The 57,671-nt window shown below is 43.1% G+C and carries 49 protein-coding genes (1 of these 49 running past the window's edge); 23 read left to right on the top strand and 26 right to left on the bottom strand.

Translation table 11 applies throughout. The features are described from left to right. A protein-coding gene (locus BP74_RS16285) for a TonB-dependent receptor domain-containing protein (protein ID WP_496375582.1) crosses the window boundary here: on the bottom strand, positions 1-2,740 show its 5' portion. It extends 149 nt beyond the left edge of the window; the window shows 2,740 of its 2,889 coding nt (coding positions 1-2,740); it begins with the start codon at positions 2,738-2,740; its stop codon lies beyond the left edge, outside the window. Positions 2,741-2,859: 119 nt separating this feature from the next. Between BP74_RS16285 and BP74_RS16280 the strand changes: the two genes are divergently transcribed. Both BP74_RS16280 and BP74_RS16275 read left to right on the top strand, forming a co-directional pair. Further along, entirely contained in the window at positions 2,860-3,435 is a 576-nt protein-coding gene (locus BP74_RS16280) for a DUF5606 family protein (RefSeq protein ID WP_496375580.1), read from the top strand. A 115-nt stretch (positions 3,436-3,550) separates the two neighbouring features. Beyond that, positions 3,551-5,296, top strand: a complete 1,746-nt coding sequence (locus BP74_RS16275; protein WP_496375578.1) for a M3 family oligoendopeptidase — start codon at positions 3,551-3,553, stop codon at positions 5,294-5,296. Positions 5,297-5,373: 77 nt separating this feature from the next. On the opposite strand, the gene BP74_RS16270 is transcribed toward BP74_RS16275, so the two are convergent. Both BP74_RS16270 and BP74_RS16265 read right to left on the bottom strand, forming a co-directional pair. Beyond that, the gene (locus BP74_RS16270; protein WP_496375576.1) at positions 5,374-5,817 is read right to left on the bottom strand and encodes a Fur family transcriptional regulator; all 444 of its coding nucleotides are present in this window, start codon (positions 5,815-5,817) and stop codon (positions 5,374-5,376) included. Positions 5,818-5,821: 4 nt separating this feature from the next. Next, entirely contained in the window at positions 5,822-6,430 is a 609-nt protein-coding gene (locus BP74_RS16265) for an SCO family protein (protein WP_496375574.1), read from the bottom strand. Between the two features lie 135 nt (positions 6,431-6,565). Here BP74_RS16265 and BP74_RS16260 point away from each other — a divergent pair, with 135 nt between their 5' ends. Continuing rightward, complete coding sequence (locus BP74_RS16260) at positions 6,566-6,994, top strand: YybH family protein (RefSeq protein ID WP_496375572.1); 429 nt, start codon at positions 6,566-6,568, stop codon at positions 6,992-6,994. A 38-nt stretch (positions 6,995-7,032) separates the two neighbouring features. Here BP74_RS16260 and BP74_RS16255 read toward each other — a convergent pair whose 3' ends face one another. Together BP74_RS16255 and BP74_RS16250 are read right to left on the bottom strand one after the other, a co-directional pair. Further along, positions 7,033-7,281, bottom strand: a complete 249-nt coding sequence (locus tag BP74_RS16255) for a hypothetical protein (RefSeq protein WP_496375570.1) — start codon at positions 7,279-7,281, stop codon at positions 7,033-7,035. 81 nt (positions 7,282-7,362) lie between these two features. Then, positions 7,363-8,139, bottom strand: a complete 777-nt coding sequence (locus BP74_RS16250) for a glycoside hydrolase family 25 protein (protein WP_496375568.1) — start codon at positions 8,137-8,139, stop codon at positions 7,363-7,365. 399 nt (positions 8,140-8,538) lie between these two features. Here BP74_RS16250 and BP74_RS16245 point away from each other — a divergent pair, with 399 nt between their 5' ends. The 8 genes from BP74_RS16245 (at position 8,539) to BP74_RS16210 (ending at position 15,258) form a co-directional block, all read left to right on the top strand. Then, on the top strand, positions 8,539-9,567 hold the full coding sequence (locus BP74_RS16245; protein ID WP_496375566.1) for an SPASM domain-containing protein: 1,029 nt from the start codon (positions 8,539-8,541) through the stop codon (positions 9,565-9,567). Positions 9,568-9,628: 61 nt separating this feature from the next. Next, positions 9,629-10,087, top strand: coding sequence for a MarR family winged helix-turn-helix transcriptional regulator (locus tag BP74_RS16240; RefSeq protein ID WP_496375564.1), 459 nt, complete (start codon positions 9,629-9,631; stop codon positions 10,085-10,087). Between the two features lie 182 nt (positions 10,088-10,269). Next, complete coding sequence (locus BP74_RS16235) at positions 10,270-11,580, top strand: glycoside hydrolase family 10-like protein (RefSeq protein ID WP_496375562.1); 1,311 nt, start codon at positions 10,270-10,272, stop codon at positions 11,578-11,580. Between the two features lie 272 nt (positions 11,581-11,852). Then, entirely contained in the window at positions 11,853-12,143 is a 291-nt protein-coding gene (locus BP74_RS16230; protein WP_496375560.1) for a hypothetical protein, read from the top strand. 10 nt (positions 12,144-12,153) lie between these two features. Continuing rightward, positions 12,154-12,420: a hypothetical protein gene (locus BP74_RS16225; protein ID WP_496375558.1), complete on the top strand. Its 267-nt coding sequence runs from the start codon at positions 12,154-12,156 to the stop codon at positions 12,418-12,420. A gap of 233 nt (positions 12,421-12,653) precedes the next feature. Next, positions 12,654-13,208 (top strand): peroxiredoxin, encoded by a 555-nt coding sequence (locus BP74_RS16220; protein ID WP_496375556.1) that lies wholly within the window; start codon positions 12,654-12,656, stop codon positions 13,206-13,208. Positions 13,209-13,291: 83 nt separating this feature from the next. Then, positions 13,292-13,882: a carboxymuconolactone decarboxylase family protein gene (locus BP74_RS16215; protein ID WP_496375554.1), complete on the top strand. Its 591-nt coding sequence runs from the start codon at positions 13,292-13,294 to the stop codon at positions 13,880-13,882. 158 nt (positions 13,883-14,040) lie between these two features. Continuing rightward, entirely contained in the window at positions 14,041-15,258 is a 1,218-nt protein-coding gene (locus BP74_RS16210) for a DegT/DnrJ/EryC1/StrS family aminotransferase (protein ID WP_496375552.1), read from the top strand. Between the two features lie 53 nt (positions 15,259-15,311). Here BP74_RS16210 and BP74_RS16205 read toward each other — a convergent pair whose 3' ends face one another. Beyond that, on the bottom strand, positions 15,312-15,593 hold the full coding sequence (locus BP74_RS16205; protein WP_496375550.1) for a hypothetical protein: 282 nt from the start codon (positions 15,591-15,593) through the stop codon (positions 15,312-15,314). Positions 15,594-15,670: 77 nt separating this feature from the next. Here BP74_RS16205 and rpoN point away from each other — a divergent pair, with 77 nt between their 5' ends. Both rpoN and BP74_RS16195 read left to right on the top strand, forming a co-directional pair. Continuing rightward, positions 15,671-17,158, top strand: coding sequence for an RNA polymerase factor sigma-54 (rpoN, locus tag BP74_RS16200; protein ID WP_496375548.1), 1,488 nt, complete (start codon positions 15,671-15,673; stop codon positions 17,156-17,158). A gap of 96 nt (positions 17,159-17,254) precedes the next feature. Next, a complete protein-coding gene (locus tag BP74_RS16195; RefSeq protein ID WP_496375546.1) occupies positions 17,255-17,908 on the top strand; it encodes a hypothetical protein in 654 nt (217 codons plus the stop codon). A 218-nt stretch (positions 17,909-18,126) separates the two neighbouring features. On the opposite strand, the gene BP74_RS16190 is transcribed toward BP74_RS16195, so the two are convergent. From BP74_RS16190 to BP74_RS16165, 6 genes are all read right to left on the bottom strand, one after another. Further along, positions 18,127-18,870, bottom strand: a complete 744-nt coding sequence (locus BP74_RS16190) for a murein L,D-transpeptidase catalytic domain family protein (protein ID WP_496375544.1) — start codon at positions 18,868-18,870, stop codon at positions 18,127-18,129. 150 nt (positions 18,871-19,020) lie between these two features. Continuing rightward, the gene (locus BP74_RS16185; RefSeq protein WP_496375542.1) at positions 19,021-20,061 is read right to left on the bottom strand and encodes an AI-2E family transporter; all 1,041 of its coding nucleotides are present in this window, start codon (positions 20,059-20,061) and stop codon (positions 19,021-19,023) included. A gap of 338 nt (positions 20,062-20,399) precedes the next feature. Beyond that, the gene (locus tag BP74_RS16180; RefSeq protein ID WP_496375540.1) at positions 20,400-20,972 is read right to left on the bottom strand and encodes a dihydrofolate reductase family protein; all 573 of its coding nucleotides are present in this window, start codon (positions 20,970-20,972) and stop codon (positions 20,400-20,402) included. Between the two features lie 480 nt (positions 20,973-21,452). Continuing rightward, positions 21,453-21,977: a hypothetical protein gene (locus BP74_RS16175; protein ID WP_496375538.1), complete on the bottom strand. Its 525-nt coding sequence runs from the start codon at positions 21,975-21,977 to the stop codon at positions 21,453-21,455. 297 nt (positions 21,978-22,274) lie between these two features. Continuing rightward, positions 22,275-23,687: an MATE family efflux transporter gene (locus BP74_RS16170; RefSeq protein WP_496375537.1), complete on the bottom strand. Its 1,413-nt coding sequence runs from the start codon at positions 23,685-23,687 to the stop codon at positions 22,275-22,277. Between the two features lie 114 nt (positions 23,688-23,801). Next, the gene (locus BP74_RS16165) at positions 23,802-24,485 is read right to left on the bottom strand and encodes a uracil-DNA glycosylase family protein (RefSeq protein WP_496375535.1); all 684 of its coding nucleotides are present in this window, start codon (positions 24,483-24,485) and stop codon (positions 23,802-23,804) included. A gap of 112 nt (positions 24,486-24,597) precedes the next feature. Here BP74_RS16165 and glgX point away from each other — a divergent pair, with 112 nt between their 5' ends. The 3 genes from glgX to treY are packed head-to-tail and all read left to right on the top strand — an operon-like array spanning position 24,598 to position 32,801. Beyond that, on the top strand, positions 24,598-26,727 hold the full coding sequence (gene glgX, locus BP74_RS16160) for a glycogen debranching protein GlgX (RefSeq protein ID WP_496375533.1): 2,130 nt from the start codon (positions 24,598-24,600) through the stop codon (positions 26,725-26,727). After that, positions 26,727-28,580 carry a malto-oligosyltrehalose trehalohydrolase gene (gene treZ, locus BP74_RS16155; RefSeq protein ID WP_496375531.1) on the top strand — a complete coding sequence of 618 codons (1,854 nt, stop codon included), beginning with the start codon at positions 26,727-26,729 and terminating at the stop codon, positions 28,578-28,580. The genes glgX and treZ overlap by 1 nt, the downstream gene beginning before the upstream one ends. Positions 28,581-28,586: 6 nt before the next feature. Next, complete coding sequence (gene treY, locus BP74_RS16150; protein WP_496375529.1) at positions 28,587-32,801, top strand: malto-oligosyltrehalose synthase; 4,215 nt, start codon at positions 28,587-28,589, stop codon at positions 32,799-32,801. A 44-nt stretch (positions 32,802-32,845) separates the two neighbouring features. Here treY and BP74_RS16145 read toward each other — a convergent pair whose 3' ends face one another. Then, on the bottom strand, positions 32,846-33,049 hold the full coding sequence (locus tag BP74_RS16145) for a hypothetical protein (RefSeq protein WP_496375527.1): 204 nt from the start codon (positions 33,047-33,049) through the stop codon (positions 32,846-32,848). Positions 33,050-33,425: 376 nt separating this feature from the next. Here BP74_RS16145 and BP74_RS16140 point away from each other — a divergent pair, with 376 nt between their 5' ends. The 3 genes from BP74_RS16140 (at position 33,426) to BP74_RS16130 (ending at position 37,779) form a co-directional block, all read left to right on the top strand. Then, positions 33,426-35,876 carry an outer membrane beta-barrel protein gene (locus tag BP74_RS16140; protein WP_496375525.1) on the top strand — a complete coding sequence of 817 codons (2,451 nt, stop codon included), beginning with the start codon at positions 33,426-33,428 and terminating at the stop codon, positions 35,874-35,876. Between the two features lie 113 nt (positions 35,877-35,989). Further along, on the top strand, positions 35,990-37,060 hold the full coding sequence (locus tag BP74_RS16135; RefSeq protein ID WP_496375523.1) for a sensor histidine kinase: 1,071 nt from the start codon (positions 35,990-35,992) through the stop codon (positions 37,058-37,060). Next, positions 37,057-37,779, top strand: a complete 723-nt coding sequence (locus tag BP74_RS16130; protein ID WP_496375521.1) for a LytR/AlgR family response regulator transcription factor — start codon at positions 37,057-37,059, stop codon at positions 37,777-37,779. The genes BP74_RS16135 and BP74_RS16130 overlap by 4 nt, the downstream gene beginning before the upstream one ends. 12 nt (positions 37,780-37,791) lie before the next feature. Here the strand turns inward: BP74_RS16130 and BP74_RS16125 are convergent, their stop codons facing one another. Beyond that, on the bottom strand, positions 37,792-37,977 hold the full coding sequence (locus BP74_RS16125) for a hypothetical protein (protein ID WP_496375519.1): 186 nt from the start codon (positions 37,975-37,977) through the stop codon (positions 37,792-37,794). A 675-nt stretch (positions 37,978-38,652) separates the two neighbouring features. Between BP74_RS16125 and BP74_RS16120 the strand changes: the two genes are divergently transcribed. Then, positions 38,653-39,255: a hypothetical protein gene (locus tag BP74_RS16120; RefSeq protein WP_496375517.1), complete on the top strand. Its 603-nt coding sequence runs from the start codon at positions 38,653-38,655 to the stop codon at positions 39,253-39,255. 500 nt (positions 39,256-39,755) lie between these two features. Continuing rightward, a complete protein-coding gene (locus tag BP74_RS16115) occupies positions 39,756-40,535 on the top strand; it encodes an alpha/beta fold hydrolase (RefSeq protein ID WP_496375515.1) in 780 nt (259 codons plus the stop codon). 1,189 nt (positions 40,536-41,724) lie between these two features. On the opposite strand, the gene BP74_RS16110 is transcribed toward BP74_RS16115, so the two are convergent. From BP74_RS16110 to BP74_RS16095, 4 genes are all read right to left on the bottom strand, one after another. Further along, positions 41,725-42,273, bottom strand: coding sequence for a dihydrofolate reductase family protein (locus BP74_RS16110; RefSeq protein WP_496375513.1), 549 nt, complete (start codon positions 42,271-42,273; stop codon positions 41,725-41,727). 313 nt (positions 42,274-42,586) lie between these two features. Next, complete coding sequence (locus BP74_RS16105; protein ID WP_496375511.1) at positions 42,587-43,009, bottom strand: hypothetical protein; 423 nt, start codon at positions 43,007-43,009, stop codon at positions 42,587-42,589. 208 nt (positions 43,010-43,217) lie between these two features. Beyond that, a complete protein-coding gene (locus BP74_RS16100; protein WP_496375509.1) occupies positions 43,218-43,910 on the bottom strand; it encodes a LytR/AlgR family response regulator transcription factor in 693 nt (230 codons plus the stop codon). Then, positions 43,903-44,958: a sensor histidine kinase gene (locus BP74_RS16095; RefSeq protein WP_496375507.1), complete on the bottom strand. Its 1,056-nt coding sequence runs from the start codon at positions 44,956-44,958 to the stop codon at positions 43,903-43,905. Before BP74_RS16095 ends, BP74_RS16100 begins: the two co-directional genes overlap by 8 nt. A gap of 211 nt (positions 44,959-45,169) precedes the next feature. Here BP74_RS16095 and BP74_RS16090 point away from each other — a divergent pair, with 211 nt between their 5' ends. Then, positions 45,170-46,525, top strand: a complete 1,356-nt coding sequence (locus BP74_RS16090) for a hypothetical protein (protein ID WP_496375505.1) — start codon at positions 45,170-45,172, stop codon at positions 46,523-46,525. A gap of 1,463 nt (positions 46,526-47,988) precedes the next feature. On the opposite strand, the gene BP74_RS16085 is transcribed toward BP74_RS16090, so the two are convergent. The 8 genes from BP74_RS16085 to BP74_RS16050 form a co-directional block, all read right to left on the bottom strand. Next, on the bottom strand, positions 47,989-48,660 hold the full coding sequence (locus tag BP74_RS16085) for a radical SAM protein (protein WP_496375503.1): 672 nt from the start codon (positions 48,658-48,660) through the stop codon (positions 47,989-47,991). Next, positions 48,632-49,393 carry a prolipoprotein diacylglyceryl transferase gene (locus BP74_RS16080; RefSeq protein ID WP_496375501.1) on the bottom strand — a complete coding sequence of 254 codons (762 nt, stop codon included), beginning with the start codon at positions 49,391-49,393 and terminating at the stop codon, positions 48,632-48,634. Before BP74_RS16080 ends, BP74_RS16085 begins: the two co-directional genes overlap by 29 nt. Positions 49,394-49,689: 296 nt before the next feature. Further along, positions 49,690-50,727, bottom strand: a complete 1,038-nt coding sequence (locus BP74_RS16075) for a restriction system modified-DNA reader domain-containing protein (RefSeq protein WP_496375499.1) — start codon at positions 50,725-50,727, stop codon at positions 49,690-49,692. 417 nt (positions 50,728-51,144) lie between these two features. After that, the gene (locus BP74_RS16070) at positions 51,145-52,758 is read right to left on the bottom strand and encodes an ORC-CDC6 family AAA ATPase (protein WP_496375497.1); all 1,614 of its coding nucleotides are present in this window, start codon (positions 52,756-52,758) and stop codon (positions 51,145-51,147) included. Position 52,759: 1 nt separating this feature from the next. Continuing rightward, positions 52,760-53,467 carry a hypothetical protein gene (locus BP74_RS16065; protein ID WP_496375495.1) on the bottom strand — a complete coding sequence of 236 codons (708 nt, stop codon included), beginning with the start codon at positions 53,465-53,467 and terminating at the stop codon, positions 52,760-52,762. Positions 53,468-53,644: 177 nt separating this feature from the next. After that, positions 53,645-54,463 carry a polysaccharide deacetylase family protein gene (locus BP74_RS16060; protein ID WP_496375493.1) on the bottom strand — a complete coding sequence of 273 codons (819 nt, stop codon included), beginning with the start codon at positions 54,461-54,463 and terminating at the stop codon, positions 53,645-53,647. A 156-nt stretch (positions 54,464-54,619) separates the two neighbouring features. Further along, positions 54,620-54,997 (bottom strand): SnoaL-like domain-containing protein, encoded by a 378-nt coding sequence (locus BP74_RS16055; protein WP_496375491.1) that lies wholly within the window; start codon positions 54,995-54,997, stop codon positions 54,620-54,622. 10 nt (positions 54,998-55,007) lie between these two features. Then, a complete protein-coding gene (locus BP74_RS16050) occupies positions 55,008-55,481 on the bottom strand; it encodes an SRPBCC family protein (protein ID WP_496375489.1) in 474 nt (157 codons plus the stop codon). A gap of 141 nt (positions 55,482-55,622) precedes the next feature. On the opposite strand from BP74_RS16050, the gene BP74_RS16045 reads away from it, so the two are divergent. Then, positions 55,623-56,606, top strand: a complete 984-nt coding sequence (locus BP74_RS16045) for a GlxA family transcriptional regulator (RefSeq protein WP_496375487.1) — start codon at positions 55,623-55,625, stop codon at positions 56,604-56,606. Positions 56,607-57,671: the final 1,065 nt, after the last annotated feature.

Here is a 57,671-nt window from a genome sequence, read left to right as displayed (position 1 = left end):
TGCTCCTGTTTTGTTTGAGCAGGTCAAATACGCTCAACTTCAATTCGCCTTTCTGATCTTTCAGGAACTTTTTACCTGCACTCATATTCCAAAGCCAATAGTCCTGGTTATATCCTGCGCTCAGACCACTGTAGTATTGGTTGTTCAGGTCATTCTGGAAGAACCAACCGGATTTTGATAACAGGTTTAACTGAAGTCCTGCCACATGCTGAAAGTAATGATCATTGGAAGCGGGTTGCAACTGGTTCTTTACATTATTGAAATTGGCTGAATAGGAAACGGTGAAATCCACATACTGGCTAACATTACTCGCAATCACTGCTCCGGCCGTATAGATGGTATTATCTGTTTCATTCTGCAGTCCATTGATAATGCCTGGCAACTTGCTGAATGTAACGCCACCATTCAGGTTGAAGTTTGATTTAATGAATTTCATGGGCACCGCGAAAGTGAGGAAGGAACGCAGGCTCCTATATCCGTCCAGATTGACAGGCTTGCTCAATCTGTAAGCTCCGCTGATCTTTTCACCATTGATAACAGTATCTCTTGAATTGTAGGAGGCATTGGCAATATAATTCTGTGCGGTCTGGTAAAAAATATTACCCACCAGCAACAATCCTTTTGCAGGGTCAGTGAATGTATAACGCCCACTTACGGTATGCATGTACTGTTGATTGAGGTCAGGATTTCCCAGCGTATAAACAGGTGCATTAGTGGGATCAAGGACATCCTGTAATTGTGTTACTGATGGCTGGTTTACATTGGCCCTGTAAAAAAGCCTGATACTGCTTTTAGGAGAAAGCTTGTAGCGGATCATGGCATTAGGCAACAGGTTATCAAAGCTCTTATCAACTTTTGCTACTATTGGTAATATACGTTCGCTGTTCAGGTTTGTATGCTGGTAGTTCAGGCCAAAAGAAATTTGCCTGTCCCTGTCGCCCAGCCTGTAAGTAACACCCGCATTCTGTGCCTTGGTTCGGGTTTCAAAATCATTGGAGAAATTATTCAGGAATACTGAATACTTATTAGCTATTGGGTCAAGCGCATAGGTTTGCTGGTTTGATTTGCTTGTTGAATAACTGGGATTGTAGTTGAATTGCAACTGTGATTTTGTCCCCAACGGTTCGGTATAGGCAAGGTTGGTGGAAAGCTGCATGCCATTGCTGGCCTGGTTGGCAAATCGATTGGATGTAGTGTCTTCTGCAGCTCCATTATTATCCAGGTATTGCGAGAAGGTTTGTACGTATGTCTCTCCATCCCTCTTGTTATAAGAAGTATTCAGGTTCACAGAAAAGGTCCTGCCTTTTTTGGCAAAGGAATGGCGGTACAAAATATTGTTATTGAGGTTATTGCCAGAGCGCGTGCTGTTGGTAATATTCTGGTTGATATTAATCGAACCAGATCCTTCGGGAAAGAAATGTGTAAGGCTTCCGATCCTGCTTTCCGAATTGTTATCCTGGAAACTAAGATTGGGAGTAATGATCAATTGATTACTGGAGTCGATCTTGTATTCCAGCCTGAGATTAACCCTGTGGTTGGTATTTCGGCTGCCAGCCATCGTGGTATCCGAAACGTCACTGATATCATCCGGCTTGCCGGTTATATATTGTGTTTTTGCAATTTCGTTCGTGTTATTATTGGTATGGTTATAAAAATAACTGCCGGTCGCGGTTAATTTTTTGCCCCAGAGATCACTGTAGTTGACACCAAAAGCATTGGTTTTGTTAATGCCATTTTGCTGTCCAACCAGGAAATTGCTGCTGTTGCCAAAATTACCTGTATTGCCACCGCCTGCGCCTCCGCCACGATTGCCTCCACCCTGTGGCCTGCCACCGCCACCACGGTTGCCACCACCACCTCCGCGTTGCGCGTTGCTGGTAACACCTAAAAGATCCTGTTGTGAAAAATTCTGCTGGTTGGTATTATTAAAATTGCCTACCAGGGATATCCTGCGGTTATCTTTTAATATGGTAGCATTACCTCCTGCTGCATAATGATCATCAGTGCCATAACCTGCATACACTCTACCAAACTGGCCGTTTCGCATATTAGCCTTGGTCACAATGTTGATGGATTTATTGGTATTGCCATCGTCAAAACCTGTGAACTGGGCCTGGTCGCTCAGCCTGTCGAAGATCTGGATCTTGTCTATTATTTCTGCCGGCAGGTTGCGTAATGCTGCCGTGGCATCATCTCCAAACAGTTCACGGCCATCAATAGTTACTTTCTGCACGTTCTCACCCTGTGCTTTCACCTGGCCGTTTTCTATGGTGATGCCGGGAACTTTTTTTACAAGGTCTTCACCGCTGGCATCAGGATTCACCTTGAACTGGTCAGCACTGATCTGCAGTGTATCTCCTTTCTGCACGGCAACAGGGGGCTTGGAGGTAATGATAACAGTGGCCAATTCCTGCGATGAGCCCGGTACTAAATTCACGGTCAGGCTTATATCAGAACTATCCAGGCGTATATTCCTGGTTACGGCATTAAAGCCCACAAAGGATATGGATAGTTGAAAACTGTCAGATACTAAGTCAGAAAATATAAAACTTCCCGTTGAATCAGACAGCTGTGTCTTTGATATCAGTGAATTGGTAGCGCTTTTGAGCTTTACGGTGGCACCTTGCAAAGGAACCTTTCGCTGCTGGTCTACTACTGTTCCCTGTATTTTGAGCGTTTGTGCATTAAGGGCGGTGAGGACTAAAAAAAGAACTCCTGACAACAACATTCTTCTGTACATGATACTGGTTTAAGGGCTATTCCAATACAAAGTTGGTAAAAACCATGCCCCCCTACCCGGAATTCAGGTTAATTAATGCTAATAAATCGGTTTATATTGCAGCCCCAAAAATTTCGTATATGGAGTATAACAGAATAGTAGCCGTAACAGGCATGCCGGGCTTATTTGAAGTGGTAAGTAGTAAATCTGATGGCGCCATTGTGCGGTCTTTGGAAGATCAGAGCACTAAATTCGTTTCATCAAGGGTTCATAACCTTTCCCACCTGGAAAGCATTGAAGTATATACTGTAAGAGATAATGTACAGTTGACAGACATTTTCACTGCCATGAAGGCCAGCAAGGCTGCCATGCCGGATGTGAAAGATAATAAAGCGCTGAAATCCTATTTTGAGAAAGTATATCCTGATCTTGATTTCGAACGTGTATATACCAGCGACATGAAGAAGATGATCAAATGGTATGAAGTGATCGAAAGCAACAATATCGATTATACCCGCAAGGAAGAAACTACTGAAGAGGGCACAGAAGACGAAAATGAGCAGCCTGAAGTAGCAGCCGTGTCAGAAGCTGTAGCTGAAAAGCCTGCCAAAACAAAGGCTAAAGCAAAAACTGCTGCGCCTAAAGCAGAAGCTGAAGCTACTGAAGGTGAGGTAGAGAAGCCCAAAAGAACACGCAAGAAAAAATCAGAGGAATAATTATTGCGCTGGCAATTAAGCATTGCTATAGAAACGATTCAACCATTGATGGTTTAATGGAATGGGGATCATACCCGGTTCCTTAAATTCACCCTACCTGTTAAAATAAACCAATATGGAAGAGCAAGAGATCAGTTATTCAGCCCAGATAACAAGTGTGCCCCGCAATTATTTACCCGGGAATTTTAAGGTAACTGACTGGGCCACGCTGGAACCCTATTTTAAAGAATTACTCGAGCGTCCCATTCAATCCAAAAAACAACTGGAAGACTGGCTGATGGATATGAGCGAGGTGGAAGCTGTGGTTGGTGAGGATGCTGCCTGGAGGCAGATCCGAATGACCTGTGATACGGAAAATAAGGAACTGGAAGATGCGTTCACCTATTTTGTCATGGAGATCCAGCCCAAGATCCAGCCTTATGCCGATAAGCTCAATCGTAAGCTGGTGGAAAATGAGTACACATCACAGTTAGATGCCGAAGGCTATAAGGTCTATCTCAGGAATGTTAAAAAAAGCATCGAGCTTTTCAGGGAAAAGAATATTCCATTGCAGGCAGAGATATCTGTATTGGCACAACAATATGGTTTTATCTCCGGTAAGATGAGCATTGAAGTGGAAGGAAGGGAATATACCCTGCAGCAGGCTTCAAAGTTCCTGGAAAATCCTGACCGCGCCATTCGCGAACAGGTTTACAGGAAGATCCAGGAAAGAAGATTGCAGGATAAGGAAAAGCTCAATGACATGTTCTCTACACTGGTGGAAAAACGCGACCAGGTAGCAAAGAACGCAGGCTTTGATAATTACCGCGATTATAAATTCGCTGACCTCGGCCGGTTCGATTACACCAAGGAAGATTGCTTCCAGTTTCATGAAGCCGTGAGAACACAAATGCTGCCACTGGTGGATTTTGTATATGACCGCAAGCGCCAGAAGCTGGGACTTGATTCATTACGCCCCTGGGATACAGATGCAGAGCCGGAAGGCGTAAAGCCATTAACACCTTTTGTCAATGGGGAGGAGCTGGTGAACAAGACCATTTCCTGTTTTAACCAGATGCATCCATTCTTTGGTGAATGCCTGTTAAAGATGAAAGAGATGGGGCGTCTGGATCTTGATAGCAGGAAAGGCAAGGCGCCGGGGGGTTACAACTGCCCGCTGCCTGAAACGGGTGCTCCATTTATATTCATGAATGCTGCAGGCCAGATGAGTGATGTAACTACCATGGTTCATGAAGGTGGCCATGCCATCCATTCTTTCCTGACTCACAATTTACCCCTGACAGCTTTCAAAGAATATCCAATGGAAATAGCAGAAGTGGCCAGCATGACCATGGAACTATTCAGCATGGATTACTGGGATGTTTTTTTTGATAATAAGGAAGACCTGAAAAGAGCGAAGCAACAGCAACTGGAAAGAGTGCTGACTATCTTTCCCTGGATCGCTACCATTGATAAATTCCAGCACTGGGTTTACGAGCATCCACAACATACACTGGAAGAAAGAGCTGAGACCTGGAGAACGATAATGAACCAGTATACTTCCGTTGCAATAGATGTCACTGGCCTGGAAGAATACCGTAAGTATTCCTGGCAGCGGCAGCTTCACCTGTATGAGGTGCCTTTTTATTATATCGAATATGGCATTGCACAATTAGGCGCGATTGGTCTGTGGAAACAGTTTAAAGAAGATAAGAACAAGGCCATCGATCATTATATCACAGCTTTAAAGCTGGGAGGTACACGTACACTTCCTGAACTGTATGAAGCTGCAGGATTGAAGTTCAGTTTTGCTCCTGATTATATAAGTGAGCTGATGTTGTTTGTTCAGAATGAAATGGAAAAGATCACGCACCATTCCTGAAAAGGATATTGATCTGCACATAAAAAAAGAAGAGCCATGAATGAAGGCTCTTCTTTTTTATTACAATATGTTTTCAATCATTTCGTATTGCAGTCCTTACAGGTGCCATGGATCACTACCTGCACACTGTCCGCTTTATATCCTTCAGGCAAATCTATTTTAGGAGAGATTACATCATCAAGACAAATAGTCCTGTCACAGGCTGAACAAACAAAGTGTACATGGTCATCATGATGATGACCTTCGGCACAGTCCTTACACAATGCGTACAGCACTGAGTTATCAGCTGTGGGAATAGTATGCACGATACCTTTTTCAACGAAGGTTTGCAGTGTACGGTATATCGTCACCCTGTCAAACTTCTCCCCTGCCTTTTTTTCAATATCCCCATGCGCCATGGCATCAGGTGTGCTGAGGAACAAAGTGAGGATCTTTCTGCGGCTATCAGTTACACTAAGGTTCTTGCGTCTTAAAATTTCGTTTAAACGGCTATTGGTAGATTTATTTTCGGCCTGTGCCATTTGTTTATTCTTTCAAAAGTTTGGAAATATCCACTTCCATTTCTTTTACTTCTGAAGGCTTTATGCCATCGTAGATCTTAACAACATCTCCTCTCTTATTGATTAAAGCTATGAATTGTGTGTGTAAAAAATCATCATCGATATTCTGCACAAAATTCTTAGGGTCGTCAATTTTATAGCTATCCCTGGCAGCACTGTAAAGGCTATCTTTTCTTCCGGTCAGGAATATCCATGTTTTATTGTCCACGCCCATGGAGTCGGCATATCTTTTCAATACCGGAGCAGAATCCCTTTCTGGATCGGAGGTATGGGAAACTATGATGAAATCGGGGTTGTTCTTATACTTCTCATACACGGGCTTCAGGTTGTTATTCATTTTGGGGCAAACAGACTTGCAGGTAGTAAAAAAGAAGTTCACCACGGCCACCTTGCCTGCAAGGTCCTTTTCAGTGGTGTACCCACCATCCTGGTTGGTAAAAGCAAAAGGCTTTACACTGCTGATCGGTGGCATTTTGGGTTTCATAAAACCGGGAATGGAATAGGATATAAATCCAAAAAAGCCGATCACCAGCACAGCAAAGAAAACAACGTAAAAAACCATCCTTTTTGACATATATCGGGGGTATTGCTGCAAAGGTAGCCCACAGGTGAGATCAATAGGGGTTATTAACAGGAATTTGATCCCCGCTCATACTCTTCCTTAATGATAGCATTACTGTATATTTATTGCTGCCCAAATTGTCCCCGTATGAGATTGAAATTTTTGCTTACCATTATTTTATTTGTTACCACCTGTATTGGCCATGCACAATCAAAGGATGAACTGCAGATCAGGAGTTTATTGCAAACGCAGGTAGATGCCTGGAATCGGGGCGACCTGGTAGGTTTTATGCAAACCTATTGGAAGAGTGATTCCCTGATGTTTATTGGAAAAAGTGGCATCAAATGGGGCTGGGACCAGACCCTTGCGAATTATAAAAAAGGATATCCCGATACGGCAGCCATGGGAAAACTTTCATTTAATATCTTACAGGTAAAGCGTTTGTCAGTAATGTATTACTATGTAGTAGGCAAATGGATGCTTACAAGAAGTATCGGTGATCTAAGTGGTCATTACGACCTGCTGCTGCGTAAAATAAAAGGCCGGTGGGTCATCATTTCCGATCACAGTTCTTAGTACATTAAGGCCTTATTCAACTAAGCAGGCGAAAGGCTTTACAACAAAGGACTGTCCTTTTTCCAGACCCGGTAAAAATAAAACAGAAGCGCAATAAAGGTCAGGACGGCAATAATATAGAAGACGATATTATACCATTTTATGCCATTATGGGTGATTCCCAGGTTAAAGAACAAACCCGCGGTAAACATGCTTAATAACCAGAGCAACCCAATGGAAAATGAGTTAATGATCTTTTTAAAAAAGCGTTTTATTTCAGGGTCTATGCCACTATTGTATTCATCCATACTTTAGGCTTCGGTGGCAAGTTAGGCAAACCTTCCCTGGATTAAAAGGATGCAGGTCATCCGGGTTATGAGTTGTTTTTCTCAGGGTACCAATAAAAGCCGGAATTCGGCAGAGTCACCATTGAATACATTAAAGTCAACCCTTGACAATATGCCATTGACCCTTCCTTTTTCGCTGTGCTGCCAGAAGGTCCATTGTCTTTTGATGCGGGGCTGGTGTGGCTGCAGGTAGTGTGCCACCCACAGGGGATAATCATCAAAATACCCGTTCAGGTTCTTTTCATAAAAATCTATGTAGGTATAAATAATGGGTCGCACGCCATAATAGGCTTCAACCGCATCCAGCCATTCTTTCATTTCCTCTCTTACCTGGGCGGGCGAAGCCCCAAAGGTCTGCTCCACATCCAGTACAGGTGGCAGGTCGCCGCTCTCCAGTTTTACATGGTTGATAAAATTATTCGCCTGGGTCTTCCCATCCTTGGTGGCAATAAAGAAATGGTAGGCCCCCCGGGTAATTCCCGCTTCCCTGGCTTTCTTCCAGTTGCGCTTAAAATAGGTATCTGAGTTGCCATTACCTTCCGTAGCCTTCATAAAGGCAAATCCCAGCTTGATGTGCTGAACCTGCATTTGGCTTACAGCTTCCCAGGAAATGCGTTGCTGGTATTTGGACACATCGATCCCATGAATCTCGTATTCATAAGGAATGGGTATTCCAAACTCGGGATAGGTGACAAACTTCAATTCTTCGGTCTTATACCACAGGTAGCCCAGGTATAAAAGAAAGCAGCCGGCAGAAACAATGGAGATGAAAATAAAGGGACCTAAATAGCGGTTACGTGATTTTTTTCTGCTTGCCACTATGCAATGTTAGGAAGTTTCCGTTGTCAACAACAACCGTTCATAAGCAATTAAACTTTCTTTGACTTCTTACGAGCCTGTCCAACAAATAATTATCGACAGGTTAAACCAGCAATGGTTTCTGTCTCAGGCCGGCTTTCTACCAGTTTCGTTCTAACCAATGCCCTGGTTACTCTCTACCTGGAGTATAGCTGCCCCCTAACAACCCCCTACCTGCAGTATAGATATTGCGTGTTGATCACGCAGTATCTATACCGTAGTTATACTCCAGATAGGGGGTTGGTATACTTCAGACTGGGAGATGGTGGGATGAAGACAACTGGGAAACATTGCCATGAAGGCATGAAAAAGAAGAACTGATATATAGGCGCATTTCATAATTCACGAGTAAATTGCAGCATGCCGCAGTTCAATTGGAATGATAGTGTAAACTTTTTGAGCAAACTCACTGCCCGGCGTGCACTGAATGGATTGAAAGTGCTGAGCAGCTATCATGTCAGTAAATGGCTGAAAAAAAGCATTCAATGGGGTTATCCTATTTCCATTTCTTTTGAACCTACTACGTCCTGCAACCTTCGGTGCCCTGAATGCCCCAGTGGATTGAGGGCTTTCTCCAGGCCTACGGGTATGTTGAAAAAGGACTTTTTCCGTGAGACCATCGACCAGATGCATAAGGAGCTGACCTACCTGGTATTTTATTTCCAGGGAGAGCCCTACCTGAACCCCGACTTCCTGGATATGGTGCAGTATGCCACTCAAAAGAAGATATACACCGCTACCTCCACCAATGCTCACTACCTCAATGACAAAAATGCCAAACGGACAGTGGAAAGCGGACTGGACCGCCTGATTATTTCTATTGATGGCACTACCCAGGAGACCTACCAGCAATACAGGGTGGGCGGAAAACTGGATAAAGTACTGGAAGGCGCAGCCAACATTGTAAAATGGAAAAAGGAGCTGCGCAGCAAAACGCCTTTTATTATTTTCCAGTTCCTGGTCGTCCGGCACAACGAACACCAGATAGATGAAGTACACAGGCTGGCCAAAGAAATAGGCGTTGACCAGGTGCGGCTGAAAACAGCGCAGGTCTATGATTATGAAAATGATCCCAACCAGTTGATCCCAACCATAGAAAAATACAGCCGCTACAAGAAGGATAAAACGGGCAAAATGGCCTTCAAAGGCAATAATGCCAACCATTGCTGGCGCCTGTGGCACGATCCTGTCATCACTTGGGATGGTTCAGTGGTGCCCTGTTGCTTTGACAAGGATGCCCAACATAAACTGGGTGATCTAAGCCAGCAAAGTTTCAGGGAGCTATGGCACAATAAAGACTATCGCCATTTCCGCAGCCAGGTGCTGCAAAGCCGTAAGAATATTGATATTTGTGCTAATTGTTCCGAAGGCGTAAAGGTGTGGGGTTAAGATAGTTTCAAAGCAAGTATTACATCATTGTTACATAATTATTTAATTCGTATCATTACTTGTGGGTATTGAAAAAGACATACACCAGGATAAGTTTTCCAGCGCCCGTCATAAGGCGCTGATCAACCTGTTGTACACCTACGGCTGGGCCATTGAAAAGATCAAGGAAAACCTGGCCCGCTTTGATGTTACCCACCAGCAGTTCAACATTCTGCGCATATTGAGGGGCAGCCATCCCACACCATTATCTACCCTGCAGATCCGTGAGCGCATGCTGGATAAAATGAGTGATACCAGCCGTATTGTGGACCGCCTGGTAGCCAAGGAGCTTGTGAAAAAAACAACCTGCAGTGCCGATAAGCGCCTGGTAGATGTGGTGATCACGGAAAAAGGACAGAAGCTTTTGAAAAGGGTGGATGCCGAGACAGACAATATTTCAAATATCATGGGCAACCTGTCGGAAAAGGATGCCGAACTGCTTACTTCAATTTTAGACAGACTCCGTGGCTCCGAAGAATAAAAATCCAAATTTTTGTTGATTCTATTGGGTTTGAGTGGGCTAATTCCTGCTTTTTAACTGTGGTTTCATTAAGCAGGTTGCCGATCAATTTAGTGCTGTGGACTATGATACTTCTATTTTAATCTTTCTTTGGGGGTAGTTGCTTTAAATTTTTATACTTTTCAACTGTCATAACCAACATAATGAAGAACCTTATAGCCACCACCACCCTTTTACTAGCCATTTTATATTCTTTTGGGCAAGCTCAACCACCAAAGTATGAGTTTCGCGGCGTGTGGATAGCCACGGTTGATAATATCGACTGGCCCCGGAAGGGACAGTATGATGTGGAAAGCCAGAAAGCAGATTTTATTCGCCAGCTGGATATGCATGTGCGCAATGGCATGAATGCCGTTATTGTGCAGGTGCGCCCGGCAACCGATGCTTTCTATCCTTCTCCTTATGAGCCATGGAGCCAGTGGCTTACCGGCGTGCAGGGCAAACCTCCTGTACCTTTTTATGATCCGCTACAGTTCATGATCGAGGAATCGCATAAACGCGGGCTGGAGTTTCATGCATGGCTGAATCCCTACAGGGCTAATTTTTCTATTGGTAAGGCTTCTATAGCTCCTGCACATATTACTCGGCTGCACCCCGAGTGGTTCCTAAATTATGGTGGTACCACCTATTTTGACCCGGGTAATAAAGAAGGACAGCAATGGGTAGAGAATGTGATCAGGGATATCGTTTCACGTTATGATATTGATGCTGTTCACATGGATGACTATTTCTATCCATACCGCATTGCAGGCAGGGAATTCCCCGATGCGGCTTCCTATGCTAAAGATCCAAGGGGGTTGAATAAGGAAGACTGGAGAAGAAGCAATGTAGATACCATCATCAGTAAACTGGCCTTTATAATTAAGGATACCAAGCCGTGGGTAAAGTTTGGGATTTCACCTTTTGGTGTTTGGCGCAACCAGGATAAGGATACGATGGGTAGCCCTACCAAGGCTGGCCAAACCAATTACGATGACCTGTATGCAGATATTTTGTTGTGGCTGCAGAAGGGATGGATAGACTATGTGGCCCCTCAGTTGTATTGGGAAATGGGTCATAAGCTGGTAGCCTATGAAACCCTGATTGACTGGTGGAGCAAGCATACCTATGGCCGCCATATGTACATTGGCCAGGGTATTTACAGGGCGCTTGAGAAAAGTCCTTCCAGCCGTGCCTGGAAGAATCCCGAAGAATTACCTAACCAGATTAAATTATTAAGAACCTATCCTACCATTCAGGGTAGCGCGTATTTCAGCAGCACTACTTTCCAGTCCAATCCAAATGGCTGGGCAGACAGTTTGCGAAATAATTATTACAGCACACCTGCACTGATACCACCTATGGAATGGCTGCCGGCCAATCCAAACAAGGGTATTGCCACTTTGCCTGGCATTAAGCCATCAGCAACAGAAATTCCCATGGATATCAAAAAACCTGCAAAGGGAAAGCCTTAAATAAACTATTAAAGAGTTGAATATTCATAAAGGCCTGTCATGCATGACAGGCCTTTATTTTTTAAGCTGTTGAAAGTAGCAGTTAAATAGATCAATATCAATGCGGGCAACTTTGGCCGCTATCCTTTTTGGCCTCATTCAAACATTTAAAGGGCGAGTTACCCCTGCAAAATAATTACTCCGATTTACTTTGTAATACAAAGTGTACCTGTTAGCTTTGTATTACAAAGTGCTTTTAAGCCGTAGGCTTATTGTCATCAAAAAATAGAAATATGCTTACACAAAACAAAAGATTGGCTGGCATTGTACTAACAGTAGCCATCCTGTTACTCATACCCTTCATAGCCATGCAATTCACCAATGAAGTCAATTGGTCGGTTTCTGATTTTATGGTGGCAGGTGTGCTATTACTTGGTACAGGTCTTTTATGTGAACTGGTTATAAGAAAGGTAAAGAACACCCGTTACAGGCTTATCATATGTGCCGTTATTTTGCTGGCGCTTCTGCTCATCTGGATAGAATTGGCAGTTGGCATATTTGGAACTCCATTCGCCGGCTCATAAATTATTACACATGAAAGTACAAGCTCGAATTCCACTTATAGTTGGTTGGACCTTAGGAACCATAGTAGCAATTATTGGTGTATTGAATTTGTTTTTTGTGCACCCTGTTCCGGGAATTGTATTCATTCTTCTTTCCCTGCTTTACTTTCCCCCGGCAGACGTATTTTTCAATAGGTGTTTTGGCAGACCTGTTCCCAACATATGTAAGATCATTTTGTTCATAGTTATTACCTGGTTCACTTTAGGGGTCAGCGACCTGGGAGATATGATCGATTGATTGATCAAGTATAGATTATCTAAATTCCAGTCATTAATATTCATTTGTAATAACTCGCAGGCCATCATAAATGACCATTAAACCTATGGTAATGTTAATATCCCCACAATAAGCAGGCGTTGATTTTCTATCTCTCTTTAAGATAGACACACTCTATGAGTGTATAATTAAAATCAATTTCATCAATAAGCTTTTCTCCCGACATTTGCCCCTCGAAAAAAAGTACTATGAATATGAAGAATGTAGTTTTATCTCTTGGGTCTGCCTTCCCTGATTTTAATAAAAAGGCTGTAGTATCTATTGAAAAAGGAAAAGAGTTTTATGACCTCTCGTTTGAAGAGATCAAAAAAAGTGGCAAGTGGATGGTGATGTTCTGGTGGCCAAAAGATTTCACTTTTGTATGCCCGACAGAGATTGCAGAATTCAACAATCATTTCCAGGACTTTGAAGATCGTGATACAGTGTTGGTAGGTGCTTCTACAGACAGCGAGTTTGTTCATGCTGCATGGAGAAGAGATCATGAAGACCTGCGCAACCTGAAATTCCCTATGCTTGCTGATACCAGCAAGTCATTGGCCAGTGAACTCGGTATCCTGGAAACTGAAGAAAAGATCGCATACAGGGCAACCTTCATTGTAGACCCACAGGGAATCATTCGCTGGGTGTCTTTGTATGACCTGAATGTGGGTCGTAATGTAAAAGAAGTTTTGCGCGTACTGGATGCCTTGCAAACGGACGAATTATGTCCCTGTAACTGGCAGAAAGGTGAAGCTACCCTGGTAGCTTAATACTAACGTCATTGCGTAAACGGGAAGTTTGGCTTCCATCCTGCGCAATGACGTTCTTTTTTAACCACAATCAAAGAGATAATATGTTTGGAATAGCTTCAACAACAGATAATGCCCTGGCTTTATTAACAGAGATCGGCTTAACTGAAGCAAACAATACCACCCAACTGCGTCTTTTGGCACAAACGGATTCCAGGTATTTGAAAGACCTGAAGATCAACGTGACCAATGCGCTGAATGCGGAGACCCTTAACAAAAAAGAAGTGTACTTGCTGGCTTATGCCGTGGCAGTAAATGAAAAGAATGAAGTATTGCAAAAAGCCTTTACGGATTTTGCAGTGAAGGAAGGCGCATCTGAAAAAGAACTGGCAGAAGTAGTTAGCTGCACCAGCCTACTCAATGCCAATAACGTGTACTATCGCTTCCGTCATTTCATGCACGATGAGTTTTACAATAATGCGCAGGCGGGTATCCGCATGAGCATTATGGCTAATCCTGTTTTGGGTAAGGAATTCTTCGAGCTGGTGAGCCTTGCAGTGAGCGCACTGAATGGCTGTGAGCTTTGTGTAACCTCTCATGAAAAAACCCTGGTGGGTCATGGCTCATCTAAGCAAAGGATCCACGATGCCATACGGCTGACCGCAGTGATGAAAAGCCTTTCCGTATTATTATAATGCTATAAAGAAAGGTCTGCATATAGACTATGCTATAACTGTTAAAAGCTATAAAGTTTGCGCTTTATAGCTTTTTTTATGACTGGTCACACTTAGTATCTTTGACCCCTCATTGAAAGCAATGGGATAACCATCTTATATAACTATAAACTGATCATATGCCAGGATTCGAATTGTGGAGTGACGCGGAAAGAAAAGAAGTGAATGATGTTTTGGAAACAGGAATATTAATGCGCTATGGTTTTGATGGCCCGCGCAAAGGAGTGTGGAAGGCAAAGGAATTGGAAGCCGCCCTCTGCTCAAGGTTTGGCAGCAGGTACGCTCAATTATTATCAAGTGGAACCGCTGCATTAACCACCGCCCTGGCGGCCCTGGGTGTTGGTTCGGGTGATGAAGTGATCATGCCTGCCTTCACTTTTGTTGCTTCCTTTGAAGCAGTACTAAGTGTGGGAGCTATTCCGGTATTGGTTGATATAGATGAGACGTTAACCATGAGTCCCGATTCGGTTCGTCATGCCATTACCCCTGCCACTAAATGTATTATGCCTGTACATATGTGCGGCAGCATGGCTGACCTGGGTGCACTACAGGAAATTTGTAAGGAATATAACCTCTTGTTGCTGGAGGATGCCTGCCAGAGTATTGGTGGCACCTACAAGGGCAAAAGCCTGGGCACAATTGGAGATGCAGGCACTTTTTCCTTTGACTTTGTCAAAACAATGACCTGTGGTGAAGGGGGTGTAGTGCTTACCAATAATGAAGAAGTGTACAACAACTGTGATGGGTATACCGATCACGGGCATGACCATAAAGGCGTGGACCGTGGTGCGGATCTTCATCCTTTTCTTGGCTACAATTTCCGTATTTCCGAGTTACATGCAGCTGTTGGACTGGCACAGGTGAGAAGGGTAGACGAGTTCCTGGCTATACAGAAAAGAAACCATGCAATATTGAAAGACATCCTTTCACAAGTACCTGAAATTTCTTTTCGCCAGGTTCCTGACCCTGCTGGTGATAGCTGCACATTTATCAGCTGGTTCCTGCCCGCTGAAGAATTGACCCGCGCTGTTGTTGATGAATTGAAAAGCCGGGGCATCCTGGGTGGTAATTTTTACTGGTACGATAACAACTGGCACTATATCCGCAAATGGGACCACCTGAAAAAAGCCACAGCGCTCAACCGCCTGCATAAAGAACAGGTGGCAGCACTGGAACATTTGGCAGTTAAGGATTTTTCCCTGAGTGATGCGGTTATGAGCCGTTGCATTTCTACATCCATAAGTCTTTTATGGACAGAAGAACAGGTGAAGGAAAAAGGAGAAAAGATACTGGAGGCGGTTAAGGAAGCTTTGAAGAAGAATCTGAAAAAAGCCTGATAACTGGTTTCAATTATCATTTAAAGGATAAAAGCTGTAGCGATACAGCTTTTTTATTGTCTGCCTGTAAACCGGGTATTGGGTTTTCTTTCCAGCTGATCTACATATTCTTTGGAGCCCAACCTGAAATAAAGAGGCATAGCAGTTATTTTTTGAACCTGTAATTCCTTTTTACAAAAGAAAGAGAGATGGTTTGTGTAGAAATTTGGGGGCAATACCTTTAATGATATTTTTTTGTCACACGAATCCATATATCCGCTGAAAACCGCCTGGGAAGCGGATTTGCCGGATTTTAACACCGCAAGCGCCAATAAAATAAATGCTATCCGGGCCATGGATTGTTATTTGCAGTAAATTTACGGCTTGATTTTTGTGAACCCGGCAAATTTTTTTGCCACAGACGAAACTGATAATGAGCATTAGCCAAAGTTTACAACAGAAACTCCTACAAAAGTTATCTCCCCAGCAGATTCAGTTAATGAAACTGCTGCAGGTACCTACCGCTATACTGGACGAAAGGATCAAAGAAGAATTGGAAGAGAATCCTGCTCTTGAATTATCTGATGATGCCCATGACGATAGTTTTGAAGATTCCCAGGACGAATTCAAAGAGTCGCCGGAAGAGGAATATGAAGAGTCATCCAACGAGGAACAGTATGAGAATATTGACATTTCTGATTATGTGCACGAAGGGGATGATGATATAGCGGATTATAAGCTGAGAGACGACAACTACGGCGAACAGGAAGAAAAAACTACGATGCCGTATAAGGTAGAGACCAGTTTTTACGAGGTGCTTGAGGCACAATTAGGCATGCTTAATCTGGATGAAAGAGAATTCCGCATCACAGAGCAGATCATTGGAAGTATTGATGAAGATGGATACCTAAGAAGGGAAACATCGGCCATCGTGGATGACCTTGCTTTCCGCCAGAATATTGTGACCTCTGACCAGGAAGTGGAAGGCCTGATAAAACGCATACAGCAGTTCGATCCCCCCGGTGTTGGCGCCCGCAACCTGCAGGAATGCCTCTTACTCCAGTTAATAAGGCAAAAGGCGGAGGGAAAAGATGTGGATGTGGCTATCATGGCTGTGACCCGCTATTTTGATGAGTTCACCAAGAAGCATTATGAAAAGATCCAGCGTGGATTGAACCTGAGCGATGAGGAATTAAAGGAAGTAATGGTTCAGATCACCAGGCTTAACCCCAAGCCGGGAGGCAATATGGGGGAAATGAACAAGGCGGAGAACTATGTGGTTCCTGATTTCTTTATTACCAATGCGGGTAATAAGCTTGAACTGACCCTGAATTCAAAGAACGCCCCGGAGCTCCGCATCAGCGAGGGCTACCGCGACATGCTGAAAGAATATGACCGAGGTGCCAAAAAGGACCGCCGTCAAAAAGAAGCTGTTCTTTTCATCAAGCAAAAAATAGATGCAGCCAAATGGTTCATCGATGCCATCAAGCAGCGCCAGCATACGCTGATCAGCACCATGACCGCTATCATGAACCACCAGCATGAGTTTTTCCTGACAGGTGACGAGACCACCCTGAAGCCAATGATCCTAAAAGATATTGCAGAAAGGACGGGGCTTGATATTTCAACAGTTAGCCGCGTGGCCAATAGCAAATTTGTACAGACTGAATTTGGTACCTACAGGCTGAAATTCTTCTTCAGTGAGTCGTTGACAACAGATACGGGAGAAGAGGTTTCTACCCGCGAGGTGAAAAAAATATTGAGCGACCTGATAGAAGGGGAGCATAAAAAGAAGCCCCTGAGCGATGAAAGGTTGACAGAGATGTTGCAGGAAAAAGGTTATAACATCGCCCGCCGGACAGTGGCCAAATACCGGGAGCAGTTGAATATTCCCGTTGCCAGGTTGCGGAAGGAACTTTGATCATGGTCAATTGAATAGGAATTGAGTCGGCGAACGGGCTTTTAAAGGATTTCTTAAATAAGGAAAGGGCGTTCCTCCTTCCCGTATGTTTGCACAATGATGGTTACCGAAGCTAACGGAAACAATAGTTCCTTTCACCCCGTATTAAAGATTGCTGCCAAAGTAGTTTCCTATATTTTCCATCCATTATTTATCCCTGTTTATATAGGGTATTTCTTTATTTATGTCCTCAGGGTCTTCCCACAATTCACGGAATGGGATAAGACCAAGCTCCTGATCTCATTTTCGGTAAACTATATGGTGCTTCCACTGGTAACCATATTATTGACCAAGGGGCTGGGTTTTATTAGCTCCATTTATTTGAAGACCCAGAAGGATAGGATCATTCCGTATGTGGCTACCGGGGTTTTTTATTTCTGGATCTGGTATGTATTCAGGACCCAGTCCTTTCCAAGGGAAGTGGTCATGTTCAGCCTTGCGGTTTTCCTGGCCTCCAGCCTTGGACTGATAGTGAATAGCTATATGAAAGTGAGCATGCACGCTATTTCTGTGGGCGTGGTCAGTACGCTGTTTATTTTGATGGGTTTTCTTTCGGGCGATAATTTCGGTCCTTATATATCTATAGCTTTATTGTTGTCAGGCCTGGTTTGCACTGCCCGAATGATCAATAATGAGCATATACCTATTGAAGTGTATGTTGGCTTGTTCCTGGGCATCCTGGCCCAGTTGGTGGCCTATTTATTCAGCTAATTCCAAAGTATTCCAACACAGTATTATTTCTGGAAAGAAATCGATTGCTCCCATTCCTTGATCTGCAAACATTGTAAATGCATTGTTTGAGCATAAGAAAGATGATACAGTAAAAGTTCCGGTACTTTCTAACAGGGCTCATTGACCTATATAAAAGAAAAAGCCCAACCATAGGGTACGGTTGGGGCTTTTATCATCCATCCTTGTTTGCGTCCAAATCAGCCATTTAGTACAGTGGATCCGTGCAGATACTTCTGAGATGGGTGATAGATGAACAAGGTAGTTCCGTTTTTGATCGTGTTGATCACTTCAGAGGCAATTTGTTGGGGAACAGCAGGGCATCCCCAGCTTCTTCCCATGTAACCACCACCAGTGCGTTGATCGCCAATATATGGAGCGCCATGAACCACAACGGCCCTGGCTTCTGCTTTATCATTGAAGCCTTTTTCCAGTCCTTCCAGCCTTAAAGAAAGGCCATGCTTACCGAAATAGGTATTCTTTGTCAAATAAAATCCCAGGCTACTTTGCAGCGACTCGGGCCTGTTGGAAAAGCGTTCGGCATATTCCAGTCCGGAGTTCCTGCCATGTGCCACATAGGTATGGATAAGAACTTTAAGATTCTTCACATCGATCACATACATGCGCTTTTGGTCAGAAGGCTGGCTAAAGTCGCATACCGTTAAGATGTCAGGGTTCTCCACTTCGCCTTTCTCTTCCAGCTTTTGCTGCCCTTCATAGGCATAAAGCAAGGCTTCTTTGGTCAGGCCAAGGCGGTCAAGGTTTAAACTATCGTAAATGGATGAGGCAACAGCTTCTGCAGATAAGGCAGTAGAAATTGCTGTGCGTTCCGGGCGAAAAGATGTAGCCTTTAAATTCTTATTGCTATCCGCTTTTACTACGGGAAGTAGCAAAAAGGTGGCAAGCAGGCATAACATGGATAATGGCAAATAAAACTTTCTCACTCTCCTGGGTTTTTCGTGGTTATTGGAACGCCACTGTGTGTGAAACTATTATGTAACTATCACACTTGCAAGCGATTCCTAAGAATATTTTAAGAATTGGGTACTTTTCTTCGGATGCGGATAAAAGTACTAAGAGTTTTTACGAGAAAATCATTTCACCCTGTTAATATCCCTTTTCTTAACAATGAATTCAGAAGAATAAATGCGGAGCAAAAGAATGAACATGGAGATCAGTAAGGGACCGAAAATCAACCCTATAAATCCAAATAACTGAACGCCAACCAGTACCCCAAAAATCGTGATGAGGGGATGAATATTTCCCAGCCATTTGTTCAGCAAGAACCGGAACAGGTTGTCCACCAGGCCTACAAGTCCAAACCCCCAGATGCCCATGGCGATGCCCCTGCCTGTTTGTCCCTGGGCAAAAAGCATGACGGTCAGGGGCACATAGATGAGGGCAGCACCTACCACCGGCATCATCGCGGCGATGCTGGTAGCCGCAAACCAGAGGAAGGGTTCATTGATGCCTATGATCAGGTATCCGATCAGCGCCACTATGCCCTGTATCAATGCTATCAAAGGAATACCTATGGCATTGGAGACCACCATTACTTTCACTTCAGCGCCTATACGCTCCACGTTATCATCAGTCAATGGAATGTACTCGTACAGGGATTTTTCCATTCTTCTGCCATTCACCAGCATAAAATAGAGTATAAAGTACATGCTGGCTATCAGCATCAGGGTATTCAGCGTAACACCAAGAGCTTTGGGCAGCAGTTCAGTGATGTAGGTACCTATTTTATTAATGGCATTAGGGTTAATGATCTCGTACCCGATCTTTTTACTGATCTGGTCAGCCGCCCTTTTCAGGGAGTTCAGGGTTTCGCTGGAGTGCATGACTACGTAACTGACCTTGGAATAAAGGATATTACCCAGCAATCCCGTTGGCAGTAATATAACAAAGAAGGAAAGGAGCATCAGTACCCAGGCTGCACTGCCATAGCCCCATCCCTTTACTTCCGTGAGGAAGAACATTCTTTCCCGCATCAATACATAAAAGGTTACTGCTCCCAAAAATGCCGGCAGAAAAAACCATAGCTGGTTGAACAGGACAATGCCCAGGAAAATAATAAATGCAATAAAAAGTATCTGCCGCAGCAGGTTGCTATCTATGGTGTTCCTGATCATATACTTTATGTAAATGAAATTACTAAAGGATGAGCAGAAAAATGAAATGGGTGTTTTAGTGTTAGCGAGGTCGGTTATCCCGTTGATGAAATGGTGTATCAGGCCAGTTGAAGATGTAAGGCGGATACTAAAGAAACCAGCTAGCCTTTTTCAAAAGATTCGGGGGGAAATGCTACTTTTTTAAAAAACATGAGTTCAACTATAATTCCAGCCATTTGTCAAGATAAGATTTTCAATATTGAATACCTGGCTTAGAATATCCATAAGCTCCGGGCAGGACAGACTGGAGATTTACTGTTTGGCCCGCCCGGAATGTATCCTCATGTTACAGTTTGTAATTATGGCCTGTCCACTATGTAATTCAATTCTGTTACCCCGGAAGTAAATTGGCGGGTAGTCAATAGTTGTAGTTTTATTTTTTCCCTGGTGCCTTCAAACAAAGGAATGCCCTGGCCCAGGATAATGGGATTAACAAATAGCCAGTAGCCATCAATCAGGTTCAGTTGCATAAGTGAATGTGTTGCTGTGGGGCTACCAAAAAGCAGGATTTCACTGCCTTCCTGTTGTTTGATTTCATTTATTTTGACCGAAAGGTTGTCACTGATAACTGTGGTGTTATTCAAATCAGCTTCTTTCAACGTTTTAGATAAAACTAGCTTGTGTACCTGGTTATACCATTTTGAATGTTCAATATCATGCTTGCTCGCATCCGGTTCAGATCCTGCCGCAGGCCAGTAACTATCCATCATCTGGAAAGTTACACGTCCATATAATGCAGTGTCGCCTTCGCCTATCCGCTTTCCGACATGATCGAAAATTTCTTCATCAACTTTAATCCAGTCCATTTCTCCATTCGGTCCTGCTACAAATCCGTCAAGAGATATGTGCATAAATGAAATTATTTTTCTCATTGGTTCTGTTTTTAATCCTGTGTATTGTTTAATCCTATCTTATTACAATAACCATAAATGACTTGTTGATGTGCTATTGAGCAAAGCCAGATTAACAAAAATTCTCAGCAAAATAGAAATAAAAACTTGAACTTATTCTTCTGCCCATATTTAGTAAGGCTAGTGGTGTTAATTCCTGAAAAAAAGTTACTTAAGTACCTGGCACAATAAATTTGGCTAAAACCTTCTGAAGAATGGAAAGTAGTGTCTTTTTACACCATTTTTGAAAAACATAATCCATATAAGATAAAGAAATGCTATAGTTATAAGCATATATCTTAGCTATTCTGGAATATGTAAATCCTCATCTTCCTTCTTGTTAATATGATTACTCATGCTGTATTACTCACCGGGAAATTGCGTGAATTGAACATGCGGGAAAAGATTTTAATCAGGGGATCTTTTTTGTTCTGAATGGTAAATTTAGTAACCGCTGAAATCTTATTCGTATGTCCATTCACATACGGTCAATGTAGATTTTGAATAATCTATCCATAGAATCAAGAAATAATAGATAAAAATCCAGTTTTCAGGTTCTCTTAACCGCACATCATTTTTATCATACCAATCCTTGCTTATTAAGAAAAGTGAATCAGGATTAGCGCTATCAAACTTTGCCAAAAACCGGCTTTTCACCTTGATAAAATTCTCCTTATCATTATCACCCCAATTATCCTCATCCTCAAAGTTCTTTAGGAAACTTAGGAGTTGATGCTTTGTCAGCTTTTTGAAATCATGTGCTGAAATCTTTGTCGTATTAAATGCTTGTCTTAAAAAAGGTTTTCCAGGATTTTGTTTTACGGTTTCTCTTAAACTATCGGAAGTAAGAGAACTATTGTGAATAAACTGGTCAACCATTAGTTCTTCAGTTAAATTGTTTTGCTTGTCAAAACTAAATTCAGTAATGCAAAACCCCTGGTATTCATTATCCCAACTTTCTTGTCTTATAAATTGAAAACCCCTCATACAAATTGAACTGCTAATTTAATCAAGGGATATAGAGAATATAAATTCCTTAATTACGGCTAGTAAATAAAGAAAACAATTTAATATAAGCTTGCTGCATTAAATGCAAAATGGATTGTTTATTTAGGATTAAAGCAGGGAAGCATGGTTTGTAACACCAGGTTCTTTTTACAATGCATATAAAGACTATGAGTGAGGACTGAGAGTTTCAATGCGGTTATTCATTACATCAATCAATCCTGTCATTAAAATAGTAACCCTCTTTTCAAATCCTCTTCTATCCTCCCAATCCCGGTTCTACACCATCACCTTCTTCCACCTTCCTTTCTTGAACAACAATACCGCCGTAACAGTAATAAGGGTTTCCGCAACCGGTATGGCAATGAACACACCTGTCGGTCCCAGCTTAAAATATTTAGCCAGCAGGTAGGCCAGTGGAATCTGGAACAGCCAGAAACAAAAAACGTTGATCAGGGTTGGTGTCCTGGTATCGCCGGCACCATTAAAAGCATTGATCATCACCATGCCCACACCATAAAAAATATAGCCTGTGCTGATGATGCGCAATGCCCTGGTAGCTATTACTGCTACTTCAGGTTGAAGGGCAAATAAGGAAACGATCGGTTCGGCAGCAAACAAAAAGAGCAACGACACCATGCCCATAAAAGCAGCATTATATTTCGCGGTCTTGATCACTGCTTTTTCTGCACGCTCCGGATCGCGGGCACCCAGGTTTTGGCCAACTAAGGTAGCCGCAGCATTACTGGCTCCCCAGGCAGGCAATAAAAAGAACATGATGATGCGTAAAGCCGTCTGGTAACCTGCCGAAGCTGCACTGTGTCCTGTTTCAGCCACCAGTTCTGCCAGGAAGATCCAGCTGCAGGAGGCAATGATGAATTGCAGGGTAGCAGGCCAGGCTATTTTCACTACCGATTTGATCACACCCCATTCCGCTTTGATGGCACGGCGTGAAAGCTTTACCACGCTGGAACCATTAAAAAGATGGTAGAGCTGGTAACAAACGCCCGTGCTCCTTCCAATAGTTGTGGCCAGCGCCGCACCATTCAGCCCAAATGCAGGAATGGGCCCAAGCCCGTTGATCAGCAATGGACAAAGGATGATATTGCAGATATTGGCCAGCCACAGGCTTTTCATGGCTATGGAAGCATCACCCGCACCGCGGAAGGTCCCATTGATCAAAAACAGGAGCATGATGATCACGCTGCTCCCCATCATGATCCTGGTATAATGAACACCCATTTTCATGGTCATATCCTCTGCACCCATCAGTCGGAGTATATCACCTGCGTAGATCATTCCGAAAGCACTGATGATAATTATGACCGTAATGGCTACGAGCAATGCCTGCATGGCTGCCCTGGCTGCGCCTTCGGGATTTTTCTCACCTATCCTGCGCGCTACTATGGCCGTTGCAGCCATACTCATGCCTACTGCGATGGAGTAGATGATGGTGAGCACAGATTCGGTGAGCCCCACGGTGGACACTGCATGTTTGCCCAGCTTACTGACAAAGAAAAGATCAACCAGCGCAAAGACACTTTCCATGGCCATTTCCAAAATCATGGGAATGGACAGGAGTAAGATCGCCTTACGAAGGCTTCCCTTGGTGTAATCCTGCTGCTCTCCTTTCAGGGCGCTTACAGTTAGGCTATAAAGACGTGATAATGTATTGGTTGACCTGGTTGGCATGGCTGCAGAGAAGTTTATAAATAATAATAATCAGGAAGTCAAATGCTTCCACAAACAATAAGCGGCGGAACTGATCAGAACTTCATATGCGGCCTTTAAGAAGACTCAAAACTATTATTTCTTTTTTAAAACCTCCAGGTATTGATCAATATATTGATCAAGGTATTTGCGCCTGTACTGCATAATGAACCGGGGATGTGGTACAATATCAATGGTTTTGAACCATTTGTGCTTTTCATTCAACGCTGACAGGTACTTGTAATTTTTTTCGCCACCAATGCAGATCACTCTATCCCTGTTTACTTTATAAGCTAAAAGCCTTTCCATATTACCAGTAATGAAAGGTTGGACGGTTTGCATTAATTCCCTGTCATCATAATAGTTGATGTTCTTCCCGCCTTTCACAAACCCCAGCGGGCAAACAGAACCTATAAAGAAATGCGCATAGAATGCTTTCGCACCACCAAAAGCATTGATCACATAATAGATGAACTCGGCGGATAATTCCGATCCTTTTTTAAAAGGATGTTCTATCCCGCAAAATTCATCCAGTTGTTTGGCAGCCGTAAAGTTCACGCCTGTAATGCCTGCGCCAAACCTGCCTGGGTTTATCCCTAATAACAGTATTCTTTCCTTGCTGTCATCATAGAACTTATTGCAAAAGCTTTCTACTACAGCAATCACTTCCGGATTTTGTTGCGGGTAAAGCCATTCTACCTTGTTAGGAAGTTTTGGTGGTGGTTGTAATTCTTTATAATAATTTAACAGGTGCCGTGCCCAGGTATTGTGGTCATTCATTGCTTCAAAGGTTTCATGCTCATCAGTATTTCCGCTGGCAAGAAGATTGACTGCAAAACTATAGAAGGATCGAAGAATTGCTTTTATAAAAAAGCCTATCAAACCAAGCTGAATGGAGATGAACACTTATCCGGGCCAGCCTTTCCCATTGGGTGCAACATGGGATGGCGACGGGGTCAACTTTGCTTTATATGCGGAAAATGCGAAAATTGTCGAATTATGTTTATATAATTCTACAGATGCAGAGGTGGAAACACATCGCATACGCCTGCGCGAAAGGACTAACCATGTATGGCATATCTACATTCCCGAAATGGCCCCGGGGCAGTTGTATGGTTACAGGGTGCAGGGGCCTTATAGCCCTGAAAACGGGCATCGCTTCAATTCCAATAAGCTCCTGATCGACCCTTATGCAAAAGCAATTTCAGGAACCATTAAATGGCATGATGCCCTGTTTGGATATGAAGTGGGAAATCCTGGTGAAGACCTGAGTTATAGTGAACTGGACAGCGCTGCTTTTGTTCCAAAGTCCATTGTCATCAATCCCAAATTTGATTGGGAAGGAGATACACAATTAAAACTTCCCCACTATAAAGCCATCATTTACGAAACGCATGTAAAAGGGTTTACTATTCAACATCCTGAAATACCAGAACAACTTCGCGGCACTTATGCGGGTATGGCGCATCCTGTGACGATTAAGTATTTAAAAGAGCTTGGCATCAATGCCATTGAACTGATGCCGGTGCATCATTTTATTACGGACAGGCACCTGGAGGAAAGACAACTGACCAATTACTGGGGTTATAATACCATTGGATATTTTGCCCCTGATGTGCGCTTTTATTCGGGTGATGGTGCCACCGGCGGCCAGGTGAACGAATTCAAGAAAATGGTAAAGGCCCTGCACAGGGCTGGCATTGAAGTGATCCTTGACGTGGTATATAATCACACGGGTGAAGGCAACCATTTGGGTCCTACTGTTTCATTCCGCGGCATTGATAATTCTTGTTACTACAGGCTAATGGATAACAGGCGCTTTTACAAGGATTATACGGGCACGGGTAATACAATGAACGCACAGCTACCAAGTGTGCTCCGCCTTATTATGGATAGCCTGAGGTATTGGATACTGGAGATGCACGTGGATGGCTTCCGCTTTGACCTGGCTTCAACTCTTGCCAGGGAATTGCATGACGTGGACCGCCTGGGTTCCTTTTTTGATATCATTCACCAGGATCCTGTTATCTCGCAGGTCAAGCTGATAGCTGAGCCCTGGGATATTGGAGAGGGAGGATACCAGGTTGGCAAGTTCCCGCCGGGTTGGGGAGAATGGAACGGTAATTACCGCGATTGTATGCGCGACTATTGGAGAGGGGCGGACAGCATGCTCTCAGAATTTGCAGAACGTTTTACAGGGAGTTCAGATTTGTATAAGGCTGATTTCCGCAGGTCTTCAGCCAGCATCAATTTTATCACCGCACACGATGGCTTCACCCTGCATGACCTGGTTTCTTACAACGAAAAGCACAACGAGGCCAACGGTGAGGACAACAGGGATGGAGAAAATCATAACCGCTCCTGGAACTGTGGTGTGGAAGGCCCTACCGATGATGAAGCGATCATACAACTGCGCAAAAAACAGGTAAGGAATTTTCTTACCACCTTATTCCTTTCACAGGGCGTGCCCATGCTGGTAGCAGGTGATGAAATGGGCCGCACCCAAAAGGGAAACAACAATGCCTATTGCCAGGATAATGAAATTTCCTGGATCAACTGGAAGGACCGTGATACTGACCTTGTCCTGTTCACCCGCCGGTTGATCCATTTTTATAAACGCCATCCTTCGTTTACCCGTAAGCGTTGGTTCAAAGGCATACCTGTTAATGAATCCAACCTGCCAGACATTGCCTGGTTCTTGCCGGAAGGCATTCCCATGTCTGAAGAGAACTGGAAGCTTGACTTCGCCAAATCTTTGGGGGTGTACATGAATGGACTGGCACTTCGGATGAAAGGAGAAAAAGGAGAGGAGATCATGGATGACAGCTTTTACATCATTTTTAATGCAGCCCACCATCCCTTAAAGTATAAACTGCCCGCTGAGGAATTTGGCACTACATGGGTACAAATGATCGATACCAATACGGGCCACATAGAAGAACCTACCAATATCTATAAAGCCGGTGAAGAAGTTGAAGTGGCTGACCGTTCCGTGGTCGTATTGATACAACCCTATTCCTGATGATGAACATAGTACAAAACCCAATACCAGGTATAAGATTACAGGAGGGAAAAGCAGGGGTAAATATTTGGGCGCCTCTTGCCAGAGAGGCATTTCTTATTGTCAATAGTTCAAAAAAGATACTGTTGACCCGCACAGGTGAAGGTTATTGGTCTGCCATTGTTAAGGATCTCCGGGAAGGAGATCGCTACCAGTTTCGAATAGATGGAAAGGATTACCCGGACCCGGCTTCCTTATCTCAACCTGGTGGTGTTCATGGGCCTTCCATGGTCATTAATCTTAATAGTTTTCCATGGACTGACGCTGGCTGGAATAACCTTCCCTTGCAGGACTATATCATTTACGAATTACATGTAGGCACGTTTACACCTGGAGGCAAGTTTGAAGACATTGAAGCAAGGCTGGATTACCTGCTTCAACTGGGTATTACAGCCATCGAGATCATGCCGGTAGCACAGTTCCCCGGCCAGCGCAACTGGGGATATGACGGTGCTTATCCTTTTGCTGTGCAGCATTCCTACGGAGGGGCAACAGGATTGCAGCACCTGGTGAATGCCTGCCATGAAAAAGGCCTGGCCGTTATATTGGATGTGGTGTACAATCACCTCGGGCCCGAAGGTTCTTATCTTGGTGCAATAGCCCCTTACTTCACAGATAAATACAAGACCCCATGGGGGCAGGCTGTCAATTTTGATGATGCTTATTGTGATGGTGTGCGGGAGTTCTTCATTGCCAATGCGCTGATGTGGCTGAAAGATTTTCACATCGATGCGCTGCGCCTCGATGCCGTTCATACTATAAAGGACCTAGGCCCTGTATACATCCTGAAAGATATCAGGATGCAGGTGGATGCCTGGATGCAGACCTCTGGCAAAAAACACTACCTGTTGGTTGAGTCAGATCTGAATGATCCCCGCTATATTAACCCCCTATCAAAAGATGGTTATGGTATGGATGCCCAGTGGGTGGATGAATTCCACCATGCGCTGAGGGTAACGGCAACAGGGGAGCATTATGGATACTATTCCGACTTCAATGGCCTTGCCCATCTCTGTAAATCATACAGGGATGCCTATGTGTACGATGGGCAATACTCCGAACATCGGAAAAGAAAATTTGGCGCAAAGGCTATTGATAACCCCGGCCAGCAGTTCATTGTTTTTTCACAGAATCATGACCAGGTAGGTAATAGGATGCTGGGAGAACGCAGCAGCCAGTTGTTAAGTTTCGAAATGCAAAAGCTCGTGGCTGCAGCTGTTATAGTAAGTCCTTATATCCCCTTGTTGTTCATGGGAGAAGAATGGTCGGCTCCTCATCCCTTCCAGTATTTTGTAGACCATTCCGATCCGGAACTGGTAGAGAATGTGCGAAAAGGGCGACAACAGGAATTTGCAGCTTTTTACCCGGAAGGAGAGGCTCCCGACCCGGTATCGGAAGAAATATTCAATGGTTCTACCCTTCAGTGGGATCAGTTGGACAAAGGAAGCCACGCCATCATGTTACACTATTATAAAACGTTGCTACATCTGCGTAAAACACACCCGGTATTGAAAGAATTGAACCGCAGGCATATGCAGGTGGACTGTGATGAAGAAAAGCGCATTGTCAGGCTTTGTCGCTGGCACAAGGATGAATCTATATGGTGCCTGATGAATTTTTCAGACCAGGTTCAAACGGTTGCCACCTCAGGCACTGACCAGTGGTTCACAATTCTCAATTCTGCCGACCCTCAATGGAAGTTAATGCAAAACGCAGCCGGAAAAGAAATGAACACCGGCGCCGCGAATGAATATGTATTACAACCAGAATCTGTTGTTCTGTTGGGAACAAGGCCCTTCACCATTCAATATTGATCTACCATGAACAATCCTGCATCTACATACCGCATCCAGTTCCATACAGCATTTACTTTCGATGACCTGGAGAAAATCCTGCCCTACTTACAGGAACTGGGCATCTCCACCGTTTATGCATCACCGGTATTTACCGCTATGCCTGGCTCTACGCATGGGTATGATGTATTGGACCCCAACACCATTAATCCTGAAATTGGTACAGAAGAAAAACTCCGGGAGATCAGCCAGTTGTTGCAGGAAGAAAATATACGTTGGCTGCAGGATATTGTACCCAACCATATGGCCTATGATACCCGCAATCCCTGGGTATTTGATATCCTTGAAAAAGGAAGGTCTTCTATTTATGCCAACTTCTTTGATGTAGCCTGGACCAGCACGCTTTTCCAGGGCCGGTTAATGGTTCCCTTCCTCGGGCAATCCCTTGAAGAGGTGATCCAAAATAAGGAGTTGAAGCTGGAATACAGGAACAACAGGTTTGTATTGACTTATCATGATACTACTTTCCCTCTGCACCCCCGCTCCTATGGTACACTGTTCAAAGCGGCGGGAGGCGCCCAGGCTTTCCTTATCCTTATCAATGAAATTGAGAACCTGCACAAGAGCGAAGATCCCGGCATCTACAGGCAGCAATGGCATGAGCTGTTGATCCAGGTAGATGGTATCATGCGCAATAAGGTATTAAGAGCGCCGGTGGATAAGCTATTGGCTGAATATAATAGTGACTCTGCCATGCTCATGACGTTGACGGAAGAACAGGTTTACCGTTTATGCGATTGGAAAGAAACAGATGCGCATATCAATTACCGCAGGTTCTTTACCGTCAATGGCCTGATCTGCCTTGACATACAGCACCCTGAAGTTTTCCAGGCACACCACCAGTTAGCAATACAACTGGTTAAAGAGGGCGTCTTCCAGGGATTGCGCATTGACCATGTGGATGGATTGTATGACCCGCTTCAATACCTGGAGCAGCTTCGCCAGGCTCTTGGAAATAATAGCTATATCGTTGTTGAAAAAATACTGGAACCGGGTGAATCACTTCCAGAAGGCTGGCCGGTGCAGGGTACCACAGGCTATGATTTTTTATCTCTGGTGAATAACCTGCTTACGTATAGCAACAACCAGCAAGCCTTTGCCGGCTTTTATGAAGAACTGGCAGGAAAGCAACAGGATATCAAGGAACAGGTATGGGAAAAGAAAAGGCATATACTATACACGCATATGAGCGGTGAGCTGGAAAATCTCTTCCAGTTGCTCTTGAATTCAAACCTGGTGTCCGAGGCTGATTACACCAGGATGCGAACCGAAGATATCAAAACGGCCATGGCGGAATTCCTTGTCCTGGTGCCGGTTTACCGCCTGTATGGCAACCATATGCCTTTTGGTGCCGAAGAAGTTAAAAGCATAGAAAACATATTCCAGCAACTGAGGCAATCACGGGAAGACCTTACGGCAGCCATCAACCTTTTAAAGGAGGTGCTATTAATGCGCCCGGCTCACAGCCAGGAATATGCGAAGAACGCCCTTCATTTTTTCCAGCGTTGCATGCAGTTCACCGGGCCGTTGATGGCAAAGGGGGTGGAAGATACCCTTGTATATACCTATAACAGTTTTATTGGCCATAACGAGGTGGGCGATGCACCCGGCGCTTTCGGAATTTCCGCTCCCCATTTCCATGCTGCCATGATGGAACGCCAGCAACGCTGGCCCTATGCCCTGAATGCCACAGCCACGCACGATAACAAAAGAGGCGAGGATGCCAGGGCCAGGCTTAATGTACTCACAGAGCTCCCGGGTCTGTGGTTTCAAAAAGTAAAAGAATGGCAGGAATTGAATAAAGGACTCAAGCTAAATGGCATTCCCGGTGCCAATATTGAATACCTGGTGTACCAGGTCCTGGTAAGTGCCTACCCAATGAATGGAGAGGATCTTGACAGCTATGGCCTTCGACTGCAGGCCTACATAGAAAAAGCACTCCGGGAAGGAAAAACACATTCCAACTGGGCCTCGCCGATAGAAGCCTATGAATTGCAGGCTAAAAAATTCATTGCTTCTTTACTGGATACCAAATCAGCATTTCACAAAAGCCTGCGCTCCTTGCTGGATATCATCATTGATTTTGGCATTGCTAACTCGATAGTGCAACTGGTTTTGAAATTCACCTGCCCGGGCGTGCCCGATGTGTACCAGGGTTGCGAAGCATGGGACCTGAATCTTGTAGATCCTGATAACCGGCGCCCGGTAGATTACAGGAAAAACAGTGAAATACTATCGGCTATAAGTAGTAAAGAAGAAAAGAAGCATTTTCACCGCGACCTATGGGAAAACAGGCGTCATCCCCAGCTTAAGATATGGTTGACCCATAAACTATTCCAGCTGCGCAAAGCACATCCCAAATTATTTGCTGAAGGGGAATACCAGCCATTGGCAGTGGAAGGTAAATATGCACAGCATGTACTGGCCTTCGCCCGCAGTCACAAGAACCAGTTCTTTATAGTAGTTGTTCCGCTTCACATGGCCAGGATGGCGGCAGAACAAAACACTGTCATTGAAAATATCAACTGGGAAGATACGCAGGTGGTGTTGCCGCCCAATGCAGGTGCAGAATGGGAACATGTGCTGCTGTCTAAAAAAGACAAACATGAAAGAGCCATACAGGTATCGCATTTATTTGCTGATCTGCCCTTTGCCATATTGAAAGGAAGCATTACTTCCAATCCAAGGGGTTCAGGCATCCTGTTGCATATCACCTCGCTGCCTTCCCCATATGGTATCGGTGATCTGGGACCCGAAGCGTATGCTTTTGCAGATCTTTTAAACCGTGCCAACCAGCGCTTCTGGCAGGTATTGCCATTAAATCCAACCGAGGAAGGACAGGGCAACTCTCCTTACAGTTCCGTTTCCAGCAGTGCAGGCAACACCCTTTTGATCAGCCTTGACATGCTGGTAAAAGAGGGACTGTTAAATGAAGATGAAGCCGCAGCCTGCCGGCTGCCTGCTGATAATGCAGTAGATTTTTCAAAAGTGACCAGTGCAAAACAGCAGCTATTTCAATTCGCTTTTGAAAGGTTCAAACAGGGCCAGTTCGCCAACCTTGATAAATCATTCCGGCAGTATGTGAAAAGGGAAAGAGAGTGGCTGGACGATTTTGCCTTATTCATCCTGATCAAGCAAATGAATGGTGGAAAGCCCTGGTATGAATGGAATGCCGATCTCAAATTAAGAGATCCAGGCACCCTGAAGCAGCTGGAGGCGGAAAATAAAAAGGACATAGAAAGGATTCAATGGTTGCAGTTTTTGTTTGACAGGCAATGGAAAGAATTAAAAAGCTATTGCCATAAGCTGGGCATACAATTGATCGGGGACCTTCCCATCTACACCAGTTATGATTCAGTAGATGTATGGGCCCACAGGGATATCTTTCATCTGGATAAGGAAGGTAACCGCCTATCCATGGCTGGTGTTCCTCCTGATGCCTTTAGTGAAGATGGACAGCTATGGGGCATGCCGGTCTACCGTTGGGACGTGCTGAAGAAAAAGAACTACCATTGGTGGATTGCCAGGCTGCATAAGAACATCCAGCTGTTTGACCTGCTGCGCCTTGATCACTTCCGGGCATTCATAGATTACTGGGAAGTGCCTGCCGGCGCAGAAACCGCCCGGAGCGGTCAATGGGTGAAAGGTCCTGGTGCTGATCTTTTTAACGTGATCAAAAAGGCCTTTGGTGACCTTCCCTTTTTAGCGGAAGACCTGGGTGATGTGGATGATACAGTCTTTGCCCTGAGGGACCAGTTTGGGTTGCCGGGCATGAAGGTGCTGCAATTTGCTTTTGGAGGCAACATGCCTCATTCTTTGCATATCCCTCACCAGTACACACCGCATTTCCTGGCATACACCGGTACACACGACAACAATACCATCAAAGGCTGGTGGATGGACGATGCGGGTGGAACCACCAGGAGAGCACTGGAGGAATATACAGGTGTGAAGCAAACTATGGAAAATGTAGCTGACAATTTATGCCGGATGGCCAGTGCATCCGTTGCCAATACGGTCATATTTCCCATACAGGATGTAATGGGATTGGGAGCTGAGGCCCGGATGAATACCCCGGCTACCAATACCGGTAACTGGTCATGGAGGTTGTTACCCGGCCAACCCGGTTTCAATGAAGAGGAAAAATTAAAGCACTGGACCTGGCTGTATAACCGGGAGTAATGGTATCAAAGAAAAATGCCGGCATTGCCGGCATTTCTATTAGCTTAATAACCCTTGTAATTGCCCCCGGGACCATCGTTATGGAAGCTTTTCCTTGGCCTTTCGGCAGCTCCCATGTTCTTTCCGATCTGTTGTTCCTTATTCATTTCCTTCCTGTTCTCCTCTATTCTTGGAATATTTTGATTCCCCTGTGTTCCCCGACTGCTTTCCTGTTGCCCGGAATGGGTTCTATCGTTTGAATTGTTCATAAGCAAGGCATTTCGTTATTATATGGTAAGCAAAAACCATGCTTGAATACTGCTATGTTTAATGGAATAGCTTTATAAATAGACAGTTATAAATTTAAATTAGCACCCATACTTATAGATGAGCTAACGAAAATTCTTTTGGGGCCTGTATTGTTAATTGGTTTGCCGTCTCATTTGTTTTACCCAGGATGTAACTAAGCTAAGGCTTGAGAGCTCATCCGCTAAGTGTTTACCATTAACCTTTCCAAAAGCTTGTTGGTATAGCCAAATAAGCTGTTTGTGTAACATTTTTCTCATTCCTCCCTGCCTGGAATACGTTTGTCCCTGAAACGAAAAACATCCCTCCAGGAACAACCGGGATATAAAAATTTAAGTTATGAGATCATTATTTCTGCTTTTAACCATGACCATCGCCCTTGCTTCCAATGCCCAGGAAGTTTCCGGCTTAGCTAAAGACGCCCAGGGCACACCGCTGAACGGTGCCACTATCACTTTATTCAAAGCAAAAGATACTTCGGTAGTTAAGCTTTCAATAACCAAAGAAGGCAACTACAGTTTTACTGATATCAAGGAAGGCGAGTACCGTGTTGGTGCTTCCTACGTTGGCTACAACTCTCAGCTTTCCACTCCATTTACTGTAGCAGGTACTGGAGTAAAAGCCCCTGAGCTCCTGTTGACAAAATCAGCTGCTGATATGAAAGGTATCGTGGTAACTGCCAAAAAGCCCATCATCGAGGTAAAGGCAGATAAGACAATACTGAATGTAGAGGGCACTATCAATGCTACAGGGTCAACAGCCCTCGAGCTTTTGCGCAAATCACCCGGCGTTACGGTAGATAAAGATGATAACCTGAGCCTCAGCGGCAAGAATGGTGTACAGGTGTATATCGATGGCCGCCCCAGCCCTTTATCAGGACAGGACCTTGCCAACTACCTTAAGTCCATAAACTCCGCCGAGATTGATGCCATTGAATTGATCACCAATCCTTCGGCTAAATATGAAGCTGCCGGTAATGCGGGCATCATCAACATCCGGTTGAAAAAGAACAAATCATTTGGAACCAATGGCACTGTCAATGCAGGCCTGAACCTGGGTCAGCACTATCCAAAATACAACGGAGGTATCACCCTGAACCACAGGAATAAGAACATCAACCTGTTTGGTAATTATTCTTACAATGAAGGAAAGAACTACAATTCACTGAATATCTTTCGTACAGTTTCGGATAGCGCTTTTCAAACCCTTAGCACCATCATGTTCAATAACAAGAGCCACAATTTCAAGGCAGGTGCGGATTACTTTATCGATAAGAAAAATACAGTGGGTGTAATGGTGAACGGATCCTTCAGTGATCCTGAGATCTCCAATTATGGACGCACCACTATCTCAGACAAGGCTACGAATACCGTAAACAGGATACTGGTTGCGGATAACAAAAGCTCCATGAAAAGGAATAACATCAACTATAACCTGAATTATAGCTTTGTTGATCCCAAGGGTCAAAGCCTTACCGTCAATGCGGACTATGGCAATTATGACCTGCATAATGACCAGTTTCAGCCTAACTACTATTACGATGCTTCCGGCCAGACCAAGATAAACAGCGTGATCTACCAGATGATCGCCCCATCAAAAATCGACATCAGCTCTGTCAAGGCCGATTGGGAACAGAACTTTGCAAAAGGTAAACTGGGATTTGGTGGAAAGACTGCATTTGTCAAAACGGACAATGATTTCCAGCGCTATAATGTGTACACCAGCGGCAATGAGCTGGATAAAGAACGCAGCAACCGTTTCACCTACAAGGAAAACATCAACGCCGGTTATCTGAATTATAACCGTCCATTTAAAGGATTTATGATCCAGGCAGGACTTCGTGTAGAGAACACCGTTACTGAAGGCGTTTCCAATGGCCAGAAGAAAAGTGGAACCAGCTATGTAGGATATGATTCAACTTTTAAACGTAATTATACCGACCTGTTTCCAAGTGCAGCCATTACGTTCAACAAGAACCCAATGAGCCAGTTGAACCTTACCTATAGCCGACGCATCGACCGTCCGGCCTACCAGGACCTGAACCCCTTTGAGTTCAAGCTGGATGAGTACACCTTCATGCGTGGTAACATCAACCTGCTCCCGCAATACACCAACAGTTTTGGTATCTCGCATACCTATAAGTATCGCCTGAACACGGCCCTGAATTACAGCCATGTGAAAAACATGTTCGTACAGCTTCCTGATACAACAGAGAAAACCAAGAGCTTCCTGTCAAAGAGAAACTTGGCTACGCAGGATGTGATAAGCTTTAACATGAGCTATCCGTTCCAGTACAAAGCTTTCAGTGTGTTTGCCAATATGAACGCCAACTACTCTCATTATGTAGCTGATTTCGGCACTGGCCGTAAGGTGGACCTGGATGCCTTTGGATTTACAATGTATGCCCAAAACAGCCTGAAGTTTGCCAAAACATGGACAGCAGAACTATCCGGGTTTTACAATGCTCCATCCATTTACCAGGGTAGCTTTAAAGCCAATGCTTTATGGAGTGTAGATGCAGGGCTGCAAAAGCAATTATTGAACAATAAGATCAATATCAAGGCATCAGTAAGTGACCTGTTCAACAGCCTGAAGTTCAAAGGAACAACAGAATTTGCTGGACAGAAATCTGAGTTCAGCTCCAAATGGGAAAGCCAGCAGGTCAAATTGAGCCTTAGCTACCGCTTTGGTAACAATGGTGTGAAAGCTGCCCGCCAGCGCAACACCGGCGCCGAAGAAGAAACCAAAAGAGTGAACAACGGTGGCGGTGGAATTGGTATCGGTAACTAATAAAAAATATAAAAAAGGTAAAGGAGGGTCATGCCTCCTTTTACCTTTTTATGAAATGTAAAATTTAATGTGGAAATTTAATAGCTGACCTGCCCCTCTTGAAAATCAAAAAAATGAAGTTTACAAAACGATATTCTTTCTGGAAGATCTTTTGGGTAGTGGTCGGTCTATATACCGTTTTTGGACTGATTGGCATCCTTGCAGTTTCTCTCATTCCCAAAGAGGCAAATAAGCTGTCATCCATTTTTACATGGAGGATAGCTGTCAAAACAGTGCTTAGTGTTTTGTTTGCCACGGTTTTTTATTATGCCAGCATCAATTATTATTACCACCTTATTAGTGCCAAAAAGAAACTGCTGCACTTCGTTCGATTTTCGGTGATCCTTGTTCTTTTCAGCTTTGCCTACCACATTTCTTCTCATTTCCTTTTCCCTGAATCCACCGGCGAAAATGATGCGAATGCCGCTCTCGTAGTCTTTGGAGTTTCCATCAATACTATTTTCTTTATAGGAGTGTCACTCCTGATTGCCTACCTCACCAACCTGCGTGATCAGCAAAAGCAACACAAGGTGCTGGAGGCCCAGAAGCTGCAGCTGGAGATTGAAAAGTCGCAGGCCAATTTCAATTTCCTGAAGGCCCAGATCAATCCCCATTTCCTGCACAACACCCTGAATTTCCTGTACGCCAAGTCATTGCCCTATTCTGCCGAACTTTCTGAAGGCATACTTACCCTGAGCGATATTATGCGTTATGCCCTGAGCGAGGGAAATGCAAAGGATGGCAAGGCGCCTTTGAAGGACGAAATAGAACATGTGCGCAATGTCATCAAGATCAACCAGCTTCGTTTCAGCAATAACCTCAAGGTCCATTTTGATGTGGAAGGAGTGGTAAACGGCGCCCAGATCATACCCTTTATTTTGATTACCCTGGTAGAAAATGCATTTAAGCACGGTGACCTCAAAAGTGCCGAACATCCTATCGTGATCAAATTAAAAGTCAACCATGACAGCCTGTATTTTTATTGCCAGAACAGGAAGAAAACAGGACCCAAGGAACTATCAACAGGTATCGGATTAGATAATATCAGAAAACGTCTCGACCTTGCATATAATAGCCATTACCAGCTTCTGATAAAGGACGAAGTTGAAATATACACCACGGAACTAACCATTAACCAGTTATGATCAACTGCCTCATAGTAGACGATGAACAACATGCCATCGACATCCTGACGCACTACGTGTCGCAGACACCGCAGCTTAACCTGGTAGGCAGCACCACCAATCCTATTGAGGCCCTGCAACTGGTGACCACGCAAAAAGCCGAACTGGTATTCCTTGATATTCAAATGCCCGAACTTTCAGGGATCGATTTTATCAAAGCCCTGAACGGCAAGGCCAAGGTGATACTGACAACGGCCTACAGCGAGTTTGCCCTGGAGAGCTATGAGCTGGATGTAGTTGACTACCTGTTGAAGCCTATCCGCCTTCCCCGCTTCCTGGCAGCTGTTCAAAAGGCCGTCAAAGACCTGGGTGAAGAAGAAACGGCAGCATCTCCTGTTGCCGCGGAGGATGACTATATTTTTGTCAAAACAGAATCAAAGGGCAAGCTGCTGAAGATCAACCTCTCCGATATTGATTACATAGAAGGGATGAAGAACTACGTGGCCATTTACCGTGGTGGGCAAAAAACCCTCGTATATACCAGTATGAAAGAAATTGAAGAAAGGCTGCCTTCACCTTTATTTATCCGGGTGCATAAATCCTTTATCATACCCATCTCCCGTATCACGGGCATTGAGGGTAATATGGTCAGGCTGGAAGGTGTTTCAGCCGGAATCCTTATCGGTGATAGCTACAAGGCAGATCTCATGGAGATCATCCGCCATAAAATGATTCAGTAAACCCCAGGGGCTTCATTCTTCCTGTTGGTGCACTTCCCCAAAAAAGTTTCCACAAATGGGGCAATAGATCTCTATAGCTTCCGGAAGGTATTCAAAACCTTTGTCGGTTTCATAGCCCCTGCCGCTCCAGCCGCATTCCTCGCAGTGCAGTTCCTTTTTCTCTAATGAGGTGAAATCAAAGTGTGGGTAATCATTCATTACCATTGGGTTCAATGCGTAGTAGGTATTCAAATAACATTCCCACATCTGCTGCCTGTAAACGGCAAACAAAGGTGAAAGCTATCTGCATTTCTTTTACCAGCTTATGGTGATTCCATAGAAACTACCATTTGGTAACATAGCCGGAAAATGTTTGCTAAACGTTCCCTTTGACAGTTATGTGTGGTATGGTGCTTTAAAGATAACCAAAGGTTCCTCGCATCCTGGTAGCTGTCTGCCAACTATCTATTCCCTGCCTGGAGTATAGCTACGCCCTAATTACTCCCTATCTGCAGTATAGATACTGCGTGATCATCACGCACTAAGTATACCGTAGGTAGGGGGTTGATAGGTTTTTGCTATATGGAAGAACTAAGATTTATAAGATTAATAAGGATTATTGAGGACACAGGGAGTCATCTATTGCCTTTCCGTATCAAAAATGGATGTAAACTAAAACCAGGACTGACAAAAACTACTGTAAACAAATGTCAGGACTATCTAATAATCTGTAAGGTTTTTTTAAGACGATACACTGTTAACCTGTCAACTCCATTCCCAAACGTGCCAATTCATGCCATTTCGTGCCCGAACGTGCCCGAACGTTCCCAAACGGGAAAGTGAGTGTTTCGGGTGATGTAATCTTTGTGTTGTAACAATTAAAACCAATATCATATGGCTAAGCAAGTAGGTTATATCAAGGCAATAGGAACAGTGGATGATAACGTGAACTTTTATAAGGATGTGGAATGGGGATTTTTGGTAAGAATGCTTCCGGGTGTAAGCAGTAAGCGCTACTGGAGTGATCCTGCCTTTGAAGGAAGCCGCAGAAGCGCTGAGAGGTTTGGTCTGGGCAATATTATGTCTTCCATCATCTACCGCTTTGTACCGGTTAAAAGAAGGTACAGGCAGTTGTTTAAACAGGTAAGGACCATAGCCATTGTTTGTTTAAAGCAGGGAATGTCTAAAGGGGATGTGTTTACTGCCCTGTACCATTTCCTGGAAGAGCAAAAGCGTATCTCCCTTACCCGGGATCAGTTTACCCTGCTGCTCTCTTCCTTTGAAGTGGAACTGGATCAAAGGCTGAAAGAGCCAAAGCCTGAAAAGCCAAAGAAGCTAAAGAACAAGCTGGATATTAAAGTTCAGGCGCCACTCAGTGGTGAAGACAAGGAGTTCATGGAACTATACATGAATGACTATAACTGGAAGGTGAGGTTTGAAGGAGACTTTCCACCGGATTATATGATACCACTTTTTCTCCTTAAACATGCTGTTTAAGCGTTTCTGGTTTTTGTTTTTTGTTTCTGGTTCTTTAGGTCTGGGCAGGACTATTGGGTGCAGACATTCCTAAGGTCAAACAATTGTTTTAGGTTGAAGAGTATAATTGTATGCAGGCCTAAGTTGAGATATGGCTGCAACGTATAAAAGTAGATTGCTTGTCATGCTGAAGCACGAAGCATCTTTGAACTGCATTAAGAGCTGTATTTCCTTTGTAGTAATAGTTGTGCATACATAAAATAGGAACGCAACATCTTTTATTATTTAGGTCGTAGAAACTTAAATATTTCTATAGTCTCCTATGATTTTACCACAGATCCTTCGTGCCTCAGGATGACAAGGGCAGAAGGTGATCGATTGTAGTCCACTTATAGTATTTAGAAACTTGGGATTAACTGCAAAGGATAAACGATATTAAGCCTATTTTTTTAATTTTTACTTTTGCATTTTGACATGTTTCTTCTCAACCCATTCTTACATTTACTTTCTCAAACCAGGTTATGGAAAAAAGCAACGCAGGCAAGTATGCGCCTGTTAATGGCATCAACATGTATTATGAAGTTCATGGTGAAGGCACTCCGCTGGTTTTGGTACATGGCGGGGGATCGTCTATCTATACAAGTTTTGGTACCCTGCTGCCTCTGCTGGCAAAGCACTATAAAGTAATAGCTATGGACCTGCAGGCGCATGGACATAGTGGTGACCGGGATGCTCCTGAATCTTTTGAGCAGGATGCGGAAGATGTGATAGCTCTTCTGCAACACCTGGGCATCAGCAAAGCGTATATAATGGGCTTTAGCAATGGGGGCAATACGGCCATGATGGTGGCGCATAAGTCGCCGGGAATGGTGGACAAACTGGTGGTGATATCCGCTTTTTATAAACGGGAAGGGATGGTCCCGGGTTTTTTTGAAGGTATGGGAAAGGCTACGCTGGAAGTGATGCCAAAACAATTACAGGATCACTACCTGCAGATAAACAATGATCCAAAGGGATTGCAAAACATGTTTGAGAAAGACAGGAACCGGATGGCCACCTTTACCGACTGGAGCGAAGACATATTGCGATCTATACAGGCGCCCACGCTGGTGGTAGTTGCTGACCGGGATGTGATGACACCCGAGCATACTGTTCAAATGTCACGATTGATCCCCAATTCCCAACTCATGATCCTTCCCGGTACACATGGTTCATTTATTGGTGAAGTATGTTCCATTGTAGAAGGCAGCAAAATGCCGGAGCTGTTTGTAGAGATGGTTAGGGAGTTTCTTGGAGAGTAGGTGAGGGAGCAATAATTCAGATGTAAAATGTAAATCCTGAATGCAGGAATGAAGAATTAGTGCGGATAGATAATATCCTGGCCCAAGCCTCAGAGAGGCAGTATTTTGGTAGCAGGATCATTGAATTTTGAAGGACTAAGTCCTGTAAGGGCGATATTTTATTAACGAATGACAAACACGTATTCGCAAATATCTATTCAATACCTTATGAGGAAATACCTGTTGTGAATTTACTGGTAAGAAAATGTCGCCCCGCTGGGGCTTTGCTTTCTGCTTCATATGCCTTCTTCTACCAAATTACAGCCCTTACAGGGCTCTCCACTAACAGAACTTATTTTTTTCTTCTGATAAATAATCCACTATGAGAAGTGTTACGTTAATTATGTCAGGGCGAAAAGGCTTTATTATCTCAATGGTAGCCTATGCCTCTACCACAGATCCTTCGTTTCTCAGGATGATCCCAGCATTTGTCGGGACAGGCAGGGTGAAAAACTAAGCGATTGCAGGCAGTGCTTCATTCGATGGACGAGATTCATGCAACTATTTTGCTGAATGTATCAATTCTTAAACATTTGAATTGAGGTCTGACTGCATATCATAAACAATGATTTTCTGTCATCCCGCCGCAGGCGGGATCTTTGAACTGCATTAAGGCGGCGTCGATGCTTTATAGCAACTATTACGGATGTATAGATTAAAAACGTTTTTCCATTGGGATTTAGGTCGATGAGACTTAAATAGTTAAAGCTGCTTATGCTTTTACCACAGATTCCGCCAATGGCGGAATGACAGCGACAAACTGTGGCCGATTGCAGTCAATATAATCTTCGGAGAGAACTATTATTAATGCAGGCGTTCAAAGAATCACCCGGGGTCCCCCTGCCTAACGCACAAAGCTGGGAGGGTAGACCCCTGGTGGAGTGTCAGTAATTTTAAACTTACTACGGCCTTCTGCATCGTGCCATCATTTGTACGTATAGGTAATGACGTTATCCGTTGAACAAAATCCCCCTTTGGCAAGCTTAGAATGTGGGGAGTGATTGAGGTCCCCTTTTGCAAAGGGGGAAAAGGAGACAGTCTGCATATTAAACACATGCTGAAGGGGGATTTTCTGGTTGCAAAGTCCTACAAACTGGCTTGTATAATGCCAAACAAACAAAACAATGCAATGCTAGTGGTTTGTAGTTTTCTATGATCCCGGCTCATAATATAAAACTATCGCACCGGAGGTTAGCAATTTTGTCCTAACGAGTTTCAATAAAATCCTGTCCTTGATTTGGTCGAATAAAAGCAGCCCTTTTCCTTCTATGACAGGATGAATACAAATTTGAAATTCGTCAATAAGATTGCTGTTTAAAAGTTGAATGATCAAACTCCGGCTTCCTACAAGAATGTCCTTTCCCGCCTGTTGTTTGAGTTCAACAATTTCTTCGTCAGGCGGTCTTTTTGCAAGTGCTGCGCTGTGCCATCCTGTTTCTTTTAGTGTGGTAGAAAAAACAAGTTTTTGAATGTTGTCTATTGAAATGGCAAAGTCGTTCATTGATTTTTCAGCTGAAGGATTTTGCAATATGGTTTGCCAAAATTGCATGAGCTGGTAGGTTGTGCGTCCATATAAAATAACTCCTGCATTATCTAACAGTTCAGTATAATGTTGATGTAGTCCTTCATCAGCAATTCCTGCTGTATGGTCGCAAATCCCGTCAAGTGTCATATTGAATGCAGCTATTACCTTTTTCATATTAATGTCAGTATGTTTTTGCATCTCCCTAAATGACCGCTTACGGTTCAGCGCTTTTTGAAGATGGGGAATTTGAAAAAAACTTCAGCCTCACTTATGCACTATTGTTGATTTGTGTTGATTGCTGAAAATTAGTGCCTCAGTCCCATATTTACAAAGCGCTAGGTTCGGTTGACTAACGATAACGTGGCTAGGCTTTCCGAAGTACAGGTATTCTGTGAATCTACATTCTCATGGTTGGTTTAAAGTTAAATAGAATTGATTTGCTGAGCACTTGCACTCGCCTGTATTTTGGGATGTATTGTGTGTATCTCTATTTCGTATGTGCGTTTGAAATTGCCATTCTCTCAATCTTAGAAAACGCAGGTTTTCGCATTTGCATAATAGCTATTGTCGGCTCACCAATCACCAGTTCTTTCAGTTGTACAAAAAGGATTTTTTTGTCTCGAATGTCTCTGATTGCTTTCCAGGGGATGAACAGGGGCTTGTGAAAGAGGCGGAATATGAAAACTGGCCGTAAATAGAAACCCTCATCGTTATACTTCAATAAGAGGCAGTTGTTGTAGTTTACACCATTTATAGCTGCTGAAATAACGCCTACACGTTTACCTTTAAACGAATTGTCAAATTGGTATTCCTTCGACAAATCCGACCAACCCTTCTTAGAGAGAAAGAATAGGACAAAAACAAACATGCCGATAAAAAAGAAGGGAAACAAGTAGGGTAAGTCAGTCATTTCTTAAAGTTGAATGTATTCTATACGACCAGGTTGCGCACACCGAGAATATTTACGAATGTATTGTAGTATATATTCCAATTTTCTTTACAAAACAATATTCTCTATCAACAAAATAAACAGTAATATAAAGCAAGTTGGCAAAAATCCTCTGTGAACCTCCCTGTCTCCCTGGTTCTTCTCCAACTCCCGACTACAGACTCCCGACTCATCCCCAATCCATCCCCTCCCTGTATCCCCTCCCGATAGGAATGGATATCCCGCTAACTTCCACTTCTTCCGCAGTGTAGGAGTCGATCTTGCTGAGGGAAATAATATAGGAACGGTGAATACGCTTGAACTGGCTGGGAGGTAGCAGGTCTTCGATCTCGTGGGTGCTCATTTTAGAAAGGTATTCGCCTTTTGTAGTGACGATCTTGATGTATTCGCGCTGGCTTTCTATATAGATGATATCCTGGAATAAGACCTTTACTTTTTTCTTTTGCACATTCAGGAAAAGATGATCTTTTGTTGCCTGAGCTTCTTCGTTTACAGGAATGGCAGTCTTTGCCGTTTTCACTTTTGTTACCGCCACCAGGAAGCGCTCAAAGTCAAAGGGTTTCAATAAATAATCAGTGACGTTCATTTCAAATCCCTCAACGGCATATTGATGATAGGCCGTAGTAATAATGATGGCAGGAGGATGGGTGAGCGTTTTTAGAAAGGCCATCCCTTTTAACTTGGGCAGGTGGATATCCAGGAAAATCAGATCTGCCTGGTGATCACGTAAATAATCGGTGGCCAGTATGGCATCTTTAAAGCTTCCACCTAATTCAAGGAAGGGTACCTGGCTGATATAATCTGCCAAAACTTTTACTGCCAGCGGCTCATCTTCTATAATGATGCATTTGATCTTAGACATGGCTGCCCAGGTTTATATTTAAGGTAGCAATAAACATGGAATCCTGGTGTTGGACTGAGAGTTGGTAATCTTTATACTGCAGTTCCAGTTGTCTTCTGAGATTCGATAGGCCAATATTTTCTTTGATACCGGTTTCCGCTGTTGTTGCTTCCGTCGAATTCTTTACTATAAAAGATAACTGTCGTTGCTTAACAGCGAGATGTATATCCACAAAAGGCAATCCCCTTGTTTCGGATACACCATGCTTGAAAGCGTTTTCAACCAGTGGTACCAGGATCAGGGGTGGCACTGCCTGTTTCATATCTTCCACATCATAGTTGTAATTGATGCGCAGAGATTCATCATACCGCAGTTTTTCCAGGGCTATGTAATCATTGATGATCTTTAATTCCTGCTCTATGGCAATATAATCTCCGCTGGTTTCATACAGCATGAACCGGAGCAGTTTGGACAGGCGCAGGATGGATTCCGGTGCCAGGTCAGATTTATCCCTTGCCAGTGAATAAATATTGTTGAGGGTATTGAACAGGAAATGCGGGTTTGTTTGCGACTTGAGGTAATTCAACTCGGCCTGTTGTTTTTCAATGAGCAGTTGTTGGGAAGCCTGTTTGAGTTTGGTGTAGTTATAGGCATGCCTGACCAGTCCAAAAAAGAAAACAGAGAAGATGCCATGCGGAGCGAAAAAGGTCATTCCTTTTTCAATGGATGAAAAGGTTTGCAAAGCCGTGTACAGGTGCAGCAGCAAGCCAATACCCCTCCAGGCATATAAGCCCACAGTGCAAAACATTAAAAGCATCCATACAGTTACCATGCTGAGAAGTATGGTGACGATAAGGTATTTTCTTTTCTTTCTTAACCAGGGCAGCACATATTCAAAGAAGGTGAAATTGAGCCATGTTAAATAGATGGCCAGCCAGACACTATTTATAAAAACGGGAAGAAAAGATGCCTTGGTATTAGCAGTATCGATGATCAGCCACAACAGGAAATAGGCTACACCCACCCATATATAAAACTTCAGGCGGTTCAAATCTATCGATATACTCATGCAGCTGATTAGATGATAAATATCGGCAAATCTTTCGCGCAAGCTTACAGCATCTGCAGAATAACCCTGGGTGTATATGAACGAGCCATTACAGTCAACGGTCAATCAAACAACCAATTCCTGTAGTCTGTTTACACGAAACTGTTGTTCATTGACAGCTGGCAAATCTGCTATGGCCAATGGATTATTCTTGTATCAAATACTTAGTTATATGAAAAAGACATTACTTCTCACATTCGTATTACTGTCGGTAATTATGTTGCATGCTCAAAGTACAGATGCGGGCAACTGGAAAACCTGGTTCATTCAAACAGGAAAAGAATACCGCTTGGCGCCACCTGTTTCCAGTAAGCAGGAGATAACCCTGGTGCTTACCTCACAACGGAATATGGATTCCGCAACATTGCAGCAGGTATTATTCTGGAATGCAGGTTCCCCGGGTTTTCGCTGGGAAGAGATGATCTATAAATTATGGATGACCGATACCAGTGGCAACGGTGCGCTGGCCAACATGCTGGTGGGAACGGGAATATATGATGCAACCGTAGCGGCATGGGATACCAAGTATGCCTACCAGCGTCCGCGTCCGTATGTTGCTGATAACCGTGTAAAACTCTTTGGCGTAAAGCCCTCAAGTCCTTCCTATCCCTGTGAATACTCCGTAGCGGCAGGTGTAGGTGCCACAATCATTGCTCATTTCTTTCCATCGCTGGCCGATTCAGTGAACCATATGGCACAGCAGGCCATGACATCTCGTATTGATGCAGGCATTGCCTGGCCCAGTGATACGCGTGCCGGTTTTGAACTGGGAAAGCGTATTGCTGAAAAGGAAATAGAGCATACCAAAGATTTTACCTGCAAGATACCCTGGAATGGAAAGAGGCCTGAAGGTGCTGGCATATGGAAAGGTAAGCCCATGCTGCCACAAGCTGGTTTAAGCAAAACGGTTGTACTGGATAGTGGCAGCCAGTTTCGTCCCGGTCCTCCGCCTGATTATGCAAAGGATATGGCGGAGCTGAAAGCTTTCAAGCCTGGTTTCAGGTCCACGGCCAATGCCTTTTATTGGGCCAGCCAGGACTTTTGGTTTGAAGCACTGAATAAAAAGATATTTGAGTACAACCTGAACCTGGATCCCCCGGCGGCAGCAAGGTTGTATGCCATTACTGCCATTGGACAGTATGATGCTTTTACGGCCTGCTGGGATGCCAAGTATACCTATTGGGGCACCCGCCCGGATCAATACGATACTACCTTTCATCCTGTGCTGATATATACGCCTCCCTTCCCGGGTTATCCATCCGGTCATGCCGTATTAAGTGGCATGCAGGCAACATTGTATTCGTATTTCTTCCCGGCAGAGGAAGCGTATTTTCAGAAGAAGGCAAAAGACGCAGCAGAGTCACGTTTCCAGGGAGGCATTCATTTCCGGACAGATAACGAAGTAGGCCTGGAGCTGGGTAGGAAGGTTGCAAATGCTATGATTCAGAAATTAAAAAGGGATGGTGTTGAGAATGTGGTGCCCTTGCTTCAATTGAAAGACAATCAAAGGATGGCTAAGGCGAGGTAAGATATTATTTGTTTTGATTGGGAGCATTGTTGCCCCGCGAGCCAATATTCTTTACAGAATCAGGCTCGCGGGATAAGATTGATTTCATTTTGTTTGTAGGTGTATTGATGCCCCTTCTTACTGTACCACCATATTCAAATATGTATAACCATCTTATAATTGACCGAAAACTCACAAGGCGTACCTACGGCACGCTAATCATTGCGCATCTTTCTGATCTACCCACGAAATGTCCCTACGGGACAAGGTTAAGGTTTGATGCTCATTCGTTGGAATATGTGGTATAAGTAAAGCGTTTTCTCAATGTCCCGTAGGGACAACTGGTCGGTAGTGCATGGTAGAACAAAAAGAACAGCGTGCCGTAGGTACGCCTGGTGTTTCGTTGCATCTTTTAATGATCCTTAGTTAAATATATTTATTATGAAGAAAGGTATTTATTTTGGCTGATTGATATAAGCTTCCAGTTTCAAACATATTTGTTCTAGAAATTGCTAAAAAACACAAAATATAAAAGTTGACATTGACTTATGCTTTCCTAATATTCCTTTTTATTATTGTTGTCATCATCCTTTTCTCAGGTGTAATTGCAATAAACAGGATTGTCATTAAGCATGGCGACGAAATATTTTCAACCAAAACTGCCAATGGCAAAATATATCGTAAGCAGATTTTAAGACACTTTGCTTATATAATATTGAGCATGATGGGATATGTGCTTATAGCACTGATTATATTTTATGTAACTGGAAAGGATTTCAAAATATATTATTAACGGTTAAGTTGGCAGTTAAACGTCGACATACATTTTTACTTTTACCTAATCTGTTTAACGATATCAATGCAAAAACATTTGAAGTGAGATCTGACTGCAACAAAGAAACCCTGGTCATTTGTCATCCTGATGAACGAAGGATCTTTGAACTGCATTAAAGCGGCGTCGATACTTTATAGGAACTTTTACGCATGCATAGATTTGTAACGTTTTCCTTTTATTGGTTTTAGGTCGCTGAGGCTTAAATAGTTTAAGGCTGCTTATGCTTTTACCACAGATTCCGCCAATGGCGGAATGACAGCGCCAAACTGTAGTCAATTGCAGTCAGTATAATCTTCGAAGAGAACTATTAAATAATGCAGGCGTTCATGAATCACCCGGGGTCCCCCTGGCTAACGCACAAAGCTGAAAAGGGTAGACCCCTGGTGGGGAGTCAATATTTTAAACTTACGAGAGCATTCACTGTCGTATCTATTCTTTTTACGTATGACTAACAACGTTATTCATTGAACAAAATCCCCCTTTGGCAAGTTTACAATATGCGGAGTGACCGCAGTCCCCCTTTGCAAAGGGGGAAAGTAGACAGTCTGCATATCGAACACGTGCTAAAGGTGATTTTTCTAACTTTAGAGAACAAGTAAAAAGCTGCATCCAGATGGAAGTTCAATTTCTTTAACTACACGCCTGGGCCTTAAACAATCAACTCTTTTTCTCTCCTGAATGTTTCTTCCTTAAAGGAATCAAATTGTAAATAAATCTCAAAGTCCGGAGAATAACTTTTTAAACGTTTGGCAAATTCAAAATCCCTGGCGATTTCAAGACCATTTGTGTTCACCATAATGTGTTTTATGGGTAAGGTCTTTGCATAGTCAAGAATATCAAAAAATTGCGGGTGAAGCGTTGGTTCGCCTCCACTAATTTGAACTACGTCAGGCTCCTTTTCATTTTCAACAATGGTATCTAACATAGCTTTTACTTCCTCCAATGTTCTATGTCGCCCATGTGATGGGGAAGAGCCAGCATAACAAGTTGGGCAGGTTAGATTACAACGGTCTGTAATCTCAATAATGGTAAGGCATGAGTGTTGTTCATGGTCAGGGCACAGTCCGCAGTCATATGGGCAGCCATAATGTGTTTTTGTGTTAAACGTGTAGGGAGTCTCAGAGGGCTTATTATAGTTCCTGATGTTTTTATAATACTCTATATCGTCAGCTATTAATACTTTGGAATTGCCATGTTCAGGGCACCTTTTTAACATGTAAACGTTGCCGTTTTCAAATACAATTTTAGCATCAATCCGCTTTAAGCATTCAGGACATAAACTAATGGTGAAGTCATAATAGGTATACTTTCTGGTAGGCATTATTGGTTATCTTCTTTAATGTAGGTAAATAATAAATCCAGCATGTTATACAAAGCCATTGAATACTACTTAAACCCAGCACATAAAATACATTGGGTTTCATAAACTCAATAAAGAAACGAAAGCCAAAGTATAATATCATAAAAACCTTGAACAGTAAACCACTTTCTTTATTGGTATATGTTGTAAAGCTTTTTAAAAAGGTAAAAAGTATCACCAAGTACACAATTTCATATAGAGAGGTAGGATGCCTCAGCAAACCATCTCCCAGGTTCATACCGGTAATGAAATTTGTTTCTATCCCGTAAGTGAATTCATTGGTACCACTCAAAAAACAACCAATGCGGCCAATAAATATCCCGACTATAATTGGGAAAGTAAACAGGTCTCCTGATGAATAAGGTTCTTTGATTATTTTTTTTGCAGCTTCAACGCCAATCAATCCACCAAAGAGTCCACCCATTATAGATTTTGTATTAAGTAATTGAACTACATTGTTGATGTTAAGTGTTACCATTGGATTTTCTAAAAATCCCATTAGTCTTGAGCCAACAAAAGCTCCGACAGTTGCCCCTAGTATTATTGAAAGTCTGTTTCTATTCGATATATGATCAATAGTATGCTTACGCAACATCACATAATACCTGAAGGCTACAAAGAACGCCAGGTATTCAAAGACCAGGTGAATGTTAACTTTAATTCCGAAAACAGTTGGCTCAAATGGTATTGTCAATATATAGAGGTTTATAATTTTACGATCCTCCCAGTGACTTCCCCGAGATACTTTTCAAATTACCCGGGATTATATGCCTTGCCGACAAAAGATAAATAGAAAAATCCGAGAGGATATCAAAAACGAACTGTCCTTAGTTCCAAACAAAGGACAACGATTCATTCCTTATTTAATGTTTCCTAAGAACACTACGGATAACTGGACAGCGTTTCGAATCTTATTTAATGTATTCTGCGAACACTACGGATAACAGGGCAGACATCAGATCAATTTTTATTATTACTTCTCAAATGCATTCAGTCCAGTTTGGAACTGTTGTTGAGCAAAGTTTCAGTAGTTGATGTTGCGTTTGGTCGCCCCGCTATAACGCCAATCCGATGTCGTGTGTTCGTGCTGTTGTCACTTGATGCTGTATTCAAAAGTTGCTCTCTTAATTCAGCAAGTGTCCTGCCGTTTAAATTCTTCCAGGATGTCCAGCCATTTACTGTTTGTCTGTCGCTACCTGCATTGTGAATACCTGCAAGGGCAGCGTAACTTGGACTACTAAAGTTTTGTGCCAGTACTTCTAAAGAACCGTCAGCCATTACGATGGCTTCATAAGTTTTTTGTTCTCCATTTCTGGGTTTATATGTCATTGTCAACCTATCATTAATTTGCAAAATACCTGCATTTAATAGATCAATTAATTCAATGTCATAGCGAGTAATTTCTGTATTTGCAGATGCCGGTTGACTTTCTTCTTCAGTGTCAATGACAGGTTTAAACTCTTCAGGAAATTCATAAATAACATTAGTCGCATTGTTAAACTCTATGAATTTGCTGACTATCCAAAGTTTTACGTTGTGCCGCTGTTGCCTTGCCCAATCTTTTAAGTCGCTCGGTATATGATCAATAGGAATACCGATTATTGGATCAGTTTCTAAAATGTCTCTGATAACCTTTCTAATGTCAACAGAAGCAATACCTAAATTAGTGAACTTCTCTTTCAGATCATCATCTTGACTGTATAAGTTAACTGAAACGTCTTCTAAGTCTCTTTTCGTTTGTGATTGAAGAGATGCTACGATTTGCTTTGAAATTTGCTTTGCAATGTGGTTCCATACATCATGGTGGCCAAGTTCAGCTTCAACGATATACCATTTCCGTTGTCGGATGTCAATAGCAAAACCGTCAGGGATGGTTCCTACGCCGTCACCAGTCTTGATTTTGGTCTTTGGTAAATAAAAGCTGTCAGGTCCGAACAGGTATTCATAGTTGCTGGTAACAACTCTTTCAAGTTCACTTTCGTTGTCAAATGGTGACTTTATGAATTTTTTGTCGTTAGATATAAGCATGATGGTTTGGTGTTAGCATGACACACAACGAGAATATTTGCAAATGTTTTGTAGTACTTATTTAAGCAATTCTATAAAATAATACTCTCCTCAAACAAAATAAACATAAATGATATAAAACAGGCATGTGTCAGCCAGAATTTTAAAAATGAACAAAAAAGGACTATTGTTTGGAAACAAAGTCCATGGCCTCTGAAAAAGTAGATATCCAATAATTATCAGCCTACCTGGGGTTTTCCCTGGCTTGTTTGTTTTAGGGGGAAACTCCGGGAGTTTTATAAGATACTGCTCAAATTAAATTCCGGGTTCTCTCTGACTTGCTTACTAAAGCTATTTGAAAAGGCACGGGGCGGGCATTAAACTACCAGCCAACTCTTTATGTAAAATGCAACGTCGTCGGTAGTTTTATGCCGAGAGCTATCCTGATAAATATTCTAAAAGTTCCGCATTCGCCGCATTTTTTATCAAACGAGCACGTACTGGCCCAACATTGTAAATTTTTTCAATTAAGTCTGTTTCTGTATTTGCATGCAAGTCTTCTAATGTTATTATGCCTGCTTCATTTAATTTTTCCTTTTGCCATGTAGTCAAAAGTTGTAAAACCGAAATTGGCTTGCCAAGCATATTTTCCAATGATTCCTTAAAATTACTCTCGTCCTCAACTGTGTCTGTTAGTTCTGTAATAGAGCTATATGCCAAATGATTTTTGCCAAATTCTGGAAATTTTTTCAGTGATAAAGCGTTATAAAAGGATTCAGATTCTGAAGCGGGATTACTTTGTAGCGCAATTATGCAACCATATTTTACTTCATAGCGATTTCCCAATTCTGCCCTTGTAGCTCTGACACTAGAATCCACCTTTCGAATAACACCTGTATAAGTTAATAGCCTAAGTGACTCTTTAACAGTTTCTGGTGCATCTTTGTGTATCCAAAAATAAATAGTAGACTCTTTAATGTCCTTTTCCTTTCTGGAACTATTATATTTTTCTATTGCAGGGATGACAGTATTTTCTAAAAAGTCTCTTCCCCAATCTATGAGAATTTTATGCCCTTTATATTTTTCACCTAATTCTGTGTGTTCCGCCCATATTTGTCCTCTATAAAACTCTTTGGTTAGTTGATTAACAGATTGGGAATTAAATTTTTGCAAATCCTGTATCGTCTTTAGCAAAATCCTAGGATTTCCACCACAAGAAAGCGCCAAGGTTATAAAAAGAGTGATGTTATTGTTAATAGCTTCTTTAACTCCAGTTTCCGCTTGCTTAAGAACTATATTTTTAAAATATTCAATATAATCTGCGTCTTTTATATTTCTATCTAATTTTTTAAAAATACAATCATGAATAGGTTCAAAGGATTCCCCAAAATATGTTACTCCCGGATAGATAGCTGCATTGCAAGTAATGTACGGAGACCTTAAATCCTTATAAAGACTAAAAAATTGTCTTTGTTGTTCAGGTCTAAAAACATGGGCGGCCTCATCAAAAAAGAAATAAATCCTTTCCAAATTATTATCCTTGCAAATGCTTTCTATTGCATCTTTTACATCTTCTATATCCGGTAATGTTTCTAAGGTAATGTTAGTGCCACCTTTATAAGAATTTTCGAATGCCTTCACTATATCCTTTAAATCTCTTTCGATATCGTCCTCGTTTTCACTCTCATCATTACTTAATAGACTGGCCGAATGTTTTGAAACTATTAATCCTTTTTTCCTTAGCGTATTTAATAATGCTTTAAGAGTTTTCGCAAGCATCCAATGATAAAACTGAAGCGTATCCGAGGTATTAATTAGCGAGCTAATATTAAAAGAGACAAATACTGCTACACAAGTTTTTCTTTCCTTTTCTATTTTTAATTCAGCAACCCTCATTAGAAAAGATTTACCAGTTCCTCGTGAGCCTTCAAGTAAGCATGGTTCTGGAGAAATAAGAGCTGAAATGATGTCTTTATCATTTTCATTAATTACAGAAAGGCCTAAAATATCTTCCTGCTTAATGCTTTCTGTTCTAAGGTAAAAATTTGACATATTATTCTTTAGGTCCTCCAAATAAAATTCTAATTGGCTCGATATGAGTCAAATGGGATGAAAGAAATTCCATAGTTTCCCTTTCTTTTTGAGAGATTGATTTTAGATATCTACATGACAATACAAATAGAATTATTTCTGCAATTTCTTTAGACAAGAAAAAAAATTCCTTTATTAATTCATCATTTACCTTTAATTGAATGCCACTTTTTGACCAGGTTTCATTATTGCCATGGACGAATTCCGACAACGAACGATATACTTGAGAGGCTCTTTCATTATAGCCATTAGTCAAAGATGTTAGTTCTTCAAAGAATGCAACGGTAAATCTTGTTGACAAAACCCCACTATCCTTATCTATAAGTTTTGCCCATTTAATATCAGCCTTTCCCTTCAACCATTCGTAGTGTTCCAATTTGTCTATCGAAAAATAGGCTGTGCCTAAAGCCATTTCAAAAGCTAAACGCAGTGCTGAAAACGACTGTCTATATAGGCCTAAGGTTAGATTTAAGGCAGCAGATTCTATTTGCGCTGAAACTGTATTTAATAGTGTTTTCTCGTTACTATCAAAAAGGTATTCTGAGAATTCGAATATGCACGTAGATAAGTGATGAGTCTGACCCAAGTTTTCACCATAGGTGGATGTAGTGTAAGAAAATATTTGTTGCGATTCATCATTTATTTTATCAAAATATTGTTTAATATCCATTTATTCCTATAGAGAGTTTAGTGTCAAAAAAATTATTCCTAACGTGAACATTTGCGAATGTTTTATAGTTCTTATTAAATTAGTTCTTCAAATCAGTATACTCCGCTAACAAAATAAACATTAATAATATAAAACAGGCATGTGTCAGCGCAGATTTGAATAATGAACAAAAAAGAACTATTGCTTTATAACAAAGTCCATGGCCTCAGAGAAAGTAGTTACCCAATAATCATCGGGGTGAGCTTTTAAATATTGAAGGAAGGCCCTGTGTGTGTCAGATGAGATCTTGAAGATCTGGCTGCCTACACCATGAAGCTGGTACACACCCATGCCATGGCTCTTTTTGACTTTTTCCGCGAAGGCGATTAATTGATTGAGGGTTGTTTCTGTCCATACATGCCAGGAAGGAACATTCAATGGATCCAGGTGTTTAAAATCCGTAATCACGCTATTGCTGTCACCACCTCCCCTGGCAAAGCTGACCAGGCCTTTGTCGTGAACGAGCTTTACATAATCATGGCCCTGGATCAAAGTATTGTTGCAGGGAAAAGCGAAGGAGCGTTTCTTTCCTTTTGGATCGAGCAGGGAAAGAAGGGTGTTCTGGGTGCTGATCTCCTTTAAGATCCTGTCGATGGTGTAATTTTCAATGGAAATGGTGCTATCCCAACCCAGGTTTTTGGGACAGGGATGAAACAATGTATGGTTGCCCAGTTCATGGCCATGCTTTGCCGCATTGGTCCAGCCCAAAACTGCTTCAGGCGTTTGCCCGATTTTATCAGATGGCGAGGAACCCTGGATAGCATTGAGGAAGAATGTTGCTTTCAGGCCCAGGCTGTCAAGTTGTGGAATCACAGTTGTCAGCTGTGATTCCAATCCATCATCATAGGTTAGGCAGATGATAGCTTTATGAAAATTGTTTGTCTTTTTTGTTTGCGCGGATGCTGACAGGTACAAAACAGGTAATAACAACAGGAGCAATACTTGTTTATAATTCATTTCAAGTGCTGGTTGAGAAATCCAGCTGCATAATTTACGAAACTAATTATGGATGCTTCAAACAAATTGCCGGTAAGTAAAGCACACCGGCAATTTATTTGGAACAGGTTACATTTTTCAACAGCTTCAATGAACCTGGTTTCAAGAACATTTTACTCAATAAAAGAATTGCTCCAAAACGATCTGCCCGTCCTGCACTTCATAGAGCATTACCTGGTCCATTTTCATTCTGCCAATGCCTTTCACGGTAATATCTGCTACCCGGCCTACCGCGAAAAAATTTCCACCTACCACGGGTTCAGTGGTGTGACCGCCATGAAAAGCTTCGATCAATTTCACCCAGTCCTCACCTTTTTTGCGAACGGCCGCCTTGCCTTCCGCATTGTGCAGGTATTTAGCTGTGGAAGGTTCTATGCTTCTCACATGATCAGCAAATAATTCGTCCTGTATCTCGAACCATTTTTCCTGGCTGGCCAGCTCATTGAATCTTGCTGCGACTTCCTGCGTGGTCATTGTTGTTGTATCGTTTTCCATTTTGATTGATTTAATTATTGATGGCTTCGGCCTTCTCGTTTTGCTTTTTGTCGGGCGCTCCCTGGCCTGTGGTGATCAGGCTTAACAGGCTTTGCTGCACATACTGGCTCCAACCTTTCTGGCAGGCATTGTAACACTCCACCCCGGGAACAAGCCCGATATGTGTGAACTGGACCTGGGTTTTATCTCCCTGCCTTGAAATTGCAAAACTAATACGGGTGCCCGTCCACTCTTCTTTGTGTTGCAAAAAATACAACTGGCTCTCTATTACCAGCCAAACGATCTTTTGGTTGGGGACCAGTTCCACCAATCTTTGTTTGGAATAGTGCATGTCCTTGTAGCGGTAGATGAATTCATCATTTAATTGCTCTGTGTCGCCTTCGATGTTTTCAGACCACCATCCCCGAACGTTCCTGATAGCGTTATAGGCTACCTCCGGAGATTGGTCAACCAGCAGCGTAAAACTTAAATCGGGTGTATTCATTTCATTATTATTTAAGTGAAGAAAAAGGAAGACAACAAAGCTATTGTCTAAATATGGGCAATGCGGGGTGTTAAATGGACATTCTCATGGGTTGATATGGACAGGGAGTATGGTTACCTTTAATCATTGAAAACAGGGAGTATGAAACATTTGACCATTGTTGTTCCTGATGGGGATGGCAACAATCTAAGCAGCATTGTGGGGGCGTACAAGATATTTACCAGGGCTAATGCTTACTGGAAGCAATCGGGCAGGAATGAACTGTTTACCATTGACCTGGCAGGCATATCCACCAAGGTAGACTTCTATAGTGGTTTGTTTACCGTGACGCCAAATAAGCAGGTCTCGGATATTTCTAATACTGATCTTATCATCATTCCTTCCTTAAATCATAATTATGAAAAGGCGGTGCAGGCAAATGGTCAACTCATTGAATGGATAGAACAACAGTATAAGAACGGAGCAGAGATAGCCAGCATTTGTACGGGTGCGTTTTTGCTGGCCTCATCGGGCTTGCTGGATGGAAGGACATGTTCTACGCACTGGGCTGCAGCCGATACTTTCAGAACACTGTTTCCCAAGGTGGATCTACAGGCTGACAGGCTGATCACGGATGAAAACGGGATCTATACTAACGGCGGCGCCTACTCCTTTCTGAACCTGGTGATCTACCTGGTAGAGAAATATTTTGACAGGCCAACAGCGATCTATTGTTCCAAGGTTTTCCAGATAGAGATGGACCGGGAAAGTCAATCGGCATTTACCATATTTACAGGGCAGAAGCAGCATGGAGATGAAATGGTGAAAGAGGCCCAGGCCTATATTGAAAGCAATATGCAGGAAAAGATATCCGTAGAGCATTTATCTGCAAGGTTTGCTGTGGGCCGGCGCAATTTTGACCGCAGGTTTATCAAGGCCACCGGTAATACGCCGGTGGAATATTTACAAAGGGTGAAAATAGAATCGGCAAAGAAAGCGCTGGAGACAAGCCGCAAGACGATCAATGAAGTGATGTATGAAGTGGGCTATTCGGATGTGAAAGCATTTCGCGAGGTGTTTAGAAAAGTAACCGGGATGTCTCCATTGGAATACAGGAGGAGGTATAATAAAGAGGCGGTGGTTTGATGATGTTCGATCTATTCTTCGTAAACCAGTTTCATTGTCCGCCCGGGGTCTTCCCTGCCAGGCATTGTGTTAAGGGAGACCCCGGGAATTTTCCAGATAGCTTGCCCGATGAGTCACCGCATTGGAATCTTGCATTTTCAATCTCTACTGTTCCCCCGGGGTCTTCCCTTCCAGGCAATGTGTTAGGGTAGACCCCGGGTATTTTCCAGATATCTTCCCCGATGAGTCACCGCAGTAGAAGCATGCATTTTCAATCTCTCCCGCGGGACTCATCGGTTCTGTTCTTCCACTTACTTTAGTGTGCGCCCGGGGTCTTTCCTGCAAGGCATTGTGTAAGGGGAGACACCGGGAGTTTTCCAAGATACTGTTCAAATTAATTCCCGGGGTCTCTCTGGCTGGCGCACAAAAGCTATGAGAGAAGGCCCCGGGCGGACATTAGGTATTCTTGCATAAACCCCAACCGCTCCTCACATGGATTCTGATGCATGTAATTTAGCTTTTGCAGGATGAATTTTTCTGTTCTGCATTCTTTTTCACTGTCCACCCGGGGTCTTCCCTGCCAGGCAATGTGTAAGAGGAGACCCCGGGTATTTTCCAGACAAAGCATCGTTTACGTGCACCTCTTCCCCGATGAGTCACCGCAGTAGAAGCTTGCATTTTCAATCTCTCCCGCGGGACTCATCGGTTCTGTTCTTCCACTTGCTTCACTGTGCGCCCGGGGTCTTCCCTGCAAGGCATTGTGTAAGGGGTGACCCCGGGAGTTTTCCAAGATACTGTTCAAATTAAATCCCCGGGGTCTCTCTGGCTGGCGCACAAAAGCTATGAGAGAAGACCCCGGGCGGACATTAGGTATTCTTGCATAAACCCCAACCGCTCCACACATGGATTCTGATGCATGTAATTTAGCTTTTGCAGGATGAGTTTTTCTGTTCTGCATTCTTTTTCACTGTCCACCCGGGGTCTTCCCTGAAAGGCAATGTGTTAGGGGAGACCCCGGGTATTTTCCAGCCAAAGCATCGTTTACGTGTACTATATTATATTCCCCAACTCCATTTTCATAAAATG

Source organism: Flavisolibacter ginsengiterrae DSM 18136 (assembly GCF_059568575.1).
The sequence above is the reverse complement of the archived record's forward strand: the minus strand, read 5'-3'. Positions and strand labels throughout refer to the sequence as shown.

Excerpts from the sequence above, each read along its gene's own strand:
- BP74_RS16145 (WP_496375527.1), bottom strand. The coding sequence starts at position 33,049 with ATGAACAATTCAAACGATAGAACCCATTCCGGGCAACAGGAAAGCAGT.
- glgX (WP_496375533.1), top strand. The coding sequence starts at position 24,598 with ATGGAGATGAACACTTATCCGGGCCAGCCTTTCCCATTGGGTGCAACA.
- rpoN (WP_496375548.1), top strand. The coding sequence starts at position 15,671 with ATGAGCATTAGCCAAAGTTTACAACAGAAACTCCTACAAAAGTTATCT.
- BP74_RS16270 (WP_496375576.1), bottom strand. The coding sequence starts at position 5,817 with ATGGCACAGGCCGAAAATAAATCTACCAATAGCCGTTTAAACGAAATT.
- BP74_RS16265 (WP_496375574.1), bottom strand. The coding sequence starts at position 6,430 with ATGTCAAAAAGGATGGTTTTTTACGTTGTTTTCTTTGCTGTGCTGGTG.
- BP74_RS16085 (WP_496375503.1), bottom strand. The coding sequence starts at position 48,660 with ATGCCTACCAGAAAGTATACCTATTATGACTTCACCATTAGTTTATGT.
- BP74_RS16185 (WP_496375542.1), bottom strand. The coding sequence starts at position 20,061 with ATGATCAGGAACACCATAGATAGCAACCTGCTGCGGCAGATACTTTTT.
- BP74_RS16280 (WP_496375580.1), top strand. The coding sequence starts at position 2,860 with ATGGAGTATAACAGAATAGTAGCCGTAACAGGCATGCCGGGCTTATTT.
- BP74_RS16120 (WP_496375517.1), top strand. The coding sequence starts at position 38,653 with ATGGCTAAGCAAGTAGGTTATATCAAGGCAATAGGAACAGTGGATGAT.
- BP74_RS16070 (WP_496375497.1), bottom strand. The coding sequence starts at position 52,758 with ATGTCAAATTTTTACCTTAGAACAGAAAGCATTAAGCAGGAAGATATT.
- BP74_RS16215 (WP_496375554.1), top strand. The coding sequence starts at position 13,292 with ATGTTTGGAATAGCTTCAACAACAGATAATGCCCTGGCTTTATTAACA.
- BP74_RS16175 (WP_496375538.1), bottom strand. The coding sequence starts at position 21,977 with ATGAGGGGTTTTCAATTTATAAGACAAGAAAGTTGGGATAATGAATAC.
- BP74_RS16115 (WP_496375515.1), top strand. The coding sequence starts at position 39,756 with ATGGAAAAAAGCAACGCAGGCAAGTATGCGCCTGTTAATGGCATCAAC.
- BP74_RS16260 (WP_496375572.1), top strand. The coding sequence starts at position 6,566 with ATGAGATTGAAATTTTTGCTTACCATTATTTTATTTGTTACCACCTGT.
- BP74_RS16045 (WP_496375487.1), top strand. The coding sequence starts at position 55,623 with ATGAAACATTTGACCATTGTTGTTCCTGATGGGGATGGCAACAATCTA.
- treZ (WP_496375531.1), top strand. The coding sequence starts at position 26,727 with ATGATGAACATAGTACAAAACCCAATACCAGGTATAAGATTACAGGAG.
- BP74_RS16130 (WP_496375521.1), top strand. The coding sequence starts at position 37,057 with ATGATCAACTGCCTCATAGTAGACGATGAACAACATGCCATCGACATC.
- BP74_RS16125 (WP_496375519.1), bottom strand. The coding sequence starts at position 37,977 with ATGAATGATTACCCACACTTTGATTTCACCTCATTAGAGAAAAAGGAA.
- BP74_RS16170 (WP_496375537.1), bottom strand. The coding sequence starts at position 23,687 with ATGCCAACCAGGTCAACCAATACATTATCACGTCTTTATAGCCTAACT.
- BP74_RS16195 (WP_496375546.1), top strand. The coding sequence starts at position 17,255 with ATGATGGTTACCGAAGCTAACGGAAACAATAGTTCCTTTCACCCCGTA.
- BP74_RS16220 (WP_496375556.1), top strand. The coding sequence starts at position 12,654 with ATGAAGAATGTAGTTTTATCTCTTGGGTCTGCCTTCCCTGATTTTAAT.
- BP74_RS16090 (WP_496375505.1), top strand. The coding sequence starts at position 45,170 with ATGAAAAAGACATTACTTCTCACATTCGTATTACTGTCGGTAATTATG.
- BP74_RS16245 (WP_496375566.1), top strand. The coding sequence starts at position 8,539 with ATGCCGCAGTTCAATTGGAATGATAGTGTAAACTTTTTGAGCAAACTC.
- BP74_RS16140 (WP_496375525.1), top strand. The coding sequence starts at position 33,426 with ATGAGATCATTATTTCTGCTTTTAACCATGACCATCGCCCTTGCTTCC.
- BP74_RS16100 (WP_496375509.1), bottom strand. The coding sequence starts at position 43,910 with ATGTCTAAGATCAAATGCATCATTATAGAAGATGAGCCGCTGGCAGTA.
- BP74_RS16210 (WP_496375552.1), top strand. The coding sequence starts at position 14,041 with ATGCCAGGATTCGAATTGTGGAGTGACGCGGAAAGAAAAGAAGTGAAT.
- treY (WP_496375529.1), top strand. The coding sequence starts at position 28,587 with ATGAACAATCCTGCATCTACATACCGCATCCAGTTCCATACAGCATTT.
- BP74_RS16275 (WP_496375578.1), top strand. The coding sequence starts at position 3,551 with ATGGAAGAGCAAGAGATCAGTTATTCAGCCCAGATAACAAGTGTGCCC.
- BP74_RS16230 (WP_496375560.1), top strand. The coding sequence starts at position 11,853 with ATGCTTACACAAAACAAAAGATTGGCTGGCATTGTACTAACAGTAGCC.
- BP74_RS16095 (WP_496375507.1), bottom strand. The coding sequence starts at position 44,958 with ATGAGTATATCGATAGATTTGAACCGCCTGAAGTTTTATATATGGGTG.
- BP74_RS16105 (WP_496375511.1), bottom strand. The coding sequence starts at position 43,009 with ATGACTGACTTACCCTACTTGTTTCCCTTCTTTTTTATCGGCATGTTT.
- BP74_RS16255 (WP_496375570.1), bottom strand. The coding sequence starts at position 7,281 with ATGGATGAATACAATAGTGGCATAGACCCTGAAATAAAACGCTTTTTT.
- BP74_RS16050 (WP_496375489.1), bottom strand. The coding sequence starts at position 55,481 with ATGAATACACCCGATTTAAGTTTTACGCTGCTGGTTGACCAATCTCCG.
- BP74_RS16165 (WP_496375535.1), bottom strand. The coding sequence starts at position 24,485 with ATGAATGACCACAATACCTGGGCACGGCACCTGTTAAATTATTATAAA.
- BP74_RS16180 (WP_496375540.1), bottom strand. The coding sequence starts at position 20,972 with ATGAGAAAAATAATTTCATTTATGCACATATCTCTTGACGGATTTGTA.
- BP74_RS16225 (WP_496375558.1), top strand. The coding sequence starts at position 12,154 with ATGAAAGTACAAGCTCGAATTCCACTTATAGTTGGTTGGACCTTAGGA.
- BP74_RS16205 (WP_496375550.1), bottom strand. The coding sequence starts at position 15,593 with ATGGCCCGGATAGCATTTATTTTATTGGCGCTTGCGGTGTTAAAATCC.
- BP74_RS16060 (WP_496375493.1), bottom strand. The coding sequence starts at position 54,463 with ATGAATTATAAACAAGTATTGCTCCTGTTGTTATTACCTGTTTTGTAC.
- BP74_RS16055 (WP_496375491.1), bottom strand. The coding sequence starts at position 54,997 with ATGGAAAACGATACAACAACAATGACCACGCAGGAAGTCGCAGCAAGA.
- BP74_RS16110 (WP_496375513.1), bottom strand. The coding sequence starts at position 42,273 with ATGAAAAAGGTAATAGCTGCATTCAATATGACACTTGACGGGATTTGC.
- BP74_RS16065 (WP_496375495.1), bottom strand. The coding sequence starts at position 53,467 with ATGGATATTAAACAATATTTTGATAAAATAAATGATGAATCGCAACAA.
- BP74_RS16235 (WP_496375562.1), top strand. The coding sequence starts at position 10,270 with ATGAAGAACCTTATAGCCACCACCACCCTTTTACTAGCCATTTTATAT.
- BP74_RS16075 (WP_496375499.1), bottom strand. The coding sequence starts at position 50,727 with ATGCTTATATCTAACGACAAAAAATTCATAAAGTCACCATTTGACAAC.
- BP74_RS16135 (WP_496375523.1), top strand. The coding sequence starts at position 35,990 with ATGAAGTTTACAAAACGATATTCTTTCTGGAAGATCTTTTGGGTAGTG.